Source organism: Marinomonas transparens (assembly GCF_016463975.1).
GTDB lineage: Bacteria > Pseudomonadota > Gammaproteobacteria > Pseudomonadales > Marinomonadaceae > Marinomonas > Marinomonas transparens.
In genome coordinates this window covers 1-56,685 of the sequence record NZ_JAEMNX010000021.1, presented here as the reverse complement: position 1 = coordinate 56,685, position 56,685 = coordinate 1, and the positions used below count along the sequence as shown (strand labels likewise).

The window sequence follows — 56,685 nt, the reverse complement described above, 5'->3', positions numbered from 1 at the left end:
TGTTTGAAATTAAATAATAGGTCTCAACAGATTAAAAACTAAAAAGCCAGACACTTAATAAAGTGTCTGGCTTTTTTATCGGTATTTTGCGTTGTGTTGTTTAAAGATTAAGCCGCAGAAGTAGCTTGTACCGTGTTTGAATATTTCTTATGACCAATTACGAAAATGACTAAGAAGATCGCTAGTCCAATTAATTGAATCCACAAGTCAAGCTTTGGCCAGAGCATCATTCCTGAGGCAATCAGCACGAGCAAGCGTGGAAGAATTGACAATTTATCTTCTAGGTAACCTTCCATTGCTGCTACCAAAGCATACATACCAAAGATGGCAAAAATAGTAAGGCGTAGTAGCGTTTCTGCGTCGCCACCAATCAATGGCGTATAGGCCATTAGAAGCGGTACGATATAGAGGCCTTTTGCCAATTTCCAAGCCGTTACGCCAGTCCTCATCGGTGGGGTCTTAGCAATGGCGGCAGCGGCAAAAGCAGTGAGACAAACTGGCGGTGTGACGTTACTATCTTGAGATAGCCAAAAAATGATCATATGGGCTGTTACTAGAATCATAGCGACGCTTTCAGCGCCTAAGGCTTGATTCATCAGCATGCTTTTAAAGTCACCTGGAATTTGAGCTAGCAGAGCAGCGGCTTGATCCATTGACATTCCTTGCGCTAAAGCCGTGAGAGCGGATGGGTCAGCCAACATGAAAACGGCGCTTGCTGCCTGCGGTAAGGTTCCCGAAGCCATCATTTCCAGTAGTTGGCTTTCTGCGATAAGGTTGAATAAGGCTGGAGCCGATAAGGTGCCTAGTACGATATAAGACGCAGTAACAGGTAACCCCATTCCCAAAATGAGAGAGGCGATAGCCACTAATAGTATTGTGAAGAAAAGACTTCCTCCCGCCCAATCGGTAATGAGCAATGAAAAAGTATTGCCAACCCCAGTGGTGCTGATGACGTTAACCACTAAACCTATACCTACTAATAGCACAGCAGTAGTCGACATGTTTTTCGCGCCTTGCGCCATGGCATCCAAAATAGCCGTAGGCCCCATACGGTGTTCTTTGGATAACCAAGAGGACACTATAACCGCGAGCACGCTTAGTCCTGCTGCATAGGTTGGTGTGAAGCCTTGAATTAATAGGGTGACTAATACCGCAAGGGGGACAATGTGATGCCAGCCTTCTTTTAATACTTGAGTAATAGATATGCCATTGTCTTCTGTCGCGATGACTTTACTGCGCTTGGCTTCAACTCGTACGAAGAACCCGACAGATAAGAAATATAGTAAAGCAGGAATGGCGGCAACACTGATAATGGTGACATAGGATACTTGTGTATAAGACGCCATAATGAATGCACCAGCGCCCATCACCGGAGGCATGAGTTGTCCGCCAGTTGAGGCGGCGGCTTCAATACCTGCGGCAAAGCGAGCAGGGAAGCCAGCTTTACGCATTAAAGGGATGGTTATGACACCAGTAGAAACGGTATTAGCAACGGAGGAACCGGAGACAGAACCCATGAGTCCTGAGCCTAGTACAGCAACAAAGCCTGGTCCGCCAATCATCTTGCTAGCGAGAGTGCGCGATAGGGCGATGATAAAATCGCCAGCGCCGGATTTGACTAAGAATGCGCCAAATAGAATGAACATGAAGACGAAGCTCCATGAAATTCTAGAGATAGATCCAAACATACCATCGGTACTAAAGAAGCTACGATATAAAAGCGTCTCAACACTTAATCCTGGGAAGGAAAATGCACCGCCTATCCATTTCCCCCAGAGTACAACATAGGTCAGCGCGACGATAATCAGCAAGGGAATAAACCAACCGCTGGTGCGGCGAATTAATTCTAGAGCGAGTAAAATGCTAATCGAGGAGACGATCCAATCTCCAGTATCAAACGTCACTCCTCTTGCGTAGAGCGCATCTTCAAAAAAGACAATGTAAAGCACCATGCCGACTAGTGCGATGACAATCAAGGCATCACATATTAAAGCAACTTTACTGTCTCGCCATTTTGGGTTAGCTGGAATTAATAATGCGCATAAGGTGCCGAAGCCAGCGAAATGGAAGGCCGAAACCCAAAGCTCGGGAAGGGTGCCGATGGTATTGATATAGATGTGCGCGACGGCTAGGAAAATAGAAATAGCAAACACAAAACGATTGAGCCTAGAGCTGGATCGGTGTTTGGTTTCGAAGTCGTCAAGGTTGATTTCGTTGTCTGTAGGCGTTGGTGAGTGAGATAAAGCGTTCATGGAACAGCTACCTTTCTTTTGTACTGTATAGGGCGGTGGGGTGTGAGATGAAAGCAGTAAAAAAGCACCGTAATATCAGTACGGTGCTTTTTAGCGCGGTAGCTAGTTACTTTGCTATTAAGCGAGCTGGGATTTCAATGCCTTGCTCACGATAGTATTTAGCAGCACCTGGGTGCAGTGGTACTGGAAGGCCAGCAATGGCTTTTTCAATAGACATCACTGCTGTCGCTTTATGAATCGCGCTTAAATACCCTAGGTTCTCATAAATGGATTTTGTTAGCTGGTAAACGTCTTCATCAGAAAGGTCTGCGCGAGCCGCTAGGAAGTTAGGTTGAGCGATGGTATTGATTGCTTTTGTTTGACCTGGGTAGGTATTGGCTGGAATCACATAACGAGTCCACAAATTGTAGCCGCCATTAGCGTCTTTCATTTGCTTATCCGTTAAATCCAGAACGGTCACTTTATCGCCCATGGAAGCATAGAGGCGAGTAACCGCACTAACAGGAACGCCTGCTGGTGTGTTCATGCCATCAATATTACCATTTTGCATCGCATCTGCGCTGGCTCCATAGCCCATGTAAGCAAGGTTGAATTTATCCGGGGTAATCTTTAAGCCATTAAGAAGTTGGCGACCAGAACCTTCTGTTCCTGAGTTCTTTTTACCAATCGAGAACTTATTACCGCTGCCTTCTAAGCCTTTTAAATCAGCAACGGTTCCTGTTTTAGCGAGATCAGACTTAAGCACAAAGTGTTCTACGTTCTGCCATAACATGGAAATAGAGCGTAGTTCAGTTTGTTTCCCAGAGCTCTTAAGTGGACCTTCACCATTCCATGCCCAAGCACCATATAGGCCTTGTAGAATGGCGAATTGAGCTTGGTTCTCGCGTAGTAATTTGATGTTTTCACCGGATCCCGCAGAACTGATAGCGGATAATGACAGGCCAAATTTAGGTTCGAGTTTAATTTTGCTTAATGTGGCAATCGCAACACCAACGGGGTAATAAGTACCACCAGTAGAAGCGGTTGCTAGAATGTAGTTACGGTTATCGGCAGCGCTTACATTGGTTGCTGATAAAGCAATAGCTGCAGCGGTTGCGCTAGAAAGAATGGCTTTGGTGACAAATCCCAATTTCATATTATTTTTCTCCGTTAATTAGGTTTTTTGATCAATGTATCTTATAGCTAATTTCGTGCCATAATCATATCTTAATGATTTAAAAGGGTATTTTTTTGTTTTTATGCTCCTCCTGTCTTTAATTTACTCTAATGGGCTATTTTTTGCTGATGGTTAGCTTATACCTATAGGCAGAAAATTGCTCATTATCAAAGGTAGCGCTATTCAATGACTGACGTGTTATTTTGATGGATAAGTTTTTGTGGTGAGCAAGATTTTGCCTATGGCTGGTGGAGAAGATTGGATGAAGCAGGATTATGATATCCGGGTTGTGTTGTTTGATTTAGGCAATGTTTTGGTGGATTTAGGGAGTATTGCCGAAATGCATACTATGCTGAATACCCATGGGGAAGAATCAGACGTTTGGCGTAAGTGGTTGCGTTCTCCTACCGTGGCAGCATTTGATTCGGGGCAGATTTCCTTTGATGAATTTGCTGAGCGTTTGCCCAAAGAGGTCGGTAGTCATTTATCAAAAGAGGCCTTTAAAGCCTCTTTTAAAGCTTGGCCAAAGGGACTTTTTGAGGGGGCGCTGGCGCTGGTCTCTGCAGTTAAACCCGAGTATCACAGGGCGATATTGTCGAATACCAATGCCGCCCATTGGGAGCGTTTGATGGATGAGATGGGACTTGCTGGGCATTTTCACAGTTATTACGCTTCTCACTTGGTCGGTTTGGTGAAACCTGATAGAGCAATTTATGATCATGTTTTAGATCAATTACAGATTGCTCCTGAACAGATACTATTCATTGATGATAATCAGTTGAATATTGATACGGCCAATGAGCTGGGTATGCAGGCCTATAGAGTGAAAGGGATAGTTGAAGCACGTACTGTGCTTGATGAATATGGGGTGTTATCGAGCTAGTATGGATAGTGATAACACAGAGGGAGCTGTGCGCAGTCTTAAGGCTGTAATATTATTTAATCTAGGGAGGTGAGATGAGTTTTTCTGATGGAAAATTTGCAGATATCTATTCACGGGTGCGACCGACGTATCCGGCTGAGCTTTACTATTGGTTATCCCAACAGGTAAGTTCACCCGGAGTCGCGTGGGATTGTGGTTGTGGAACGGGTCAGGCTTCTGTCGACTTGGCTGCTTATTTTGAAAAAGTAGAAGCTTCCGATATTTGTGAATCTCAAATAGCAAAAGCAACACCTCACCGTAAAATTCATTATCAGGTGTCTCCTGCTGAGCATACGCCGTATCCAGATGATTATTTTGATGTCATCTGTGTTGCTCATGCGATTCACTGGTTTGATTTAGAAGCATTTTGGCAAGAGGTTTGTCGAGTACTTAAACCCGGCGGTATTTTTGTTTGCTGGGGTTATAACGGGTTAGAGGTTGGAGAGCTAGAAGACAAAGCCATTACTGAACAGGTCATGCCATATCTGAAGGATTATTGGCCTCCTCAAAATGCATTGTTATGGAATGATTATAAAGACATTAAGTTTCCTTTTACACCTTTGGAAGTGCCATCTTTTGAACTAACTTGCTCATGGTCATTGACCCAAATGCTTGATTTTATTCGCTCTTGGTCTGCTTCTCAATTACGCATAGAAGATTGTGGTGATGGCTTTCTATCCGAAGCGGATGCTATTCTTCGTGCTGTTTGGGCCGAGCCTACTAAGAAGAGAGACATTCGATTACCTTTTTTTGTGAAAGCAGGTCGAGTGGTTTAAATCTTCTCTTTTTTTAAGACTAAAGTGGAATAGATTGAAGAGCTTAAAACGCTGATAGTTAATTGAGGGAAGGTAGCAATAAGTTCTCTTGTTTCAGTATCCTAATAATAAATTTAACAATGGAGCGGGTTATGACATCGTTATATAGCGCAACCTCAAATGAGGCAGCAAAAAATGCAAATGTAAGCCAAGAAGAGTTTGAAAGACGCTATCAAGAGTCGATTACAAATCCAGATACTTTTTGGGGGAAAGAAGGGCTGCGTTTAGATTGGTTTACACCTTATACCAAGGTTAAAAATACCTCCTTTCAGCGAGGGGATGTCAGTATTAAATGGTTTGAAGATGGTGAACTTAATGTGGCGTACAATTGTATTGACCGTCATTTAGCAACCTCTGCTAATAAAGTTGCCTATTACTGTGAAGGCGATGTAGAGAGCTCTGAAAAGGTCGCCATTACCTATCAAACATTACATGATGAAGTTGGCCGTTTGGCTAATCTATTGAAACGTCAAGGTATTAAAAAAGGCGATCGAGTCGCTATTTATATGCCAATGATTCCTCAAGCCGTCTATAGCATGTTGGCCTGTGCTCGTATTGGTGCCATTCATTCTGTGATTTTTGGCGGTTTTTCGGCCCATGCTATTGCAGATCGTCTTAACGATTGTGGTGTTAAATTAGTTATTACTGCGGATGAAGGTCGCCGAGCGGGTAATACGATTCCTCTTAAGCATAATGTTGATATGGCATTAGATAATAATGCTTGCCCTACGGTTGAAACCGTCTTGGTGTATCGTTATACACAAAAAGATGTGCCTTGGTTTGACGGTCGAGATTTAGATTGGCAATCGGCTGCTAAGCAAGAAAGTACCGAATGTCCTGCGCAAGCAATGAAGGCAGAAGACCCGCTTTTTATTCTTTATACTTCTGGCTCTACTGGTAAGCCAAAAGGCGTCGTTCATACGACAGGCGGTTATTTAGTTTATGCCGCTATGACCCATGAGTTGGTGTTTGACCTAAAACCTGATGATGTGTACTGGTGTGCTGCTGATGTAGGCTGGATCACCGGTCATAGCTATATGGTTTATGGTCCGTTAGCTAACTGTACGACGAGTATCTTATTTGAGGGTGTTCCGACTTTTCCAGACTCCGGTCGAATTGGCCGCGTAGTGGATAAATTTAACGTCACTATCTTGTATACCGCTCCAACGGCTATTCGCGCTTTGATGTCAAAAGGTGAGGAAGCTTTCAGTTCGAGTAAGCGTGACTCATTACGTATACTTGGCAGCGTAGGAGAGCCAATCAATCCAGAGGCTTGGACTTGGTATTATAATAAAATAGGTAATGCTTCTTGCCCGATTGTCGACACTTGGTGGCAAACCGAGACGGGTGGCATGATGATGACGCCACGAATTGTACAGCCTGATATTAAGCCGGGGTCTTGTACTGGGCCTTTATTCGGTGTGCAGCCAGCACTGGTTGATGCACAAGGGACGTTACTGGATGCTCAAGGGGTACAGGTAGATGGTGGCTTGGTCATTACCGACTCTTGGCCGGGGCAAGCTCGTACTGTATATGGTGATCATGAGCGTTTTGAACAGACTTATTTTAGCACCTTTGATGGTATGTACTTTACCGGAGATGGGGCATCACGGGATGCAGATGGTCATTACTGGATTACTGGCCGTATGGATGATGTATTAAATGTTTCTGGCCACCGTTTAGGCACAGCTGAAATTGAAAGTGCGCTGGTGGCTCACCCTTCTGTCGCTGAAGCAGCCATTGTTGGTTATCCCCACGATATTAAAGGGCAGGGGATTTATGTTTATGTCAGTGCGATTGCTGGGGTAACACCAGATGAAGAACTGACCAAATCTTTGAAGCAGTTTGTGCGTCAAGAAATAGGTCCTATTGCCACACCCGACTTAATTCAATGGGCAAGTAAAGGTCTGCCAAAAACGCGCTCCGGTAAAATAATGCGCCGCATTTTGAGAAAAATTGCCGCTAACGAACATGATCAATTAGGGGACACAAGCACACTAGCGGATCCAAGTGTGGTTGATGATTTGATCGAGAACCGTTTAAATGTATGACATCTTATACCTTGTTAAAGGATAGGCAATGATTTCACTTGTTATTGCAGATGATCATCCCTTATTCCGTAGTGCGCTAAGTGGCGCACTACGGTCTGAAATAAACGGTATTGTGATAGTTGAAGCTTATGACCTAGATTCGACTTTGCAAGCTTTAGAGAGCGTTAACGATCTTGATTTGCTACTACTGGATTTAAATATGCCGGGCAGTGGTGACTTGTATGGTTTAATTCGAATACGTAAAGACTTTCCAGATGTGCCTGTGGCCGTTATTTCAGGCAGTGAAGATAGTGTTATGGTGGCCAAGGTAATAGATGCTGGCGCATTGGGCTTTATTCCAAAAACCAGTGAACCTGCTACCTATGTGCAAGCCATTAACGCTATTCTTGCTGGCGACATCTGGTTGCCAGAAGGTCTTAAAACAGAAATTGCCAATCACCCTAAACCGGACTTGTCTATGCAGCATAGAGTGGCGGAATTAACGCCTCAACAGTACAAGGTTTTGTGTTATCTACATGAAGGGTTATTGAATAAGCAGATTGCTTATGAATTATCGATTTCTGAGGCAACGGTCAAGGCTCACATTACTGCTATATTTCGCAAACTTGAGATTAATAACCGTACACAGGCAGTATTAGTAGCAAGTGAGTTGAAATTGCAAATGATGGCCTCTACTTAGTTTTTTCGTTTTCTGAACGGTGTTCATTACATTGGCAAGGGGGAACCGGATCCATTCCTCCCTCGTGCCAAGGGTGGCACTTTGACAGCCTTTTTAAGCCTAAATAAACTCCCTTTATTACCCCAAAGCGTTCAATGGCTTGAATCATGTACTGAGAGCAGCTGGGATAAAATCGACAGTTATTACCTAACAAGGGACTGATAATTAGCTGATAGCCTCTTACGAGTAAAATAAAAAAACGTTGCATCATAATAAAGTTGTTCGTTAGCGATGGGGTGCTGCCATTCTTGTGTATAAAATAGTATCTATTTGGTATTGTACAGAAAACCTAAGAAAGAACGTATTTTATGTCTGATCGTCACCTTACTCTTGATGCGACGCAAGTTGTTGCTTACCAGGGCGAACCTGGAGCTTATTCTCACCTTGCTTGTAAACATACCTTTCCTGATTTGATGAGTGTTCACTGTGCTACCTTTGTGGATGCTTTACAGATGGTGGAAAGGGGCGACGCCTATTACGCCATGATCCCCGTTGAGAACTCGACCGCAGGTCGAGTTGAGGAAATTTATAGGGAGTTAAGACGCACGCAATTGTATGTGGTGAAAGAGCATTTTGAGCCAGTAAATCATTGCTTGATAGCAAGACATTCAATGACGATAGATCAAGTTACTCGAGTCGGTAGCCATCCTCAAGCGCTGGCCCAATGTGATACAAATATTAAGGCTTTAGGGGCTAAAAGTGTGGATATGTATGACACGGCTGGTGCGGCAAAACACATTGCTGAAGTCGACGAACCGGGATTGGCGGTTATCTCATCGGAATTAGCCGCCGAACTTTATGGTTTACATGTTCTTAAAACTCATTTTAACGACAGAGAAGGGAATACCACCCGTTTTTTGGTTTTTTCGCAGCAACAAAAAATGCCGATTTATGACGAGTTCACAACTTACATTACTTCTTTTATGTTTCGTGTGCGTAATATTCCAGCGGCGTTATATAAAGCAATGGGCGGTTTTGCGACAAATGGTATCAACATGTTGAAACTAGAAAGCTATATGGTGAATGGCCATTTTACTGCGACACAATTCTATGTGGATGTCGAAGCCCATTTTCAAGATCCAGCCATGCAGAGAGCATTGGAGGAGTTGCGCTTCTTTTCTGAGGATGTACGCATGTTGGGAACCTATTACGCGGATGAATTTCGCTTACAGCAAGGCTGAGTGTATCCTTTTAGGTAGGGGCCTTATTTGTTTAAAAAACGTCTCACTAGGCTGGTAAAAGGTACGGGTTTTTCAGCATGGAGCCAATGGCCTGTATCGGGGATCATTTTGAAGCTGGCATTGGGGAAGAGGCTCATGATGCTTTGCTGATAATCTGCGATGATGTAGTCAGAGTTTTCACCTTTAATGAAAAGTGTCGGCGTATTAATTGGTTTGTTGATTTCGGGTTTCTTCAAGATAGTTTGATAGCTATTCGCGATGTTTTCTCGAGCAATGCCCAGTTTAAAACCTCGTTCATTGCGCTCTAGGTTTTTTAGTAAAAACTGTCTAATGGGAGCGCTGGGTTCGTATTCGCTTAATAGTCTATCCGCTTGTTGGCGAGATTGAATATCTGCCTCATCAATGGTTTTTAAACCTTCAAAAATTTTAGTGTGACTTGCTTGATAATCAACAGGTGACATATCTGCAATAATAAGTTTGCTAACCTGATCTGTCGCTTGTGCTGCTATTTGCATGGCTACCTTTCCACCCATGGAATGACCCAAAAGAGAAAAATGAGTGATGCCAGCTTGTTTTGTCCACTCAAGAATGGCATTTGCCATATTAGGGTAAGTGGCATTTATCATAGGGGCTGATTTGCCATGGTTGGGAAGGTCTATGCAATAGACGGTAACGTCTTTACTTAAGGTCTGGGCGATGGAGTGCCAGTTATCCGCATTACCAAATAAACCATGGATAACAATAAGATTAGGGCCAGAGGAACCATATTGCTTTGCGTGTATCATAATGACCTTATTGGTAAATATTGTAGATGGCTATTGTAACAAGTTGCTAGTTTCTCGTCTTGTTAGAAAGTAGTCTGCTTATCCATTTCGTTGTTAGGTAAAGGTTTCATTATGTTGGATCGGTTCTTTATTAAACATCTTAAGCAGCCCTTGCATAGAGTGGCTTTACAGCTAGATGAAAGAGGGGTGAAGGCCAATCATGTGACGATTGTTGGCTTTGTCTTGGGCATGCTTTGCATACCGGCTTTAGCTCAACAGAGTTATGGTTTTGCGCTCTTCTTTATTGTCATAAACCGATTAATGGATGGTCTAGATGGCGCAGTGGCAAGGGTTCAAGAACCGACGGATTTGGGTGGCTATTTAGATATTACGCTAGATTTTATTTTTTATTCGGCGGTGATTTTTGGCTTTGCCTTAGCTGATTCTACTCAGAATGCGTTAGCAGCGAGTTTTTTAATTTTCTCCTTTATGGGCACAGGTAGTAGCTTTTTAGCTTTTGCCATTATGGCTGAAAAGCGAAAGATAGAACGTTTAGAGTACGGTAAAAAGTCCTTGTATTTTTTGGGGGGACTAGCAGAAGGTACAGAAACGATTGTGTTTTTAGTGGTTATTTGCCTAATACCTGAGCACTTTTCGCTTTTAGCTTATGTGTTTGGAGGGATTTGTTGGATAACAACGGCAACCCGGATTTATGCGGGTTACCGTACACTTAGTTAGCAACCGTTAGTTGGCAAAAAAGGCAATCTCAATGTCGCTTTTTACGATAGCGCAGCAGGCGAGTAGGTAACCGCTTTGTACCCACGCGAGAGGTTCAGAAGGGTAGCTCACATGGCCCCATAATAATTTTATGGAGCAAGAAGAGCAGTAGCCTTCACGGCACTGGTACTCAACATGAATGCCAGCTCGCTCAAGTTGAGCCAATAAGGGTTCATCTTCAGTCACTAGGATTTGCTGTTTACCTAGCAGTACCCGATGAACCTTCTCTGATCGTTGCAGCGAGGTCTGTTTAGAGGTCGAAGTCATCAAAGTCAGAGTCATCCAAGCTATTATCAGTTTGTCCAACTAGATAAGAACTGATTTCGGCTTCTTGAGGCGCTACCTGTACGTTATCGCTGACTAACCAAGCATTAATCCAAGGAATTGGGTTATGTTTCGTCTCGAAGTGGGTATCAAGCCCAACGGCTTGCATACGTACGTTAGTAATATATTCGACATATTGACCTAAGATTTCGGCGTTTAGCCCTATCATTGAGCCATCTTTGAACAGATAGGTTGCCCATTCTTTCTCTTGTTGGGCTGCTTCAATAAAGATGTTACGCATATTTTCTTTGCATTCTGCTGCAATCGTAGCCATTTCAGGGTCATCCTTGCCGGATGCCATTAGATTTAGCATATGTTGAGTGCCAGTAAGGTGTAGGGCTTCATCACGGGCAATCAGTTTGATGATCTTGGCGTTGCCTTCCATTAGTGTGCGTTCTGCAAAACCGAAACTACAAGCAAAACTGACGTAAAAACGTACGGCCTCTAAAACATTGACTGAAGCGACTGTGAGGTAGAGGGCTTTTTTCAATGCTTTCATTGAAATTTCAATATCGCCTTTACCTGGAATGTTGAAAGTGCCCAATCCCATAGTGTTGTAAATATTGACCATTTCAATCAGTTGGTCATAGTACTTAGAGACACTGTCCGCCCGCTTGGTAATTTCTTTGTTGGTGACGATATCGTCAAAAATGACCGTTGGGTCGTTGACGATGTTACGAATAATATGAGTATAAGAGCGACTATGAATGGTTTCGCTGAAAGACCAGGTTTCTATCCAGGTCTCTAGTTCAGGCAAAGAGACAATAGGCAGTAGGGCGACGTTTGGTGAGCGGCCTTGCACACTGTCTAGTAGGGTTTGGTATTTTAGGTTGCTTAAGAATATGTGTTGTTCATGTTCTTCTAATCTTTGGAAGTCTTTACGATCTGTTGATAGGTCAACTTCTTCTGGTCGCCAGAAAAAAGACAATTGTTTTTCGATCAGTTTTTCAAAGATGGGGTGCTTTTGCTGATCATAGCGAGCAACGTTGACGTTTTCACCAAAGAACATAGGTTCTTTTGTACTATCGAAGTGTTTTCGGTTAAAAGTCGAGTAACTCATTTCTCAGGATATTCCTCAAAAGCGTAAGAGATTCTTCTTGGGAGAAGGTCTTAGGTATTAATCGTTTTTCAATAGAGGGTTAAACGTAGCAAAGCCTCATTTGAAGGAGGCTTTGCTTTATTTAAATAACCCGCTGGCTATATTTTACAAGCGCCGCCAGCACAATCGTCCATGTCTTCTTGCTTATCATCAGCACCATCGCGGGTGTTGTGGTAGTAAAGTGTTTTGACACCTAACTTATAAGCCGTTAGCAAATCCTTCAGAATAATTTTCATTGGGACTTTTTGTGATTCGAATTTTTGTGGATCGTAGTTGGTGTTGGCAGAGATTGCTTGGTCGACAAACTTTTGCATGATACCGACTAGCTGTAGATAGCCATCATTAGATGGAATGGTCCAAAGTAGCTCGTAGTTGTCTTTTAGACGTTCAAACTCTGGCACAACTTGCTTTAAAATACCGTCTTTACTGGCCTTAACAGAAACAAAACCACGTGGAGGTTCAATGCCGTTAGTTGCGTTGCTAATCTGAGAGGACGTTTCAGATGGCATCAAGGCCGTGAGCGTTGAGTTACGTAAGCCATGCTCAACGATGTCACTACGTAGGGTTTCCCAATCCAAGAAGAGTTCATTAGACACTATACTGTCGATTTCGCTCTTATAAGAGTCGATGGGTAAGATGCCTTTTGAATAGGTTGTCTCATTGAAAGCCAAGCAAGGTCCAAGTTCTTTAGACAGTTTATTAGAGGCTTTCAATAAGTAGTATTGAATGGCTTCAAAGGTTTTATGAGTGAGTGCGTTAGCACTACCATCAGAGTATTTCACGCCATTCTTCGCTAGGTAATAAGCGTAGTTGATTACTCCGACTCCTAGAGTACGACGCATTTCTGTTGCGCGTTGTGCGGCTGGAATTGGGTAATTTTGATAATCTAGCAAAGCATCTAGGGCGCGAACGACTAGCTCGGATAACTCTTCTAGTTCATCTAGGCTTTCAAGAGCACCAAGGTTAAAGGCAGACAGGGTGCAAAGGGCGATTTCTCCTTCTGGATCGTCAACACGGTTTAACGGCTTAGTAGGAAGCGCAATCTCTAGGCACAGGTTGCTTTGTTTGACAGGGGCTACCGCAGGGTCAAACGGACTGTGAGTATTACAGTGATCGACGTTTTGTAGGTAGATGCGGCCTGTGCTAGCGCGTTCAGAAGCAAACAAAGTGAAAAGCTCGGAGGCTTTAATGGTTTGCTTACGAATAGAATCATCTTGTTCATACAAGGTATATAAACGATCAAACTCTTCTTGGTCGGCAAAGAAAGCATCGTATAGGCCGGGAACATCCGATGGGCTGAAGAGAGTGATGTTGCCGCCCTTAATCAAGCGTTGATACATCAAACGGTTAAATTGTACGCCGTAATCTAGGTGGCGAACGCGGTTTTCTTCAACACCACGGTTGTTTTTAAGTACCAACAGACTTTCTACTTCAAGGTGCCATATTGGGTAAAAAACAGTGGCAGCGCCACCACGGACACCACCTTGAGAACAACTTTTTACCGCTGTTTGGAAGTGTTTGTAGAATGGAATGCAGCCAGTGTGGAAGGCTTCTCCGCCGCGAATTGGGCTGCCTAAAGCTCGAATCGCTCCTGCATTCACGCCGATTCCCGCACGTTGACTCACATACTTAACAATGGCGCTGGATGTAGCGTTAATCGAATCTAAAGAGTCACCACATTCAATGAGTACACAGCTACTGAATTGGCGTGTTGGGGTACGGATACCTGACATGATAGGCGTCGGCAAAGACAGCTTGAACTGAGACGCCGCATCGTAGAAACGACGGATAAGATCCAGTCTGGTGGTTTTGTCGTAGCCGGCAAACAAACAAGCGGCAACAAGGATATAAATAAACTGAGGGCTTTCGTAGATTTCACCTGTGACTCGGTTTTGTACCAAGTATTTACCTTCTAACTGCTTTACTGCCGCATAGGAGAAGTTCATATCACGGGAATGATCGATAAAGCTGTTTAGTTGGTCAAAGTCTTCAACAGAATAATCTTTCAGCAAGTGCTCATCATAACGGCCCTGCTCAACAAGGTTTTGCACATGTTTATGTAAGTGAGGAGGTTCAAAATCACCAAAGGCTTTTTTGCGTAAATGGAAGATGGCAAGACGAGCAGACAGGTATTGGTAATCTGGTGTGTTTTCAGATATCAAATCAGCAGCAGATTTGATTAAGGTCTCGTGTATGTCGGTAGTTCGGATACCTTCAAAAAACTGAATTTGTGCTTTTAACTCAACTTGGGAAACAGAGACATTGTCGAGACCTTCAGCGGCCCAAGTAATGACTTTATGAATCTTTTCAAGATTGATGTTTTCGGTCGTACCGTTACGCTTAGTAACTGTGAGAGTACTCATGCCTTAAGTTCCCGTCCGTGCTTTGTAAGAAAAGAGGTGTTTTTACTGTATCTAGTGTTTGTTTGTCTATCAACATACTACATATAGTGTGTTGGCAGATAATATGTAACGAACAATAGAGCGCATTTAGGTGAAAATCAAGGCTTGAATTTCGCTCTAAAATAGGCTCGGAGTAGGTATCTAAGTGGTTACTTACTTTGTTCGCCTTAAGAAGCGTAAGCTTGACAATAGGCAAGTTCAGAATGCCTATTTAAGGAATTTTTAATTCGTTTTTTTATGTAAAAAAACGATAAGTTGGCATGCTCAAAAATGGATCAAGAGAAATGTGTTAGCACCATTTTGACAGAGGCCACTAAAGTAAACAAAAAGACTTGATGCATCAAGTAGATAGGTAAAGCATGTCGCCCCATAAAGGTCATTATTCTGATAAAAAAGTGATTCGGAATGGGGCATTTATGCCAATTTAGATAACCCAGTAATGGACCAATCAAAACAACGCCAACCCAAGGAAAAGGAAACAGAATGTCCAAAGTACGTTGTGGTAAATGGATGTATTGACTGATGGTGGTAAAGGCATGGGGGAAGTGCAGCCAACTGCTGGTGTGGTAAATAACTAGAATACTGGCTCCAATTAAGGCCGATAAAATTGGTTTGTGGGCAAGTGGTCTAACAAGCAGTGAGGCAATAAAAATAAAATGCAGTATGCCGAAATAGATCCATTGTTCGGGGATGGCTAAGTAGGTGGCTAATGAGATTGCCACAGCGGAAAAAAAAAGTTTTGCATCACGTTGCCACCAAGCGCGTTTTTTTGAGCTGCCGAGAGTGAGATAGGCAGACCAGCCCACGGCACTTAAAAAAAGCGTTAGAATGATGCTTCGAAATGCAACCCAGAATGGGTCGTATATGGAGTAGTCCATAAAGCCAAAATTCAATAAATCCCAGCAAAAATGAAACACTATCATTAATAAAACTGCAGTGCCTCGATAAACATCTAAGAACGCACTGCGTTTTTTGGTGGAGACATTGTCGATAATTGGCATTGGAGCTCGAAATGAATGATTAGAGGGATATTCGGCCATCATACCGATACTCATTTTCGAGCTCAAGCTAACAAGGGGTTATGCTAGCGTTGTTTTAGGGGGTATTTATGGTTTGTTAGGAAGCGTCGCATCAAGAGCGAAAGAATTAGCCTGATCTTACGCAGTTGTTATGCAACCTATTACATAACAACTAGGCTCGATAAGACTTTATTTAGCTATGCTTAAGGGGCTTTACGGGTTCTAATCCAGTTATGTTCTTTTTGGGTATAACAAAGTCTGTCATGTAAACGGCTTGGCCTCCCTTGCCAAAATTCAATGAAATTTGGCTTGAGAAGGTAACCGCCCCAGTTGTCTGGGCAGGGGACTTCTTGATCTACAAAAGCCTGCTCTTGTTGCTCGAATGCCTCTTTTAAAACGTCACGACTGGCTATTTCAGCGCTTTGCTTTGAAGTTCGTGCCGCTAATTGACTGGCTCTTGGACGACTGGCGAAATAGCTTGTTGATACCTCTCGAGAGACTTTTTCTATTCTGCCTTCGATACGGATTTGACGAGATAGGGCGGGCCAAAAGAAGGTCATGCTGGCTTTATTATTGAGGGCGAGTTGTTGGCCTTTTTCGCTATCGTAATTAGTGAAAAAGGAGAAGCCAGCCTCATTACGTTGTTTTAACAGCACCACTCTTGAGTGTGGTTGACCGTCTGCATCGACACTGCTTAATACCATAGCCGTTGGATCATCGGGGCAAGAGTCAATTGCTTTATCTAACCAAGTATCGAACAAGGCTAAAGGGTCTAGTCCTGCAGTGTCTTCTAGAAGATCATCGAATTGATAGTCTCGGCGGATAGAGTGAAGGTCTCGGTTCATGATTAAATCCGGTAAGTGGTTGTGGTCATGACTTTAGATACTTGAGTCATGATTGACATGATGGGTTTTGGAAACACATAACCGCCTGAATTTAAGGCAGCTTGTTTATGCTTAGCTTCGTCAATATGCATTTGAGTTAAGACGGCTTTGCTCTTTTCATCTTGTATTGGTAAAGCCATCATATGTTTTTCAAGGTGTACGCATACCTGATCTTCTGTTGCTGCCACAAAGCCTAAACTTAATTTATCGCTAATGAGGCCCGCGCCTGCACCAATTATAAAAGATGCACTATAAAAAAGAGGGTTAAATAGGCTTGGTTTACTACCCAAATCATAAAGGCGTTGTTCGCACCAGACTAAATGGTCGATCTCTTCTTGAGCGGCATGTTCCATTTCTTCTCTAACGGATTCGAGTTTAGCTGTGCTTGCCTGCCCTGCATACAGTGCTTGGGCGCACACTTCTCCAGTATGGTTGATTCTCATCAAGCCTGAGGCATGTTGGCGCTCTGCTTGATCTAACTCTGCTCCTGCAAGTGAATCTGCAGGAGAAGGGCGTGATGCTTGGGCGGCATGGGGCACTAGTGTTTGTAAGGCCCGATCAAGTTGTAGTATGGCTTTATCAATAAAAGAGATCACTTTGTTTCCTTAGGTTTAACCTGGTGGCCAAGTCATTGAGCGGCCGCCTAGTACGTGCATGTGGATATGGTAGACAGTTTGACCACCCATTTCATTACAGTTCATGACTACTCGATAACCTGCCTCACTGATGCCTTTTTGCTTGGCTACTTTAGCGGCGATTATTTGTAGTTTTCCGACTACTGGTGCGTCTTCATCCGTGAGGTCATTTAAGGTGCTAATGTGGCGCTTAGGGATCACCAGAAAATGAGAGGGGGCAGCTGGCATAATATCTTCAAAGGCAATCACATCATCATCTTCGTATAACAGGGTAGCTGGAATATCACCATTAACCAGTTTGCAAAATATACAGTCCATACGGCTTCCTTATTGAGTATTATTCAAGGTTTGATAAAGTGCTTCAAGGTTCTTTCTGCAAAGGATTGATCCGCGACAAGGTTGATGTACTCTTTAAGCGATCACCTTTACGAATCAGCATAGATAGAAGGGATTCCAACTTATCGTTAATCTCTGAACTAGCAAGTAACTCATCGAAGCCAAGCGTTCTAGCATAATCCCGTGACATTTTAACATTTTCAGTAACCAGTAAGCACTGATCTTCTACTTGCATTAGAGGGCGAACTTTTTGTTGAGTGATGTGTGGTATATGGCCGCCGTTATCAAAGATCAAAATCATAGCCCCTAAGCTACGTTTTTCTGGGTTTTCTAAGTAGTTCAATAGGGCATCTAAGCTAGTAAAATGCTCAATACGACTAGATCGGTTTTGCAGTAAACTTAACGTTTGTTGGAGAGCATGGTCTTCTTGTCCAAACACAATCATTTCGTAATGGTTTTGCTGCATCGCGTCATTTTTTAGATGGCGTATATGGGAGCGTATTGGTATTTGAATATTAAAACGACGCAGCTGGTGGTTTGATAAAAGATCTGCTTTTCCGTCTAAGTGACGTATTAATAGGGAAATATAGCTTAGACCAAGGTCGAAGCTTTCCTCATTAATATGGATACGAGAAGGCAGTGGCTGACAGTTGATTTCTAAATAGGTAAGACCGTCTCGGTATAGTTCATGTCGTTTGATATCAATCGCTAGTGCTTGATCGGTAAAGTGTTTGAATTCTTGCATAATAACTTGAAGAAGGTGCTGTAGGATCTCAGCATTTTGTAGAATCTCAACATGGTCTGTTTTACTTAAATTCAGTTCAATCAATGTGTTGTCTTGGTCCAGACTTTGAAAATTTTCATAAGCTTTATCAATCAAATCATTTAAGAAAATAGGGAATTTTTGTTCGATATCATGCCTGTCTTTAAGGCTGCCAATGTAATCGATTCGTTCCGTTAGACTTTTTAAATTGTTCGTTGCAACAAGGCTGTTTTTTAGTAGTAGGTCGGAGTCCTGAGGCAGGGCGTTTTTTTCGATATGGGATAAGCCACCGTTAATGACATTGATTTGACGTCGTAGACGGCTTGATAGATCTGAGAGTAGGTCAATGTTTTCGGTTTTTGAGTAATGACTAATCGTCTCTGGATAGCCTTTTCGTGGCGGTGTTGTTTGCGCGATCATACCAAGGAAGTGGGTTACAGCTTCTATCAGAATGGCTGTTGTTAGCCCCCATTGTAACCAAGTCATATTGGCAATAATGCCATAATTCACCATTAGCCAGATTGTATAGCCAGTAAATAGTGACAGTCGAGCCATGAGGTAATAACCAGAAAAAGGAATGGATTTAATGGCGGCGGCGATGGCAAGTATCGTTAATAGTATGAGAGAGAAAAAAGCGATGCTCGATAAAAATAGAGGGTCGAAAAAGTCAGGAGCTAAGGCGAAAAAGAATGCTAGCAACATATCAGCTATGCCGACAGCAATGAGTAATTTATCGAATCTTGGAAAATAGTGCTTTGAATTTAGGTAGAGTCTAGAAAAGAGCACTAATGCTGCTGTGCATGCAAGGGATGTGAAGTTGTAGATTCGTTCCTGTAAATTAAGTTCATTAGGTAAAAATTGTCCTAATCGGCCATGGAATGCAAGGTGGAGCATGATAATACCGATGATCACGACACCATAGAGTAAGTACATAGGGTGAGATGTTCTGATGAAGAAGAACACGTTGCTTAGGAAAAGTACAAATAAGGTTCCTATTAATAGCCCTGTCAGTGCAAAACTTTTTTGTGAATCAACACTCAACTGGGAAAATGTTTTTATCGATATTTCCGCGTTAATGGGGAAATAAGAAGATAGCCTAATGTAAATGGTGAATACAGGTGGGGCATTGCTTGGTAGAGGGAATAAGAAGTTTGGATTTTCAATCAATCTGTTTGAATAGGGTCTAGCTTCTCCTAGCTTTGCTTGAATTTGATCTTGATACAGAGTGGGTAAGTAAACATCTAGATACTGAAGCCTAGGAGAATTAACTTCGAGTAATACAGGCATAGTTTGGCTGGTTCTAACCGCAATTTCGGTACGTATCCAGATGTTGCCTTGTATTATTCCGAGCTGTAAGAAATCCTTGTTGATAGGAAGAAAGCGTTTTGCATATTTTTCGGAAGTGACGGCATCAAATGAGAGTTCGCTTTTGTTATCAATAAGATAAAAGCCACTTTGACCAATATTAAAGCTACTATTGCTATCATCGATAATGGCAATACGATCTGCGCTCCATGCGAGATTGGAAGTCGTTAATAAAAAAAGTAAAATTAGTCGATAAAACAAAACACTAGCCCAAACCCATTAGAAGTGAGGCTATCATTATTAACTAGATAGGGTATCGAATGCTATACACAATTTTAGTCGAGTATTATGTGTGGTTCAGTCTCTTATTGTTAGCCATTACTTGGTGGGCGAGACGCGCAAATCCAAAGCTGCGCACCAACCTACTATATGGCTATGGACTGATAGCCGCATTAGGTTTTTTATTATCCTTTGATTGGGTGGCCGGTGTTATTTTTGGTTTGCTGGTATTGGAGTTTGGGCGTTTGTTCAAAGCTTGGTTAGATAAAAAAGAGCAGCAGCTTAAGGGCTAGTATTGCATTCAAGACTTTGGCTCTGACCTTCGTCATAAAAGTAAAAAGGCCTCAACTGAAGTGAGGCCTTTGTTATCTACGAATAGATTGAGATAGATGACTTATTTTTGCTCGCGAGCAATGGCGCGGTGGCCAATGTCGGTACGGAAGTAAACCTTATCCCAAGAAAGCCCATCAACCACTTGGTAAGCACCAGCTTGTGCTTCTGCTACGCTATCGCCAAGAGAAACCGCACAAAGTACGCGTCCGCCATTGGTAACCACTTGGCCGTCTTTCATGGCAGTACCTGCTTGAAAGACTTTTTGATGGGCTGGAAGTGTCATTTGCAAGCCAGAAATCACATCGCCTTTTACATAATCAGCAGGGTAACCGCCAGCAGCCAACACAACCCCTAAGCTAGCGCGGGGATCCCAGTCAGCTTCAATGCTATCCAACTTGCCATTAACGGCAGCTAAACACATTTCAGCTAAGTCGGAGCGCAGGCGCATCATGATAGGTTGTGTTTCTGGATCACCAAAACGGCAGTTATATTCAAGCACTTTTGGAGTGCCATCAGCCGCAACCATGACACCAGCATACAAGAAACCACGGTAGCGATTACCTTCATCATTCATGCCTTTTACCGTTGGCATGATGACTTCATTCATAATGCGATCATGAATTTCAGGTGTGACAACGGGTGCTGGAGAGTAAGCCCCCATGCCTCCGGTATTTGGCCCTTTATCACCATTGTCACGGGCTTTGTGGTCTTGGCTGGTGGCCATTGGTAAAACCGTTTCACCATCCACCATGCAAATAAAGCTCGCTTCTTCACCGACTAAAAATTCTTCAATGACAACGCGACTACCGGCATCTCCAAAAGCATTGCCTTGCAGCATGTCTTCTACAGCGGCAATGGCTTCTGCTTCCGTTTCGGCCAAGATAACGCCTTTACCAGCGGCTAAACCGTCGGCTTTAACAACGATGGGAGCGCCTTGTTGTTTGATATAAGCCACAGCTGGAGCAATTTCAGTGAAATTAGCATAAGCGCCAGTTGGGATTTGATGGCGGGCAAGGAAGTCCTTGGTGAAAGCCTTAGAGCCTTCAAGCTGCGCTGCGTCGGCGGTTGGGCCAAAGATAGCTAACCCGGCTTTTTCAAAGGCATCCACAACACCAATAACCAGTGGTGCTTCTGGGCCGACGATAGTCAAATCGATGCTTTCTTTTTTTGCAAAAGCGACAAGTTCAGCAACGTCAGTGACACCGATGTTAACGTTTTCAACCTTGTTTTCCATCGCTGAGCCAGCGTTACCTGGGGCAACAAAAACAATATCTACATCTTTTGATTCTGCCGTCTTCCATGCTAAAGCATGTTCACGGCCACCGTTACCAATAATAAGAATTTTCATTGTTTGTTCATCCTATATAGCTAAGCTTAATGACGATGTTATTAGTGGCGGAAGTGGCGCATGCCAGTAAATACCATGGCCATACCGGCTTCATTTGCTGCCGCAATGACTTCTTCGTCACGCATAGAGCCTCCAGGTTGGATGACTGCGGTAATGCCAGCTTTAGCTGCAGCGTCGATACCATCACGGAATGGGAAGAAGGCGTCAGATGCCATTACTGACCCTATTACTTCTAGGTTTTCGTCGGCGGCTTTAATGCCTGCAATTTTTGCACTGTATACGCGGCTCATTTGACCAGCGCCCACACCAATCGTTTGCTCTGCTTTGGCGTAGACAATAGCATTTGATTTAACGAATTTGGCGACTTTCCAGGCAAATAGTAAATCGGTTAACTCGGCTTCGCTTGGTTGGCGCTTAGAGACGATTTTTAAATCATCCCGTGTAATTAAACCATCATCACGATCTTGTACTAGTAGGCCACCATTAACACGTTTGAAGTCTAGGGCTGCTGATTTTTCCGTTGACCACTGACCACACTCAAGTAGGCGAACATTTTGTTTGGCTGCCACTATCGCGGCGGCTTCTTTGCTGACGCTTGGCGCAATGATAACTTCAACGAACTGACGATCAACAATAGCTTGCGCTGTTGGTGCGTCTAGTTCTTGGTTGAAAGCAATGATACCGCCAAATGCAGAGGTTGGATCCGTTTGGAAAGCAAGATCATAAGCGGCTAGTTGAGAAGCGGCAGTTGCTACACCACATGGGTTGGCATGCTTAACAATCACACAAGCAGGCTTGTCGAAGCTTTTAACGCACTCAAGGGCAGCATCAGTATCGGCAATGTTATTGTAGGACAGGGCTTTGCCTTGAATTTGCTTCGCTGTACTAATGGATGCTTCTTGTGGGTTGGCTTCTACATAAAAAGCGGCTTTTTGGTGAGGGTTTTCGCCGTAACGCATTTCTTCTTGCTTATTGAATTGCAGATTAAAAGTACGTGCGAAATCTTCGCTACCACCCTTGACCTTTTTACCTAGGAAGTTAGCAATAGCACCATCGTAGTGAGAAGTGTGCTCGAAGGCCTTTACTGCAAGGTCAAAGCGTTGCTCAAGCGTTAGGCCGCCATCATTGTTAAGGGCTGCTAAGATCTCCTCATAGTTGGATGGGGAGACCACGATAGCGACATCTTTATGGTTTTTGGCAGCAGAGCGAACCATGGTTGGCCCACCGATATCGATGTTTTCAATGGCCATTGGCAAATCACAATCAGGGCGTTCAATGGTCGCTTCGAATGGGTAAAGGTTAACCACCACCATATCAATTTGATCAATGCCGTGTTCTTCCATGATAGCGCCATCGATGTCGCGACGACCCAGAATGCCACCATGAATTTTAGGGTGTAAGGTTTTTACACGTCCGTCCATCATTTCAGGAAAACCTGTGTAATCGGATACTTCTGTTGCCTTAACGTTATTATCCAATAAAAGGCGGTAGGTACCACCAGTCGAAAGGATCTCAACGCCTTTAGTCGTTAGTTCGCGAGCGAATTCGACTATGCCTGTTTTGTCGGAAACACTGATTAGAGCGCGTTTGATTGGAGTGACTGTGTTTTGATTTGCCATCATGGTTCTCACAATATTTTTAGAGCTGGTTTAACAAGGGGAAGTTAAAACGAAAAAAGGGCGTATTCGCCCTTTTTCCTGTTTGCTATAGCATGCCGTATTGCTTTAGCTTTTTGCGCAGTGTGCCTCGGTTTAGGCCGAGGATGGATGACGCTTTTGTTTGATTATCTTTTGTATAGCTCATTACAGACTCTAGCAAAGGTGCCTCAACCTCAGCTAATACTAACTGATATAAATCAGTGGCAGGTTGTCCATCAAGATGAGTGAAATAGTTTTGTAATGCTTTTTCAACATTGCCACGAAGAGTTTGTGACTGTTCTGAAGAAGCCGCTTGAAATGTTGGAGTATTAGTTTGTTCTACCACAGAATGACCTTCTAGTTTAAAGCTAACCATTTATTAGTGCTTATTGATAGAATCCAAATCGCCTATTGGCTTTTTCAATTCTTTCTTTAAGAGCCTAAGTACAAGGTTTGTTTGCCTATTGGCAAACAAAAAATTCGTCTAATTGATCGAGTTGCTGCTGCGTATTATCAATACGATTAAACAAGCTACGAAATTGTGTTTTATCCGCTAACGTTTGCAAATACCAACCAACGTGTTTGCGAGCTATACGCACACCAAGGTAATCACCATAAAATTGGTGCAAGGCTTTTACATGGTTGGTAACCATCTGTCTTACCTCTGATAAAGAGGGTGGAGCTAACAATTCATTTGTCTGCAAATAGTGATTGATTTCCCGGAATATCCATGGACGACCTTGTGCCGCTCGTCCGATCATGATGCCATCAGCGTTCGTATAGTCTTTAACATATTTGGCTGATGGCGCATCTTTGATGTCCCCATTTGCAAAAATAGGAATGCTCAAATGATGTTTGATTTCCGCGATGGTGTCGTATTCCGCGTGACCTTGGAATTTACATTCCCGTGTTCGTCCGTGAATGGCTAATGCTTGGATGCCAATATTTTCTGCCATCTTGGCAATGGTAAGGCCATTTTTTTGATCTTGACTCCAACCTGTACGAATTTTTAACGTAACAGGCACAGAGACACTATTCACAACAGATTCTAGTATTTCACGAACCAGAGCTTCGTCTTTAAGCAGCGCAGAGCCAGCGGCTTTATTGCATACTTTTTTGGCAGGGCAACCCATATTGATATCGATGATTTGTGCGCCTAATTCAACATTTTGTTGAGCGGCTTCAGCCATCATTATAGGGTCGCCTCCAGCGATTTGAACGGACCTTGGTGAGACTTCCATATCGTGTATTAAACGATGGCGGCTTTTTGTCGAGTTCCATAGGCGAACGTCCGAGGTGACCATCTCGGAGACCACCAAACCGGCTCCTTGATCATGGCAAAGGCGGCGAAAAGGCAAATCAGTCACGCCTGCCATAGGGGCAAGTATCACTGGTTTGTCAACGCAATATGGGCCAATAGCAAATGCCATGATGTTCCTGAATACTGAATCGAATGTTAAAGATCGGCGACAGTGTCGAGCGGGCGTGAATAATACCTAGGCAAGCGTTGTTTTTGAAGTCTTGACAGACTAAAAATTGACTATTTTTTGTTCTTTTTTTGTCCTAAGTCCTAAAAGAGCCCATCGCAAAAGCCAGTAAACAAAGATAAGGCAAAAAACAATGACTAGAAGAGGGCCGTTAGATGGGGGCAATGTCAGGGCGACGCAGGATGTCTAGCCAGCGTTATCTTATTAAATACGTATTTTGAATCGATTTTTAACACAGTTTTATTGAGCAAAGTCGTTTTGGGTGATCTTTAGTAAGAACGCGTGTCTGTTGGAAAAGCTCTAAGCTGATGTGTTACTGCACGGGCTCCAGGGTCTTGGATAGGAATGACCAAGTGGATTGGAGTATTGGGCGGCATATAGGTGATATCAAGAAAATCCTTATGCAGATAACTGCTGGGAGCAAAGAGTCTAGCGGCGACTGGTGCGCCATTGAGGTCAAAGAATTCCAATGCAATTTTAGGCATAGGCTGTGAAAAGGGGGTGGTGTTAGTAATGATGGCATTAACCAGCAGAGTATTAGGTATTGATGGATGGCTTTGTACTCGTACATTTTGAATGCTAATGGCACTGACATCTTCGAACCTAGGCAGGTTACAGCCTGAGTAGGTACAGATTGTTCGGTAAATTGCTCTGAAATTGGTAGAGCGACTACCTTGATCGAAAAAGTGCTCGGCTACTTGGCTAGCCAATACGATTAATCCCAGAAGTGTGCCCAATGTCCATAACCAGCGTAAAGGGTGTTGCTTCGAAGTCTTGTTTTCATCGAGTAACGGCGCGAGGTTATCTTGGGCAGATAGTTGCTCAAGAATGGTGTGCTGGCTTTCTCTATTCGAAGGGCGAGCTTGCTCCGAAGCTGATTGGGCTAAGGAGTGCAGTGCAACCATATAATCTGGTTCAGGCTCAGGTGCTTTTTTTGGGGTTCTATAAGCTGTGGGAGCCGTTTTTGCTTCTTTATGTATAGGTAGAGGGCTGGAGGTTGAATTAAGTGCTGCTTCTACCTCTGCAAGTTCTACTTCCCAAGGCGCAGGTTCTTCTATTTTTCTATTTTCTTGAGAGGGGGTTACTTGAGCATCGTCTTGAGATTTAGTTTGACCGGGCGAAGTTAAATCGTCGTCCTTGAATAAGGTATGCAGCCATTCTGGATTAATGTCGTCCTGACTGACAGGAGCGAGGCGAGTATCAAATTGAGCATTGCTGTCTGTCTTGTTAGTCTTTTTGGCTGACTCGGAAGCCGGTGTCGCCTCTTCTCTTGTTGTGGCTTGTGTCTGTTTTTCGTTATTTTTGGCTTGTTTCTCGTTGATCGCTTTTTGTGCATCAAAGATATGGAAGCATTGACCGCATCGCACTTTCCCCTTGGCCATGCTCAATGCTTCGTCGCTGACACGAAATGCAGTGGAACATTTTGGACAACGTGTGATTAAGCTATTAGCCATTTGGGGTGTGCCTTCCTTCTAAATTCTATGCTGTATGAGTGACAATATTACGCAAATTTGGTGCCGACAATACGAACCCATTCTTCTTTTTCGGTTATGGAGTCTAGGGTAAACCACTCTTGGTATGCATCAAGTACTTCTTTTGCTTGATTTGCCAATATACCAGAAAGTGCCAGCTGCCCCCCTGTTTTAACAAGGGCAGAAATGGTTGGTGCCAATTGGGCGAGTGGACCAGCCAAAATGTTTGCCACTACAATATCTGCCTGTAGATCAGATTCATAAGGCGGTAGTTTTACCTCGATGCGGTTTGCTTCTATATTGTTTCGCTCAGCGTTTGCCTGTGTCGCTTGAACGGCTTGCGGGTCAATATCGATACCCACCATATTATTCGCGCCCAGTAATAGCCCAGCAATACCAAGAATGCCAGAGCCACAGCCATAGTCTATGATGGTTTTGTTGTTGCAATCGATTGAATCTAGCCATTGCAAGCACAGGGCTGTCGTCGGATGAGTACCTGTACCAAAAGCGAGACCTGGGTCGAGCATTAGGGTAATGGCATTTTCATCCGGTACTTCGCGCCAGCTTGGGCAAACCCAGAGGCGTTCACCAAATTGAATGGGATGGTAGTTGTCCATCCACTCTCTTTCCCAGTCTTTATCTTCAAGAATTTCTATTTTCAAATCAATGTTTGTTGCACCCAACGACTCGGCCTTTTGTTGAACGGCTGAGCGAATGTGTTCTATATCAGCATCGGCCTCAAAGAGACCTGTGAGCTTGGTATTATTCCATAATGGCGTGGTGTTGAGCTCAGGCTCGTATACTGGATCATCATGAACATCTTCGAAGGTGACAACCATGGCGCCGCATTCAAGCAATGTGTCTTCGAAAGCGGGAATGTGATCAGGTGTCGTATGGATACGTATTTGAAGCCAAGGCATAAATGGAGTCCAACTATAAACAAACAGGGAATAGGATAGCGAAGCTTGGGATGGTACGCGAGTAGAAATAATTGTCTCTAGCGATTTAACGTATCGCTAGAGACAAAACAAAAGCTTAATGGCGGATGATTACAAGCCGAGCTTTTTCTCCAAATAATGGATATTTACACCACCAGCAATGAAGTTGGCATCATTCGCTAGGTCTTTCTGGAGATCAATATTGGTTTTGATTCCATCAATGAAAGTCTCATCTAGCGCACCAGATAGGCGTTTTAGTGCAGCGGTACGGTCTGGAGCATGACAAATGATTTTAGCAATCATAGAATCATAAGTCGGTGGAACCGAGTAACCACTGTATAAATGAGAGTCGACACGAACACCCATACCACCTGGCGCGTGGAAGTAATCCACTTTACCCGGGCTTGGCATGAAGGTTTTAGAGTCTTCTGCATTGATACGAGCTTCAACCGCGTGACCGTTTAGCTTAATGTCTTCCTGTTTTAATGACAGTGGAAGGCCGCTAGCAATACGTAGCTGCTCTTTTACTATGTCCACACCCGTAACCATTTCGGTTACCGGATGCTCTACCTGAACACGAGTATTCATTTCGATAAAGTAGAAACCACCATCTTCATACAAGAACTCAAAGGTACCTGCGCCACGGTAATTGATTTTGATACAAGCATCGACACAGGCTTTAAGACAAGCTTGGCGAGAAGTTTCATCCAGCATTGGCGCTGGTGCTTCTTCTAATACTTTTTGATGGCGACGTTGTAATGAACAGTCACGATCATAAAGGTGAACCGCATTGCCTTGGCCATCCGCCAGTACTTGAACTTCAACGTGGCGAGGGTTTTGTAGGAATTTCTCCATGTAAACCGTGCTGTCACCGAAGTAAGAACCCGCTTCAGACTGGGTAATACTGATTGATTTAAGTAGGCTGGCTTCGTTGTGAACCACACGCATACCACGGCCACCACCACCTGCGGCGGCTTTGACGATTACTGGGAAACCGATTTCTTGGGCAACCCGTAGACATTCATCTGGGTCGCTTGGTACAGGGCCATTGGAACCAGGAACGGTTGGTACGCCTGCTTCTTTCATCGCTTTGATTGCAGAAACCTTGTCACCCATTAGGCGAATGGTTTCGGCTTTCGGGCCGATGAAAGCAAAACCAGAGTTTTCAACTTGTTCCGCAAAGTCCGCATTTTCTGCAAGAAAACCGTAGCCCGGATGAATGGCTGAGGTGTCTGTGATTTCTGCCGCACTAATAATGGCAGGAATGTTTAAATAGCTTTGTGCGGAAGGGTTCGGTCCAATACAGATGGACTCGTCTGCTAGGCGAACGTGAAGTAGGTCGCGGTCAATTTTAGAGTGAACCGCAACGGTTTTGATACCGAGTTCTTTACACGCACGTAAAATACGTAACGCGATTTCGCCTCGGTTAGCAATCAATACCTTATCAAGCATGATGAAACCTATTGATGTGAATTAAATGATGGAAACAAGTGGCTGATCAAATTCGACTGGTTCGCCGTCTTCAACAAGAATAGCGCCAATGGTGCCGGCTTTATCGGCTTCAATTTGGTTCATCATTTTCATTGCTTCAACAATACAAATCGTGTCGCCAACATTAACCTTTTGTCCAACTTCAACAAAAGACTTAGCACCTGGTGCAGAAGATTTGTAATAAGTGCCGACCATAGGTGAGTTCACTGTATGGCCTGTTACTGCGGCTGGCGCTTCTGGAGTGGCAGCAGGCGCTGCTTGAGGCGCTGGTGCAGCAGGGGCGGCAACCATTTGTGGTGCCATTTGAACTGGAGCACCACCTCGGCTGATACGAACCGCTTCTTCACCTTCCTTGATTTCGATCTCGTAGACGTTGGATTCTTCCAAAAGCTCGATCAATTTTTTAATTTTACGAATGTCCATGATTACTCTCTTCTTGTCAGTATCAGTTTCCCAATGAGTTAAAACGTCACTGGTCTTTTATAATTTGGGCGCGCTGTGAAAATTGCTTTATGGCAAAGCTGGCGCTTAAAACAAACCAAAGCTTTCCTATAATTAAAAATGTGAAAGCCCGTAAAGCGAAATTATCAATAAAAAGCGGGATATTGTCCAGTTTTGCTGTGAAAAAACATGAAAACATCATCTATGGTCAAAAAACAATCTCTTGTAAACCCTTTGTTTTTTTCTGTTGGTTTTATGGCTCGCCAATAAGCTTAAGCCTATTGATTACCTGATTTTTGTTGGGTTCACCGATTAAAGTAAGCTCTTTTCTCTCTTTCCCTTGAGGGTCTAAAAAGACTAAAGATGGAGGCCCAAATAGATTGAACTTGGCCATAAATGCTTGGTTATCGGCTGAATTCTTGGTGACATCGACCCTAACAAGTCTTACTTGATTAAGTAGAGGAGATACGTCAGGGGCGCGAAATACCTCGTCTTCGAGAATCTTACAGCTGATACACCAGTCAGCATAAAGGTCTAATACAATGGGTCTAGTATCTGCTTGATCGATTAAGGCTTGTAGCTCATCCAGACTGGTGATGTTGGCATTAAATAAGTTTTGTTGTGTACTGTTTGCTGAAGAGAAGAGTTTGCTTAAGGGAACTAATGGTTTTGTACCACCTGCCGCCGCACCTGCAAATTCGATAATGCCGATGGCAAAGCAAGCGAGTGCTAAAAACCAGCGCACTGGATGCGATGAGCAGGAATAGGCTCGATGAATAAAGTAACCACTGATGGCAAAGGCCAATCCTCCCCAAAGAAACAGATGACTACTGGCTGGTAACCAGCGGGTAATCAGCCAAATGGCGACACCAAGCAAACCAAATCCCATGAGGGTTTTGATGTCGGTTAACCATTCGCCGTTCTTCGGTAAAATTCTTGGGCCAAACAGACCAACCATAAGCAAGGGTATTCCCATGCCTAAGGCCATGATAAATAACATCAAAGCACCATAACCAGCATGACCTTGGCTACTAATATAAAGCAGAATGCCAGCGAGGGGGGCTGAAATACAGGGTGAAACGACCAGTGTAGAAAAGACACCTGCTAGGAAAGTACTAAGACTGGATTTCCACGGTGAGCTAGATATATTTGCTGATGCTTGCAGGCGGCTTTGCCAAGCGCTGGGCAGGTGTAATTCATAGACACCGAACATGGCTAAAGCGAGAGCGACAAATAGCGCAGCACTGATGACAAGTAATATGGGGTTTTGTAGCTGGGCTTGTAAATTTAGCTGGGAACCAAATGTCCCGACCAATGCTCCAATGGCAGCATAGGTGAATGCCATGCCGAGTACATAGATCAGGCTGTAGTAAAAGGAGCCAAGTTTTGAATCTCGTGTACCTACAACGATAGCGCTGACGATAGGCACCATGGGTAAAACACAGGGGGTGAATGACAACAGTAGGCCAAGGCCGAAAATAGTCGCCAAGCTTGTCCATAAATTGGCTGAGCTAAGAAGTTGGCTTACATGGCTTGCTTCCGAGGGAGAAAGCTTGAACCCTGTGGCATTGTTTTCTATAGCCTTTTCTGCCGGTATTGTTGTGGAAGCAGGCGGTGGTGGAACGGTAAACTGGATAGGCGACTTTTGCGGAGGATAGCAAAGGCCTTTGTCTGCACAGCCTTGATACGACAGAATGGCATTGATCTTAGTGCCAGCAGGTAAGTTTATATCGTAATAAATGGCTAGGCTAAGTTGATGACGATAAACGGTGACCTGACCGTAATACTCATCTGTGTTTGTTTCTCCAGAAGGAAAAGGCGCAAAATGTAATTTATTGGCCTGTTCGCCAGAGAGAGAGAACTGTTTTTGGTATAAATAATAACCTTCGCTGATTAACCACTTTGCTGTTATTTTCCCCTCTTGAGGGGAAGAAACAGACAGTTGAAAGGCTTGGTCAGCCGATAAAAATTCTGGTGTATCAAAACTGCTTGCTGGGGCGAAAGTGAAAGCATAGGCCGCATGTTGAATGAAAAACAAAAGCAGTAGAACAGTTAGGCGCATAGTTATCTTCGATAAAAGAGTGGGACGTGAGCTTTGTATAGGCAATAAACTTGATAATAGCCATTCCATCGCGTCGGAAGCAGATATAGACTAGCAATCCACCTTAAAGTTTCCAATCATAAGAGGCTAAATTGACTAAAAAAGCAGTAAGTATCGTATTTTTTGCCCTTTTTATGACAGGCTGCCAAGGGAATTTTCAGTCAGTTGATCCCATTCAACCTGAGGTGACTGATGAGACACCAGCTGTCGCACAAGAGCCTGAAACGGTTGATGTCGATGGATCTAAACCTGAGGTAAACAGCACATCTGCTGAAGAAAATGCACCTGACGCTAAAATGAAAAGCTCAGAACCTATTGTCAAAAAACAGCTGACAAGCGCACAAAAAATTACTCAACGACTTATTAAACAAGGTGATCAAGCATTAGCGGCGAAACGCTTGCTCACTCCTGAAGATGATAATGCTAATTTATATTTTCAAGCGGCATTAGGGCGTGAACCGGGTAATTTTGAAGCCATCCATGGCATTGCCTCTATTGTCGATTTATATACCCAGTGGGCTTGGGAAGCAGCACGCTCGAGAAGTTACTCAGCGGCGGCGCGTTATCTTGAACTTGCTCGCTTTGTTAATCCCGAAGATGCTCTAATAGTCGAAGTGTCGTCCCGTATCAAAGATTTACGTTCGCAGCGTGAGCAAAGAAGAAAAAAGGTCACGAAGAAAAAGCAACCAAAAGAGCTAAAGGAAGGGCAATATTTGTTGCCGAAAAACCTTTTTAGTTTAAGTGAAGATGAGATAATCGCCAAAATTCAGCCTATTATAGATGAGGTGATTCAAACGAAAGATTCGCTTGCCATCTATTGGTCAAATGATAAAGAGGCTCGCTTGATTTATCAGATCATCAACAGCCGAGTTGAAGATTTTCGTGTGCGTGGGATGATTTATCATCGGGCGGATTACATGGTGGAATTACAACAGGATTAAGGTATGTCAAAGATATCTGAACTAATAGATAAACTGCAACTTTTCAGAACCAATACTAACTTTTCCGGCGCCGGAAAAACCGCCTTGGCGGTTGTGCTGGTATTAGTGATATTACTTACCATTCTTGGAATGTATTGGAGTAATGAGCCGGATCAATTTGATGTGGTGGCGACAGCAAAAGAGAAAGCTGCTGAGCAAGGTTATTTGAATAACAGTAAAAAACTGGCTGTCGGTTACACCACAGCAAGTACGTTGCATTCTTTGGTGGAAACCTTATTAGATAAGCCGGGTGGTTTCATTACCAATGACATCATGCCGCCGGGTGTCTTTATGGATAATATGCCAGCATGGGAATTTGGTGTTTTAGTACAAGCCCGTGATTTGGCCAGAGCTTTTCGTAAAGAATTCAGCCGCTCCCAGTCCCAGTCCACGGAAGATGTGAACCTGAAAATTGCCGAGCCACAGTTTAACTTTGACAATAAAAGCTGGGCTTTTCCCTCCAGTGAAAGTGAATATCGCCGTGGCAACAAAGAACTAATGGAATATCTGGATCGCCTTGCTGGTGCATCAGGGGAAAAAGCGCAATTCTATGCCCGTGCAGATAATCTCTCTGATTGGTTATCAGATATCAGCACGCGCTTAGGCAGTTTGTCCCAGAGCCTATCTGCTAGTGTGATTAGCGAGGATAGTGAAGCCACAAACGACGCCAATAGCCGTTCTTATGTACGTACGCCTTGGACAAAAATTGATGATGTTTTCTATGAAGCCCGTGGTGCCAGTTGGGCATTGATTCATATTTTGCGTGCTGTGGAAGTGGATTTTTACTTCACCCTAGAAGACAAAAATGCCCTAGTAAGCTTGCGCCAGATCATTCGTGAATTAGAAGCGACCCAAGAAACCGTATGGGCACCTATGATTCTTAATGGCAGTGGTTTCGGCGTATTGGCTAACCACTCTTTGGTAATGGCCTCTTATATTTCTCGTGCTAACGCTGCGATCATTGATCTACGTCGTTTGCTTGAACAGGGTTAGCATTACTTTATGCCACTCCAACATGGCCGGAGCATTCGTCACGCAGTGTTAGACGATGCTCCGGCGATACTGTCGGTATTTCAATCCTGCAATCTATTTTTCTCTCCCCGCCACCGGCAAGACCATATTAGCCTGATTGAAGTGATGGACTGGTTAGAAAACGTCACAGATAAACACCCCATGCTGGTACTTGAGCAACAGGGTAATCTCATCGCTTGGTGCTCTATTGAACCTTTTTACGGTTTACCTGCCTTCGATAGCGCTTGTGAAATTAGCCTTTACGTCTCGCCTACCTATCAAAGAAGCGGCGTTGGTAGAGATTTATTTCACCATCTTGAAGCACAGCGAAAAGTACTCGGATTCACCCACCTAGTTGCCTACATTTATGCCAGCAACCTAGAGAGCCAAGGTTTCTTCCAACGCCAAGGCTTTGATGAATGGGGCGTATTGCCGAATATTGCGCAAAACGAGGGCATCACAGAAGACGTTTATCTTCTAGGACGAGAGTTTTAGTTCTTTCTTTAATCTTTGGCTTCCATTCAAACGCTTTGTATTCATCGACTTTATTCCACTCTGTTGAGCGTGTAACTTTTGCCCGCTGTTTCATTCAGGAAAGTACAAAAATAACCAAAAGAGATCTTGTCGGATTTTCAGCCCAAACGTGTCATCTGTTTGTTTAGCGTTACGTTAGGCTAGACGCTCGATATCGTAAGGCATGAATGAAGTGATTTTGATAAGAGAAAGGTTATTTTAACGGGCTTTGAAACTCTGAGGCGTCGCGCAATCAGGATTGCGACTAGGTAAGCGGTAGGTTCGAGCAGGAATGTCATTTTGCTTTTGTGGCTGAAGAAGGTGCCGTTAGGTTATTCATTTATATCAAAGGGTTTAGCAGAACTGCGTGAAAGCTTGAGTGATGTTTCATAGTTTCGTATGGAAAAATTCATTTTATGAATATCGTCATATATGCTCATTTCCTATAAAATTCCCCTCGCAATACCTTTAAGGAAATAAGCACAATAAAAGAAGGCAAGATTATGGCGATCTCTGAAAATATTACCCGCGCGATTGAAGAACTTTCTCAAATTTTTGGTGATAGGTTACACACTTCTCAGTCGGTACGCAGCCATCATGGGCAGGATGAATCATGGCATGAAGGGGCGTTGCCAGATGCAGTCTTAATGGCCCATGAAACAGAAGACGTGGTAAAGGCGGTGAAAATTTGTGCAACTTACCAAATGCCGATTGTGGCTTTTGGGGCGGGTTCATCGGTGGAAGGTCAGGTGATTCCAACTCAAGGTGGGCTATGTATCAACTTCACCGAAATGAACAAGGTCCTTGAGATTAGAAGCGAAGATTTTGATGTCAGTGTGCAGCCGGGCGTCACTCGTAAGCAGCTGAATATGGAGCTGCGTCATCAGGGACTAATGTTTCCTGTTGATCCGGGTGCCAATGCGACAATCGGTGGCATGACAGCAACTCGGGCCAGCGGCACAACCAGTGTGCGCTACGGTACCATGGAAGATAATGTGGTTTCGCTGACGGTGGTTACCGCAGATGGGCGGGTGATTAAAACCGCTCAACGTGCGCGTAAATCCTCGGCTGGCTATGATTTAACCCATTTGTTTGTTGGCTCAGAAGGGACGCTTGGCATTATTACCGAGATTACATTGCGTTTGTATCCTATTCCCGAAGCCATTTCTTCTGCGGTGGCGTCCTTTCCGGATATGGAATCCGCTATTAACGCCGTCATCACTACCTTGATGTATGGTGTGCCGATTGCACGTATTGAGTTGTTGGATGGGCTGACGATTGAAGCGGTAAACACCTATTTAAAAAGTACACATGCGGTCAAGCCTACCTTATTTTTAGAATTCCATGGCAGTGAAGTATCAGTTAAAGAGCAAGCCGAAACGGTTGGCGGTATCTGTGCAGAATTCGACAGCGCAGACTTTATTTGGAAGACCTTAGAAGAAGATCGCAATGCTCTTTGGGAAGCTCGCCATAATGGGGCTCTGGCGGTAATGGCCATGCGACCGGGTGCAGAGCTTTTGGCCACAGATGTTTGTGTGCCTATTTCAAGGCTGGCTGAGATGATTGAAAAATCCCAACAATACCTTGAAGACGATGGTATTTATGGCCCCTTGATGGGCCATGTTGGCGATGGTAATTTCCATTTCGTGATCCCTGTTGATCGGACCAATACCGAAGAGTTCGCCAAGATAAAAGCCTTTTGTGCGAGGCTAGCTGCGGATGCCATTGCTATGGATGGTACCTGCACTGGGGAACATGGAATCGGATTGGGTAAACAATCTTTGTTGACGGAAGAACTAGGGGAGTGTGTGGATTATATGCGCTTGATCAAACAGTCTTTTGATCCAAACAATATTATGAACCCTGGAAAAATATTTTCTCTTACTGCGTCGTAACGGCATGGTTAAAAAAGGGGTCTCAGGTTATGGACCTTGAGAGCCCTTTTTATGTGGTCAGTTTCTAACAGTGCCCCATTGCTTTTCTACTGGTCATTTGAAGCACCCCGAACACTCCCACCAGGATGGCAACAGCACTTGTTGTCAATATTCCGCCGATGGTCGTAATCCAAACTTCTGCAAGCATTAATGCCACAGAGGCGATAACCCACAAACAGTCGCCCACTGAAAAATACAATATAAGGTGTTTTTTAGGCAGTGGAATCCTTGAAGCCCAAACGAGATGAAGACCATTCACTACCAATAAAATGCCTAGAATCAATAGATAGAGTGGAGGCGCTGCTAACTCGCCGCCTAAGAAAGTGGCCACTAGATTAGCTTGTAGGGTAAACAAAACTCCAAAGACTAAACAGCTGACTGCGTTCGCACGCATGATATTTTTCAGGTTTAACATAATTGCCTCTTCTATGTATACTTGGTTGACATAAAACATAATCGTCGAGCAAATATATGTCAACTAGGTTTACAAAAAGAGGGGTTCCCATGATGGAATCTCAATCCTTGCAGCTCATGCAAAGTACATCTCGATTAAATGATGTTATGACTAAATACATTGCTCAGCGTTTGGTTGAAAAAGGTTATACGTCGCTCACGCCATCATACCTTTCCTTTCTTAGTGTTCTTGAGTGTGGTGTTAACTACGGATCGGAAATCGCTCGAAGTTTAGACGTGACAAGGCAAATGGTCGCAAAGACGGTGAAGGAGCTCAGCCGTTTAGGGTACCTTGATCAAAAAGAGGGGGCTGGTAAGCAAAAGGAAATTCACTTTACAGAAGCAGGCGAATATCTCATGTCAGATGCTAGGAAGTTATTGGCTGAAGTCGATGACGTTCTTTTTAAGTATTCAGAGTCCAACAAACCAGAAAAAATAATGAGTGAAATGAATGTCATCGCTGATGCTATAAATGACAAACTACATACATAATAGGCATGTTCAAAACCGCCCAACAGAGTGGAATAAAGCTGGTGAATCAAGGCGTTTGAATGAGCGTTGTGTTATTAGTAATTAATAAATAACTCAGAGTTAAGCGAATTCAAAGGAGAGCCATATGAAACGAGTTACTGGTATTGGTGGTATTTTTTTCAAGGCAAAGGATGCTCCTACAATGCATGCTTGGTACAAGCGTCACCTAGGTATCGATGTTCAAGAATGGGGAGGGGCGGCATTTAACTCGACAGACTCGGATGGTAAGCCCATAGGCGGAACAACTATCTGGTCGGTTGGTTCGGAAGAGGGAGATCAATTTGCCCCCAGTAATTCCTCTTTCATGATTAACTACCGTGTAGATGATCTTTACGCCTTGGTCGCAGCGCTTAAAGACGAAGGGTGTAACGTTTTGGACAAGATTGACGACTCTGAATATGGGAAGTTTGCTTGGGTTATCGACCCTGAGGGTAATAAGGTGGAGTTATGGCAGCCGCCTGCTGGACAATAAAATGTGCTATTGATACGGAAATAGGCTCTTAAGTGAGTGTTAGAAAACAAGCTTGGGCGAAAATGTATCGAGAGGGTTTGTAGTAATGGCTTTTGATGAAGGACTTGCTGAAAGAGTAAGGGGCTGCTTCACTTCTAGAAATGATGTGGTAGAAAAGAAAATGTTTGGTGGCCTGTGTTTTATGGTCTCTGATCACATGTGTTGTGGAATTGTAGGCGATACATTGATGGGGCGAGTCGGCCCAGATAATTATGAAGAATGCCTTAACCGAGAACATGTGAGTAAAATGGATTTTACTGGTAAATCTATGAAGGGCATGATTTATGTCTCTGCTGAAGGTGTAGCAGAAGATGAAACCCTACAGTATTGGGTTGGCTTATGTTTAAGTTTTGTCACTAGGTTACCTCCTAAAAAGCCGAAATAAATGCCTTTTCACCTTTTATATTCATAAAATAAAGGAAGCGAAAAGGCAGTTCTCCGTCTTCTACTAGGGAAGATAAAACTCATGGTTCAAAGCATTTGAATGGAGCCCAATGCAATTTAGGTCAAAAAGAGAAGGTTTTGCGCTAGCTTTTAACGTGATACTTCTCATCCACGGCATTAATCGCTTTCACATTTCCCGCTGAACGGCCATTCTCATCGAAGACTTCTTGTAAAAATGCGTCGGCAATGGATTTTGCCAGCTCTGGGCCTATTACGCGGGCGCCCATGGTAATGATCTGGGCATTGTTAGAGAGGGCTGCGCGTTGGGCTGAATAGGTGTCATGGGTGAGGGCTGCTCGAATACCAGGTACTTTACTGGCTGAGATAGAGACACCAATACCAGTCCCGCAAATTAAGATGGCTTTGTCGTATTTTCCATCGAGTATGGCATTGGCAACACGATCCGCAATGTCGGCGTAAAAATCATCCGCGCCTTTTTCGGTTCTAGAAACATTTTCTACCGTGAATTTGTCACTTAGATGTTCGGTCAATGCAGCGGCTAATCCTTCGCCAACACTGTCTCCTGCGATTGCAATTTTCATAATTCACCTCTTGTTATTGTTCAATTGAATTAATGACGGTTAGACATTTATTTAAAATGCTGATGTAGCCATTTACATCCCAAGCTGATCGGCCAATAAATAGGCCATCTATGTTTTTATGGGCAATGAGTTTTTCACAGTTGTCTTGATTAACAGAGCCGCCATAAAGACAGGGAAGCCGTTGACCGAGTAGTTCAAATGTGAGGGCTATAATTTCCCCTTGGCGCAAATTTGCGTACTCCGGTGAAGCCGGAATACCGTGCTCGCCGATCGCCCAAATCGGTTCGTAAGCAAATAGTATCGGGGCTTGTTTTTGCTCTTCTGTAATAAGGTATTGCAAGGCCCCTTTGACTTGCTCTGCAAGGAAGTGAGCGGCATTGCCGCTTTCCTTATCTGCTAAGGTTTCGCCAATACAGATCAGCGGAATTAAGCCATGATGAATAGCCGCTGCGACTTTACGGCCTACGGTTTCATTGCTTTCAGCGAAAAACTCTCTTCTTTCTGAGTGTCCCAGTTCGACCAGATCCAGTTGAGCATCTTTTAGCATCAGAGGTGAGATTTCTCCGGTCCAGGCTCCATTTTCAGCCCAATGCATGTTTTGCGCGCCGACTTTTACTGCCGAGCCATAGAGAGTTTGTTTAACTTGATGAATGAGTGGAAAAGGAGGGATAACAAATCGCTGAATACGTGGATCGGCATTGGGCTCATCCACCAGAAGTGCCTTAGAAAAAGACATGGCTTCTTCTAGGGTTTTATTCATTTTCCAACTTGTTCCTATCCAAAACGGCTTCTTATTATTCATATCTTTTCCAATTACTGTGTCATGGGGAGATGGGATAGATAGCTGAAATTGATTCATCAACATAATCAACTTTTCGCCATTATGATTGAATTTAATCATAAAAAGCAACAAATCAAATGAATTTAAAATTATTGTTGATTATTTGTAATCTTTTGATTATTTTGGATAGGTGTTGTTTGACAATGTATAGAAGACAGTTTTTTGCTGCTTCGTAGCAAAAATAGCAATGTCCGAAAAAATAATAAGAAGGGATAGGCTTTGGAAACAAACAGAGAACTCGCGTTTTATGGTGACGACTTCACTGGCTCAACTGACGTACTTGAAAGTTTAAGTCTATGTGGGAAAAAAGCCGTGCTATGGATGCGTATCCCAACAGAAGATGAACTGAAACGCTTTTCCGACTATGACTGTATTGGTCTTGCAGGGATCAGTCGAAGTAAAGACCCTCAGTGGATGTCTGAAAACCTTCCTAGAATATATCAATTTCTAAAATCGGTTAACGGTAAATATATTCATTATAAAGTGTGCTCAACGTTTGATTCGGGCCTTCATAAGGGAAATATTGCTAAAGCCACACAAATTGGTATTGCAGAACTTTCGCCAAGTTGGACCTCAATTGTGGTTGGTAGTCCAAAGATCAAGCGCTATGTCTGTTTTAGCGAGTTGTTCGCTGACTTTGAAGGTTCTACTTACCGGATTGATCGCCACCCAGTAATGGGAAACCATCCTGCCACTCCCATGCATGAAGCGAATCTTCTTAAACACATGCAGCAACTTGGAGGTGTCGAATGTGCCTCTGTTGATTTACCTATGTACAGCAATGGCAGGGCAAGCTCGCAGCTTGAAAGTTTCATAGCGGATAAAAAAGTGGTGGTGTTTGATTCTTATGATGAAGCGACCCATTCCGCAGCAGGTAAACTGATTCGGGATTTTAGCCAGAAGGGGGTTCATTTCAGTGTATCGTCTTCCGGTTTTGAGGATGCGCTCTATAGCGATACGAAAATAACAAACACGACTAAGATACAAGCCACTGATAAGCTTTTGGCTCTGTCAGGCAGTTGCTCGCCGACCACGTCAAATCAAATTCAGTTTGCTGTTGATCGTGGTTTTGTTCCCTTCTTGTTGGATCTTGAAAAGGTCTGCGATTCCACTCTTCGTCCATCCTACTTAAAGGAGGTCGTTGATTTTTGCTTAGCACTTCTTGCTAAAAATAGATCGCCTTTGGTGTATTCCTCACTTGGTTCACCGAAAGAAGATCAAGCTCTTTTGCCGAGTCAATGTGTCAATTTTGACCGTGTTCTAGGGCAGTTTTTAGGGCAGGTTGCGTTACAGGTCGTGCAAGAAAAAGCCATCAATAGGCTGGCCGTCGCAGGGGGAGACACCTCTGGATATTGCATTCAAACTTTAGGCTTAGACGCCATGACTTTTATTGCGCCACTTTATCCCGGTGTTCCCTTATGCCGTGCCCATTCTAATGATGTGAGTGTCGATGGACTAGAAATAGCTCTCAAAGGTGGGCAAATGGGTGCTACTGATTTTTTCGTTCGACTTCTTACAGGCGTAAATAATCATGGATAGATTTGATGTTACCTATCGTATTCAAAGTGATAGTCCACTTGCTCTGGTGGCAGATAAAATTTGCAATGATCAAACAACGGGCACCTTTACCAAGATTCCTGAGGTTTCAACGCAATTATTTAGTCACTTTGGGGCCAACATAGTTCGCATTGATGAAGTGTTTGATCCAGCTATAAAGCAGTATCAGGGAATCATCATCATCTCCTTTCCTGTTGATCTATCTGGTTATGACTTGTCTGCCATTTTTACTATTGCCTGTGGCGGTGTTTCTTCCATTAAGCAGATTAAAGCCCTGACTATTGAAGATATAGAATTTAGTACAGAATTTATAACGCACTTTAAAGGCCCTAAATTTGGCATAGAAGGAACCTATCAAAAGCTCGGTATTAAGAGTGGTCCGGTTATTGGTGGCATCCTAAAACCCAATATTGGCATAACACCATCCGATAGCGCTCAGCTAGTGGACCAACTTATTGAAGCGGATATTGATTTCATTAAGGACGATGAAAAGTTGCAAAGCCCGCCTTACTCTCACGTTAAAGAGCGCATCGACAGCATTATGCCCATCGTTGATCAATGGCAGCAGAAAGCCGGTAAGAAGGTGATTTATGCCTTTAATATTTGCCATTCAGACATTGGCGAAATAGAGCGTAATCATGATTATCTAATGAGCAAAGGTGGTGATGCGGCGGTTATCAATGTTAATCAAATTGGTATTTGTGGACTCGATACCATCAATAAATTCAGTGGGGTGATTTTGCATGCCCATACCAATGGCTTAGGGTTCAATGAACGCAGCGATTGGGGGATTTGTTTTCACGTTTGGCAAAAAATATGGCGTCTATTGGGCATTGATCATTTACAGATTAATGGCATCGATGGCAAATATTGGCAGGATAATGATGCCGTTATAGAAGCCTATCAATCTTGTATTTCTCCTTTAGGGAAGCTAGCCAAAACATTACCTGTATTTTGCTCAGGCCAATGGGGAGGGCAGGTGCCTGAAACCTATCGGCGAACGAATCAAGCGACAGAACTTATGTATCTCGGCGGTGGCGGTATTCATGGCCATCCGATGGGACCTCAAGGTGGCGTGAAAGCCATTCGACAAGCTTGGGATGCGTGCTTCGCTAATCAGACCTTAGATAGCTATGCCTTGACTCATAAAGAGTTAGCTCAAGCTCTTGCGTTCTTTTCTAATAATCAAAAATAACAATGATGGAGTAGTTATGACAACAATATCTCTAATTGGTGCTGGCGGAAAAATGGGCATGCGCCTATCAAAAAATTTGCTTTCTTCAGGTTACCAAGTAAACCATGTTGAGATCAGTGAAGTTGGTCGGAAAAATTTGAAAGAACAGCTCGGTGTGACAGCCATTGGCCCAGAGCAACAAGCAGCAGCGTTGCAAGAATCAGATGCTGTTATTCTCGCTGTTCCTGATACCTTGATCGGTAAAATTAGCGCACAAGTATGCGAGCATTTAAAGGCGGGTACCATGCTCATTGTGCTCGATGCCGCCGCGCCATTTGCTGGTCACCTTCCTGATCGCGATGATTTGGTGTATTTCGTTACCCACCCTTGTCATCCGGTGATTTTTAACAAAGAGCTTAATGAAGAGTCATTGAATGATCATTTTGGTGGTCTCCATGCCAAGCAGAGTGTGGTGTCGACTTTGTTACAAGGGCCTGATTCTTCATGGGATCTAGGGGAAGATATCGCTAAAACCATTTATGCCCCAATCAAAAGTTCCTACCGTGTCACCCTGCATCAAATGGCCATGTTAGAACCCGGCTTATCTGAAACCGTCTGCGCTACTTTATTAACCGCCATGCGTCAGGGGATGGATGAAGTGGTTGCCGCTGGTGTGCCTTATGACTGTGCTCGTGACTTTCTACTTGGACATATGAATATTTTATCCGCGGTGATCTTCGATGAAGTCGATGGACAGTTCTCGGATGCCTGTAATAAAGCCATTGATAATGGTCTAGGCAAGCTGCTCTATCCAGATTGGAAAAAAGTTTTTAATAAAGATGAGTTGGCACATAGCATCCAACTCATTACCTAATGCACAGATAAAGATCTCTAAAACAACAATAAGTAAAAATGCAAAGGAAACTATGATGAATATAATAAAGACAAAAATCATTCAATGTGCAGCGTTAGCGACTCTGGCTCTTTCACCACTCGCGCTTGAGGCGAAAACAATCAACCTTGCTTTCACCCAGACCATGGACTCTCAATACGGTGCGGCTGCTTTAGCGTTTAAATCTGAACTGGAAAAACGTAGCAACCATGAGTTCGAAGTCGACCTAAAGCCAGCGGGGGCGTTGGGAGGAGAGCGAGAAGTGGTGGAAAGTCTGCAATTAGGCATTATTGAGATGACTATATCTTCCACCGGTCCTTTAGGTAATTTTGATAAAGATGTTTATCTATTTGATTTCCCCTATGTCTTTGAAAGCTATGGTCATGCCCATCGTGTTTTAGACAGTGACATAGGAAAAGGTATTCTAAACGGTCTGTCAGACCATCAGATAAAAGGCTTGGCGTGGGGAGAAAATGGCTTCCGCCAGCTTACGTATAATGGTTCTCCTATCCTGAAACCAGAAGATTTAAAAGGAGGGAAAATCCGCACCATGGAAAACTGGGTTCATCTTGCCACCTTTAATGCCCTAGGTGCTTCTCCTATCCCCATGTCATGGACTGAAGTGTTTACAGCACTTCAGCAAGGCACGATCGATGGTCAAGAGAACCCCATTAACCTTGCTGTGACCTCTAAACTCTATGAGGTGCAAAAACAAGCGTCAATGACCCAGCATCTATACAGTCCTGCTGTTATCGCGTTGTCACAGAATTATTGGGAGGGGTTAAATTCTGACGAGAAAAAATGGTTTCAAGAGTCGGCCGATATCGCGTCTGATGTGATGCGAAAGTCACGAGCCAAGCTCGAAAGCGAAGCCTTTGATGAATTGACCAAAAGAGGCATGGCTATTCACAAAGTAGACATCGCTCCCTTTGTGAAAGCGACTGAGGAAGTGAGACATTCACTGGCGACCGAAATGGGCTTCACTGAAAAACTGGCTGAAATTAAAGCAATGAAATAATAAAAGATAAGGTTAGGGGAGTTAGCACGGTCAGTGTTAGCTCCCTAGTCTGAGGGCATTAATATGACAACATTTATTATGAAACTTAGCCGGTTTCTGAACAATTCCGCTCTAAATGTTTCTGCGGTACTTATCGGACTGATAGCGCTGTTGGTTTTTTATCAGGTTATTACGCGCTTTATATTCGGCTCGCCATCGGCTTGGTCGGAAATTTCTGCTCGCCTGATGATGGTGTGGATGGTTTATATCTCCATGGGATGTGTGTTCAGCCGTGGCAGTATGATTACTATTCGTTTTTTTGTAGAAATCCTACCGGACTCATTAGGGTTATGGGTAAAGCGTGGGGTTACCTTGGTTGTGCTGGCCTTTCTTGCCGTGCTGATATGGTACGGCTGGGAAATTGCAACAAGGGTCAAAAATCAAAATGTGTCCATGCTCAATATATCGGCTTTCTGGCTTTATATTAGTATTCCAATTGGTGCTGTTCTTACTATTCCGTCCTTACTGGCGTGGCATCTATTGAATGTCGAAAACCAAACTCAGTCTGATGACCTTATCATTACTAAAAGCCTAGAGGTCTAGTCATGCCAACCGCGATTATGTCACTACTTATTGCCTTTATTACACTCTCAGTTCCCATCGCCGTCGCCATTGTGATTGCCTCAGCGATAGGGCTTTATTTTTTTAGTAATCTGCCATTGATTATTATTCCCCAACGTATGTTTATTGGCCTCGACAGTTTCCCATTGATGGCAGTACCACTGTTTATTCTGGCCGGTAATATAATGGGGCAAGGAGGTGTATCAAAACGATTGGTTACATTTGCTAAATCCCTAGTCGGTAATATTCAAGGTGGTCTTGCCATTTCCTGCGTTATCACCAGTATGATATTTGCCGCTGTGTCAGGGTCAAGTGTGGCGACAACCTATGCTGTCGGTGCTATTTTACTCCCCGCTATGATAATGCATGGTTATCCAAAACCGATGGCGACGGCCATTCAGGCGTCCTCTGCGAACTTAGGCATAGTGATACCGCCTTCCGTGCCATTAATTATGTATGGAGTCAGTACCAATACTTCTATAGGAAAGCTTTTCCTCGCGGCCATAGGGCCAGGTTTGCTGATGGGGCTGGCTCTGATTATCATGGTCATGCTGTGGTGTGTGTTCACTGGACATGGCAAAAACGATGCCACTGACCGTCAAGGTTTACTGTCTTCCTCTAAAGATGCATTGCTTGCCCTATTGATGCCAACCATGATTTTGGGTGGGATTTACGGTGGTGTTTTCACTCCCACAGAAGCTTCTGCCATCGCGGTTATTTATGGCTTAATACTGGGATTGTTTGTTTATAAGGAAATTACCTTCAAAGACATTCCTAAAATTTTGAAAGGCTCAGTGATATCCACGTCCTCTGTGATGCTGATTATTGCCGCCGCTTCGTTACTTAGCTTTTTGGTCAGCCGGTCTGATTTACCTCAGCTACTTTCGGCTTTTGCGACAGATAATTTTGCGACAAAATTGCAGTTTTTCTTTGCGGTCAATTTACTGCTTTTAGTCATTGGTATGTTTGTCGAAACATCCGCTTCTATCTTATTGTTGGCACCGATACTGGCCCCCATTGCTGTCATCTATGGCATTGATCCCATTCACTTCGGTGTGGTGATGGTCGTCAACTTAGCCATTGGTATGTTTACTCCTCCGCTCGGTGTCACCTTGTTTGCTGCCAGTCAGGTCGCCGGCATACAAGTGGAAAAAGTCATATTGGCCACGTTAGTTCCGTTAGCAACTTTGCTCTGTTGTTTGGTTGTTATTACAATATTCCCTTCTATTACGCTATTCTGGGTGAATTCGTGACCATTTATTTAATCAAGGCCGACAAAATTAATGAAAAAACAGCAACGTTATAAAGAAATCGTCGATTACTTGAAGGATACCAATCTAGCCACAGTGGAAGAGCTGGTGAATACGGTGAATGTGTCCCCTGCGACGATTCGAAGAGACCTTATTGACCTTGAAAACCAAGGCGTGGTTAGAAGAACCCATGGCGGTGTCGCGCTGAATAATTTTGTTGCCACACAACTTTCTGTACAGGAAAAAAACGCGCTGTTTAGAGAGGAAAAAAAGAGAATTGCTCAAGCCGTGGCAAAGCGAGTAGAAGCGGGTAACTCTATTATTTTAGATGCGGGTACGACCGCCATGGAGATAGCCAAGAACATTACCCATCTTCCTTTGAGAGTGATTACGCCAGATTTAAGAATTGCTCTGTTTTTAAGTGAATTCAAACAAATTGAGGTAACTATGTTTGGTGGCGAAATTGATAACGCCAGCCAATCTTGTGTAGGGGAGCATGCTCGTAAACTGCTCCACTCGATACACACTGATATTGCTTTCATTAGTTGTAATTTTTGGAGTTTCGAATACGGTGTCACCACACCTAAAGAGGCAAAAACGGCCTTGAAAATTGATATGATAAAATGCGCAAAAGAAAGTATTTTAATCGCTGACAGCAGTAAATACGGCAGTTTTTCTTTATTTAAAGTGGCTGGGTTAGACGAATTTTCTGAAGTGTATACGGACAGTGAAATACCAATAGAAGCAAAGGAACGGTTAGTCCATATCAATGGTAAATTACATATTGTGTGATAACAGGACTAATTAGATTTAAGCATAGTACAAACAGATAACCCCATCCTAACCTTCCCCTTGAAGAAAGGGGAAGGGATTTTCTGATTTGTAGACGTTACCTTTTGTCCTTGAGCGCTAAATAGGAAGGGATTTAGCCCCATTGCTACATGGGCTCAAACACCGAGCCTAAGCTTGGAACAAATAACTTATTGTACATGCGGCTAGCATAGTCATCTGTCATAGAGGCCATGTAGTCACAGATAATACGCAGTCCATCCTCGCTTCTCTCTTCGGTTGCTTTGCGCCATTCACTGGCGATTTCGCTAGGTAGAAGTCGATTCGGATCAGCGGAATAGGCTTCGAACATTTCTAACAGCATTTGCTGACCTTTATAGACCAACATTTGTACCTCGGGGCGTTTGATAATGTGCTGCATTTCAAACTGTTTTAATAGGTTTAATGCCTGACGCTGACCTTCAGGTAAACCCAGTTGAAAACGTAATAGCGGGTGTTCGAAACGTGAATTTTCGACGACACAGCAAGAGGTCACAAACCAGCTGACTAGGCTGCCAATGGCTTCTTTTCGTAGGTGACTTTTGCGGCTAAAGAGTTGTGTGCGTATGTCGTTGAGGTTTTCTATCAGATAAGGCGAGGCAAGCGCAGCGAGCTTAGGTTCTAGGTATTCGAGCCACATGTCTTTGGTCACCATACCAAGTACGATGGCATCCTCTAAATCATGAACACCATAGGCAATGTCATCGGCCAGATCCATGATGCTGGTATCGAAACTGGCGTGGGTCGCTTTCGCATGTTTTCCAGCGTTTTCACGCAAGGTTTGTTGTAAGGCTTTTTTATCTGCTGGGCTAAAGGGTTCTAGGATCCAATTAAGTAATTCTTCTTCCTCTTGGTAAACGCATTTTGGCGGGGCCCAGCTGGCGGCTTTAAACTGGCGGAAACTGCTTGGTTTTTCTGGGTAGGGGGCGACGACATCATTGTGTAAAACCGGGTATTTAAGAATCCCTAATAAGCTGCGTCTGGTGACGTCCATGCCATAGGTAGGAGAATAAGAGCCGCGTTTTCCTAAAATACGTAATGATTGTGCGTTACCTTCAAAACCGCCATTGGCTTGCATCATATAGTTAAGGGCTATTTCGCCACCATGGCCAAATGGAGGATGGCCTATGTCATGGCTAAGACACACAGTTTCGATTAAGGCGTCGTCTGCTAGCCATGGTTGAAAAGGCGCATCGACTGGGGAGCTATGTTTTAGTTGATGAACAATGGCGCTGCCAATTTGTGCAACCTCTAAAGAATGAGTGAGTCGAGTTCGGCTGTAATCATTTTGGCGAATGGCAAGGATTTGTGTTTTTGACTGTAGGCGACGAAATGCTGCGCTATGGATAATACGTGCTTTATCGCGTTGGTAAGGGGTGCGGTAATCGTTTATACGGGATTCTTTAGGGCCAGATTGCCTTTCATGCCAAGGTGACATTTCATATTGCGCGTTTGTCATGCTCATCATCTACTTATGTTGGACTTAGGGCTGTGATCGCTCAGTCTTTCATTAAAACACGATATAGGTCAATGTTTGTAAAAAAAGCCTTAGGCATAATGGAGCCACTATAAGGAATTTTTATGCTAAATACACAACATCTCTTAACCTTTAAAACCTTAGTGGAAGTGGGCAGCTTTACGCGCACAGCCAAGTTGCTCGGGCTAACTCAACCTGCGGTGAGTCAACATATTCAAAAGCTGGAAGCGAAGCTTGATGGGTCTCTGTTGATTCGCCATGGCCGTTCTACAGAAATGACTGAGGCAGGCAAGGTGCTGTATAAATACGTCAAAGAATTGGAACTTTGTTACGAGGCGTTTATGGTGGCATGGTCAGCGAACTTGGTTGAAAAACCTGACTATGAGGATATGAAACAAGCAGCAGATAAATAAAAACGACTGATAACAGTATCAGCCGTTTTTGAGTGGTTATTTGGTTTGCCTCTACTGCTGGGTAGTGGGGATCAGGTTGCCAATGTGTAGCCCACATTCCTTATGTTCAGACTCTTCCCACCACCAACGACCTTCACGCTCATGTTGATTCGGTAAGACTGCACGGGTGCAAGGTTCACAACCAATACTGGTAAAGCCTTTTGCGTGCAGTTCGTTGTAGGGCACATCAAACATTTTAATGTAGTTCCACACGTCTTCAGAAGACCAGTTTGCCAGTGGGTTGAACTTGAAAAGGTCTTTCTCATCTGTGCTAAAGGCACTGTCTTTTTCTGCAAACTCAAGCACATTACGAGTGCCGGGGCTTTGGTCCTTACGCTGTCCCGTAATCCAGGCATCGAGCGTGGCGAGTTTGCGCTTAAGGGGTTGTACTTTACGAACGCCGCAGCATTCTTTATGGCCGTCCTCGAAAAAACTGAATAAGCCTTTTTCTTTGGTGAAGTTTTCCAGTGTTTCACGGTGTGGCGATAAAATATCAATGTCTATTTTATAGTGCTTACGCACTTGCTCCATGAAACGATAAGTCTCTGGGTGTAAACGACCAGTATCTAGGGAGAAGACGTGCACGTCTTTCTTGGCTTTTACAGCCATATCAATGAGGATAACGTCTTCCGCACCACTAAAAGAAATAGCGATATTATCGAATGCTTTCATGGCGTTATGGATGATTTTTTGGGCTTCGTCTGGTTTATTGTTGGCAATAAAAGACGTTAGATCAAATGCAGACATAAGGTTATTCAGCCTGTTCTAAGTTACGTTGGCTGTACCATAGCAAGTTGTGAGAATGAAGGAAAATACGAAACAACGCTAACCTTATAGCCAAGAGCTTGGGTTTTATGAAAGGACCTAGCGGATATGTTTGGCGAGGGTTTGGTAAAGGCCAAACAAAATACCTGCCGTCACGCCCCAAATACGAATGTCTTGGTACTCCACCTCAAAATAGCCACGGGTGGCTTTGTTTAATTTTGTCTCTTTAAAGCGATAGTTGCGTGGGTCAAGTAGATGTTTAAGGGGCACCCAATGTACCGATTTTACTTCTTCCTCACATAGACTAAGCTCGCTCCTACGGGTCATTTCAGCAATGATGGGTTTAATGCAAAACCCTGAAATCGTGCAATATTCACCCAGTTCCCCTAATAGATCAAAGCAATCTGGAGCGAGGCCGACTTCTTCGAGGGTTTCACGCAAGGCTGTGTATTGAATACTAGCGTCGTCTGGGTCGTGCTTACCGCCGGGAAAAGCGATTTGCCCTGGGTGATTACGCATGTGCAAGGCCCGTTGCGTCAGGAGTACATACAGCTCACCGTCCTTTGGTTCATGCCAAATAGGGATAAGTACGGCGGCGGAGCGGTATTCCAGATCATAACCACTGGGGAACATTTCTTCGTCAGGATTATGAATGGGTTTGTCGTAGGGTGTTTTGTCTAGGGCTGCGCGAATCTCATCTAAGCTGATGTTAATAGGAGGGGCGTTTAAAAATTGCGCTATATCCGGCATGGTAAGGTCTACTTCATAAAGTCCTGTTCTAGAGTATGGGTCAGTTTACCCACTTTGGTAAAGGTTTCTTGGTATTCTTCCTCACATTTTGAGTCAGCAACCAAACCACCGCCAGCCCAACAATGTAGATTACCTTGGTCCGCTACCAAGGTACGAATAGTGATACTGGAGTCCATTTGTCCATTCGTACTGAAATACGCAATAGAACCGCAATACGCTGACCGTTCATGGGGTTCTAATTCATCAATAATCTGCATAGCGCGTATTTTAGGGGCACCAGTAATCGAGCCACCGGGAAAGCTGGAGTGAAAAACACGAATGGCTTGATCTGCTTGATCAATCCGACCTTCCACCGTCGAAACCAGATGATGGACATTAGCATAGCTTTCCAAGGCAAATAAAGAAGGGACATTAATACTGCCGGTCAGACAGGTTTTGCCTAAGTCATTACGCAGCAAATCAACAATCATTAGGTTTTCTGCACGATCCTTGGGGGAAGCGAGTAGCCAGTCTGCATTGGCTTTGTCTTCTGCTGGGGTGTTGCCCCGACCAATGGTGCCTTTGATGGGTTTGGATTCCACACGCCCCTGATCACACAATAGAAAGCGTTCTGGTGAATGGCTAAGCAGGCTTTGATCATCTGTTAGCTCTAGGTAAGCAGAAAACGGCGTCGGGCACACTTTTCGTAAAGCTTGATACGCAACAAAGGTATCCCCTTGATATTGACTGGAAAAGCGCTGGGCGAGATTAACCTGATAACAGTCCCCAGACTGAATATAGTCTTGTACTTGAGTAAATTTAGCAGCGTATTCATTGGCGCTCATATTAGAAGAAAACGTGCTGAGTAGAGTGAAACCGTTGGTTGCTTTGTGTGCATTCGAGGGGGGATGAGATAGACGTTTAATGATGTCGTCTTCTTCCGCTGGTGTGCACCAAGGGGTGATCACCAATTGGGTCGTTTTATCTTGATGGCAACTGATAACAGCCCAAGCATAAAGCCCGACATTTAACGTATCCAAGCGTATATCGTGTTCCACCGTATCGGGGAGCTCTTCGACAAAATGGCCACCTTCATAGCCGTAATACCCCAATAAACCACCTGTAAAAGGCAAGTCCTTCGGTGCGTTTTTCGCCCATTCTTCCTGTGTAATCAAACTCATTAATTCATTGAGTAAGGCCATAGGGTTATCGCCGTTTGTGGCGGATTCAGGCAGTTGGTAAAGCGGTGCATTACGCCAATGAATGAGCGTGTTATTTTGCTTTGGGTGAATACGAGCCACAGGGTTGGCTACTAAAATATCGTAGCGAGTATCGGAAAAATGCTCGTGGTTACTATCCAGCAAGGCTGGGTAAGGCAAACTGCGTAGCGCTGAAAAAAAAGACAATAATGACGTCTGATAAGGAAGGTCTATCAGTTTGATGTCTGACATGTTGTATAAATACCTAGTAACATTTAAAGCGGCGAAATAAAGCCGATTATTGTATTCTCTTCATTGGCTTTCTCACAGGATATTTACCAGTGTCAGACGTTTTTTTTCTATCTTTACCGAGTGCGCGCCTTGCCTATCGTCTTTATGAAAACCCGAACGCTCAAACGGATGCGTCTTGTTTGCTCCTCCATGGGGCCGGAGTGGCAGGAGAAATCACCTATTCACCTATGTTGGAATATTTTACCCAGTGGCGTTGGATGCTGGTCCCAGATCTAAAAGGCATGGGAGACTCGTTTCATCATCATGGTGAAGAGGCTGCCGTCTCTATTAATGAATTGACCGCTGAAGTAGAAGCCTTACTGGAACATCTTAACTGGCTGGATTTTGATCTGGTGGCTTATTCCTTAGGCGGGCTGGTGGCGCTTAACTTGAATTATCGACGTAACCAGCAAGGCAAGGAAAAAGTTAAAATGGCATTACTAGAGCCAGCTTCTTTGGACAGGGAAGAGCTATCTACCCTGATGGAAGTGCGACTGAAATATCGCCATGCTTCCAAGTTAATTCGTGATACCGGTGATGTTGAGCTGGGCGTTGCTTGCTTTATGGACGGCGTTTCACCGAATCGACGCAAGCATCCGGTGGCAGAAGCCACCACCCAGTCACGTCTTGCCCATCGTCCTTTTGGGTTTGCCTATGCGCTGGATGCGGTGACGGATCATGTGGAAGTGATGGCCGAGCAACCGGATTTACGACAATCTATGATCGAAGCCTCCGACGAGGTGTTTTTATTGTCTGGCGAATTAAGCCACGAAGGGCTAAGGCAGCATTATGACTTGCTCAGCCAGCAATACGAAAACTGGCATCATAAAACCATGAGCGCTTGCGATCACTCTTTGCCGTTTCAAAAGCCAAGGCAAATTGCCAACCACATTAATAAGTGGTTTCATAAAAGCGGATTATTTACAGCATAAGAAGGTGTTGTCATAAAAAGAGGAGCGGACAGGAAGTCTACTCCATAAAACGAAACAAGGAGGTGTTCCATGGACCATCAATCTGGTTTCTCTCTGCTTGAGCTAATCTGTGTATTAGCCATCCTGAGCATTCTTGCCTATGTTGGCTCGTCCCAATTACTGACTGTGAGCCAAGATAGTAAAGATAAAAAATCCCTCACAGCGGATATCAAAGCCCTGTCTGAAGCTTTGCTACAAGCACGACAACTGGCGGTTGCCAGTGGTGAAGAGAGCTTTGTTTGTGGTGGTGATAACTGTTCTGGTAATTGGTCTTCTGGCCTTCGTCTTTACCAAGCGAGCCGCGATTTGGGCGAAGAAAAAGAATATCGTCAAATTACCTTTGAAGCCCCTCTGCAAGTCAGCTGGCGTGGTTTTCCTGCCAATAAAAAGCAAATCGAATATCAACCTAACGGTTTGTCTGGCTATCAAAATGGTACTTTTCTGTTCTGTTTAGGTCGATGGCAAGGAAGCTTAGTTCTCAATCAAAGTGGGCGTTTTTATATTGCAGATACGAGACGCCAAGAGGGGGAGGATTGCCTATGACCTCGCATGCTTCATTCTCTCTCCTAACGCAAAAGTCGCAAACGGGTTGGATCATGGTGGAAATGGTTCTCTGTTTGGCTCTTTTGGCGGTGGTTTTGCATTTGGCGCAACGGCAGAGCGCAAACCAATGGCAATCCATACAAGTGGCTGAGCAGCAGCGCCAATACCGAGAAAGCCAATATAAACAAGCACAAATGAAAAGCTTAACTGGGTCCGATAACGGGTTGAATGGCGATAATACAACCAATAAAGCGGATTACCCAAGTTGCCAGTTATGTACGGGTGATGACCTGATTAAATGGTTTAATGCGGCACAAGGTGCTGGTACGAACCTGATTGATAGGTAAGCCGCTGATGACATACTCATTACCACTTTTACGTGGCAGCCTGTTATTAGAATTGTTGGTGGCCATTCTGCTGTTGTCTTTGATCTTGCCCTTTGTGGTAACGGCGACAGCACGTTTGCATGAGCGTTATCAGTTAGCACAAACCTATTTAGAACAGCACAAGGTAAAAAATGCCATTGAAGAACATTTTCGTTCCCAGTGGTCGCGTCTTGTGCCTGCCAACTGTTGTGATGATGAAACCCTCTTTTTGACGATCCAATCGGGTCATTCGGTTCCTAGCCGCCTTTCTAAACGACCACTCTCTGCTCAGTCGGATTGGCTGAAAGGCAGTGATTATGGCCTTTGCCGAACCAGTGTAACTATTACGACGAACCCATTAGAAACTGGATTGAGCTGTCATTGGAAAGCGGGTAATAGGGTGAGCTTTTCTAGTTGTGATGCACGTTATCAAGGACAGGTCCTTAGTGTTTCGTCTAGCAGAACAAAAATTGAACTGATGGACGAAGCCGCGCTGGGTCAAAGTGGTATTTTAGCCAGTGAAGACGCTTTTTATTGGTACCTTGGAGAAGGAAAGAATGGTCAAAATGCCCTGTGGCGCACACCGGAAGGCAGTGGCAATTCGTTGGAGCTATGGGCTGGTTTAGAGCGTTTATCTATCTTCCCTTTATTGGATAACGACAAGGACGGCTTGGTGGATGCAATTGATAGCCGTTATGGGGATTTTAGTCTGCAAACCTTACGTGGTTTATGGGTGGAATACCTTTATGAATTGAGCGATTGCGCCATTAATCCAAATGCTAAACAGGCGCCTCAACGAAACCGAGAATATCGCTCGATGCGTGGTGACACATGGCACTACCAAGCGCCTTGTCAAGGCGTCGGTAACCACATTATTGTGCTTAAGGGCAAGTCGTTATGAATCGAGGTTGGATCTCCTTGCCTATCATAGCCCTATTATTGGGTGTTTCAGCGTTGTCGATGACGTATCAGAAAAGCCAACTTGTCTCTTATAAGTGGCTGGGACAATTAAAGAATATTGAAGAGGAAAACCAGTTTCAGCGGGACTTTGAACTGGCGTTTGTTGAATCGCCTAATTTTACGACAGCAATAGACAGCGAATGTATGGGCTTTTGTCCATTAGCAGCACAGCAAGGTCACCAAGAAAAAGCGTGGCAGCGCGGTTCACAAGTGATGCGTTATCAATGGCATCGATATACGCTCAATGGCGAAGGCGCTGAAAATTATGACCCTAATCGTCAAAGCGAAGTGTCATATCGGCTTTGTGCTACCGACAACCAGCATCAGTATCAATGCTGGTGGTGGCGAGACAGTACGCTGCTGAGTAATGGTTGGGTTAGTTTTTCTGATTAAAGGCTTTTAAATGCTCAGCACTGCAAAAAGGGCGAGCATCTTGGTCGTGAATAGCGTGTGAGCGAGGGGTCAGCGTTTGGCATTCTTCACAACGCACCATGGTTTCTTGGGCATCACTTTTCGCAGAGGAATCTGCTTTTTTATCTTCAATAGGCTTTTTTGCCTTCTTGAAAGCGAGAAATTGGCGGTATAACCACCAGCCAATAAAGAAAATAGCAATAAAAACGATCAAACGGACGATCATATACTTTACCTATGTAGGGTAATTCCAGACAATAACGGCATATTCTAACAGAGTTAACGAGATAGCAACTGTATGACATTGAGATTAGCAATGGCGCAACTAGATATGCTAGTTGGCGACATAACAAAAAACACCCAAGCTGTGATCGATGCGGCCCATAAAGCCCGTGATGAAGAACGCGCAGATGTGATTGTTTTTCCTGAATTGACCCTCACAGGTTATCCTCCAGAAGATCTGTTATTACGCCCTAGTTTAGACCAGCGCATTGAATCCGCGTTGGCACGTATTCTTGCCGAAATAAAAGACATTCACGTGGTGCTAGGTTACCCGCGCCGCATTGATGGTGAATTGTTCAACTGTGCGGGGGTAATTTATCAAGGCAAGATATTAGGCGAATACGCTAAACAGAAACTGCCGAACTTTTTGGTATTTGATGACAAACGTTATTTTAGCGAAGGTCGAGACGCCTGCATTGTCGATATCAAAGGTACCAAAGTGGGTTTAAGTATTTGTGAAGATATTTGGCACTCAGAACCCAGCGAGCAAGCGAAAGCCGCCGGGGCGGAATTAATCTTGAACCTCAATGCTTCCCCTTACCACATCGAAAAAATGGGCGAGCGTGAAGCCTTATTGCATAAACGCGCTACTGAAGTCAGCTTACCCATTGTCTATGTAAATTACATGGGCGCTCAAGACGAGTTGGTATATGAAGGTGGCTCTTTCGTCGTTAACGCCAAAGGCGAAAAAGTCAGCCAAGCCCCTTGGTTTGAAGCCGACCTATATTGCGTCGACATGATCGTAGATGAAAGCCAAGCGAACAAAGTAGAACCGGTTGCTGGTGCCATTGCTCCGGCGTTGGGTGTGGAAGCCAGCGTTTACCAAGCCATGGTACTTGGCCTGCGCGACTACATCGAAAAGAACCGTTTTAAAGGCATAGTACTGGGCCTGAGTGGCGGCATAGATTCCGCTTTGTCTCTTGCTGTGGCGGTCGATGCCATTGGCGCAGACCGCGTGCAAGCGGTGATGATGCCCTACACCTACACCTCTTCCATTAGCCTGCACGATGCGGAAGAAGAAGCGAACTTGCTCGGCGTGAAATACAGCGTATTACCGATAGAATCTATGGTCGGTGCTTTTACCGACGTACTCGCCCCAGAATTTGAAGGCTACGCCAAAGACACCACAGAAGAAAACTTACAAGCCCGTACCCGTGGCGTTGCCCTAATGGCGATTTCTAACAAAAAAGGCCTGATGGTGCTGACGACCGGTAACAAGAGCGAAATGGCCGTGGGTTACGCAACCCTCTACGGCGACATGGTGGGGGGCTATTCAGTATTGAAAGACGTCTTTAAAACCCTCGTTTTCAAACTGTGCCGATACCGCAACACTCTAGGTTACGTTATCCCTGAACGTGTTATTACTCGTCCACCTTCCGCCGAACTGGCACCCGATCAAAAAGACGAAGACTCCTTACCGAGCTACGACATTCTTGATCAGATCCTGCACATGTATATCGAACAAGACCTGAGTGCCGAAGCCATACTCGCCACCCACCAATTTGACCGCGACACGGTTTATCGAGTACTTCGTTTAGTCGATGTTAACGAATACAAACGTCGCCAAGCGCCGACTGGCGTGCGTGTTACGGCACGAGGCTTTGGACGAGATCGTCGTTATCCGCTTACGAATGGCTGGCACATCGGGGAATAGGGCGCTTTTGTAAAAGCTTTCAAAACTTTGTTTTGTTTTTTTGTGTTCCATTTAAATGCTTTGAGACATGAATTTTATTCCGCCCTGCTGGGCGTGGGCTTTGTCCCTTCCCCTTGTCTTTGTTACCTGAATTAAAGAGTAAGGGGAAGGCGGAGGATGGGGTTATTCTCTTCTCTAGTTTCCATTCTAACGCTTTGTATTCGTCAGCTTTTATTCCGCTCTGCTGAGCGGGTAACTTTTTTCAATCGATAAAAAAGTAACCAAAAAATCTTTTGTCGGACTTTCAGCCCAAAACGTGTCATTGGCTTTGTTTAACATGATTTTTAGCACAACGATGTTTTACGTAAGGTGTTGATGTGATTTCTTTGTTGCGGGAAGTCAGTTGTTATAGAGGCTCGGAAACACCATAAGGTCGCGCAATCACTTTCTTGTATTGAAAAGTGCGTCGAACGCCGTTTGTCTGGGTCGAAAGTCGGTAAGACCTCAGAGCTTTGGCCCTGAAAATCTGGGCTTTTTTCCCTCCCCTTGTGTCTTTGAAGGGGAGATACCATCTTTCTAATCAAGCCTTTTTAGTCAT

Annotated in this window: 58 protein-coding genes (1 of these 58 only partly in view); 29 read left to right on the top strand and 29 right to left on the bottom strand. The window is 44.0% G+C overall.

Annotated elements, in window-relative coordinates; all coding sequences use genetic code 11:
• A protein-coding gene (locus tag I8J31_RS15875; RefSeq protein ID WP_199469558.1) for a VOC family protein crosses the window boundary here: on the top strand, positions 1–17 show its 3' end. 364 nt of this gene lie to the left of the window's left edge; the window shows 17 of its 381 coding nt (coding positions 365–381); the start codon falls outside the window, past its left edge; its stop codon occupies positions 15–17.
• A gap of 90 nt (positions 18–107) precedes the next feature.
• Here I8J31_RS15875 and I8J31_RS15870 read toward each other — a convergent pair whose 3' ends face one another.
• Positions 108–2,252, bottom strand: coding sequence for a TRAP transporter permease (locus I8J31_RS15870; protein WP_199469557.1), 2,145 nt, complete (start codon positions 2,250–2,252; stop codon positions 108–110).
• A 106-nt stretch (positions 2,253–2,358) separates the two neighbouring features.
• Entirely contained in the window at positions 2,359–3,387 is a 1,029-nt protein-coding gene (locus I8J31_RS15865) for a TAXI family TRAP transporter solute-binding subunit (protein WP_199469556.1), read from the bottom strand.
• A gap of 244 nt (positions 3,388–3,631) precedes the next feature.
• On the opposite strand from I8J31_RS15865, the gene I8J31_RS15860 reads away from it, so the two are divergent.
• The 4 genes from I8J31_RS15860 (at position 3,632) to I8J31_RS15845 (ending at position 7,875) form a co-directional block, all read left to right on the top strand.
• The gene (locus I8J31_RS15860; protein WP_325101215.1) at positions 3,632–4,291 is read left to right on the top strand and encodes an HAD family hydrolase; all 660 of its coding nucleotides are present in this window, start codon (positions 3,632–3,634) and stop codon (positions 4,289–4,291) included.
• A gap of 74 nt (positions 4,292–4,365) precedes the next feature.
• Positions 4,366–5,106, top strand: a complete 741-nt coding sequence (locus I8J31_RS15855; protein WP_199469555.1) for a class I SAM-dependent methyltransferase — start codon at positions 4,366–4,368, stop codon at positions 5,104–5,106.
• Between the two features lie 131 nt (positions 5,107–5,237).
• Complete coding sequence (gene acs, locus I8J31_RS15850) at positions 5,238–7,196, top strand: acetate--CoA ligase (RefSeq protein WP_199469554.1); 1,959 nt, start codon at positions 5,238–5,240, stop codon at positions 7,194–7,196.
• A 28-nt stretch (positions 7,197–7,224) separates the two neighbouring features.
• Positions 7,225–7,875 carry a LuxR C-terminal-related transcriptional regulator gene (locus tag I8J31_RS15845; protein WP_199469553.1) on the top strand — a complete coding sequence of 217 codons (651 nt, stop codon included), beginning with the start codon at positions 7,225–7,227 and terminating at the stop codon, positions 7,873–7,875.
• Here I8J31_RS15845 and yidD read toward each other — a convergent pair.
• Complete coding sequence (gene yidD / locus I8J31_RS15840) at positions 7,868–8,122, bottom strand: membrane protein insertion efficiency factor YidD (protein ID WP_199469608.1); 255 nt, start codon at positions 8,120–8,122, stop codon at positions 7,868–7,870. The genes I8J31_RS15845 and yidD overlap by 8 nt on opposite strands.
• 100 nt (positions 8,123–8,222) lie before the next feature.
• Between yidD and I8J31_RS15835 the strand changes: the two genes are divergently transcribed.
• A complete protein-coding gene (locus I8J31_RS15835; protein ID WP_199469552.1) occupies positions 8,223–9,095 on the top strand; it encodes a prephenate dehydratase in 873 nt (290 codons plus the stop codon).
• Positions 9,096–9,118: 23 nt separating this feature from the next.
• Here the strand turns inward: I8J31_RS15835 and I8J31_RS15830 are convergent, their stop codons facing one another.
• A complete protein-coding gene (locus tag I8J31_RS15830; protein ID WP_199469551.1) occupies positions 9,119–9,880 on the bottom strand; it encodes an alpha/beta fold hydrolase in 762 nt (253 codons plus the stop codon).
• Positions 9,881–9,991: 111 nt separating this feature from the next.
• Between I8J31_RS15830 and I8J31_RS15825 the strand changes: the two genes are divergently transcribed.
• Positions 9,992–10,597 carry a CDP-alcohol phosphatidyltransferase family protein gene (locus tag I8J31_RS15825; RefSeq protein ID WP_199469550.1) on the top strand — a complete coding sequence of 202 codons (606 nt, stop codon included), beginning with the start codon at positions 9,992–9,994 and terminating at the stop codon, positions 10,595–10,597.
• Between the two features lie 6 nt (positions 10,598–10,603).
• Here I8J31_RS15825 and yfaE read toward each other — a convergent pair whose 3' ends face one another.
• The 8 genes from yfaE to I8J31_RS15785 all read right to left on the bottom strand — a co-directional run bounded on the left by yfaE (position 10,604) and on the right by I8J31_RS15785 (position 19,664).
• Complete coding sequence (gene yfaE / locus I8J31_RS15820; RefSeq protein ID WP_199469607.1) at positions 10,604–10,903, bottom strand: class I ribonucleotide reductase maintenance protein YfaE; 300 nt, start codon at positions 10,901–10,903, stop codon at positions 10,604–10,606.
• Positions 10,887–12,020: a class Ia ribonucleoside-diphosphate reductase subunit beta gene (gene nrdB, locus I8J31_RS15815; protein WP_199469549.1), complete on the bottom strand. Its 1,134-nt coding sequence runs from the start codon at positions 12,018–12,020 to the stop codon at positions 10,887–10,889. Before nrdB ends, yfaE begins: the two co-directional genes overlap by 17 nt.
• A gap of 137 nt (positions 12,021–12,157) precedes the next feature.
• The gene (nrdA, locus tag I8J31_RS15810; protein ID WP_199469548.1) at positions 12,158–14,422 is read right to left on the bottom strand and encodes a class 1a ribonucleoside-diphosphate reductase subunit alpha; all 2,265 of its coding nucleotides are present in this window, start codon (positions 14,420–14,422) and stop codon (positions 12,158–12,160) included.
• Positions 14,423–14,736: 314 nt separating this feature from the next.
• The gene (locus I8J31_RS15805; RefSeq protein ID WP_233402840.1) at positions 14,737–15,516 is read right to left on the bottom strand and encodes a heparan-alpha-glucosaminide N-acetyltransferase; all 780 of its coding nucleotides are present in this window, start codon (positions 15,514–15,516) and stop codon (positions 14,737–14,739) included.
• 167 nt (positions 15,517–15,683) lie between these two features.
• Positions 15,684–16,325: a pyridoxamine 5'-phosphate oxidase gene (gene pdxH / locus I8J31_RS15800; RefSeq protein ID WP_199469547.1), complete on the bottom strand. Its 642-nt coding sequence runs from the start codon at positions 16,323–16,325 to the stop codon at positions 15,684–15,686.
• Positions 16,326–16,327: 2 nt separating this feature from the next.
• On the bottom strand, positions 16,328–16,960 hold the full coding sequence (coq7, locus tag I8J31_RS15795) for a 2-polyprenyl-3-methyl-6-methoxy-1,4-benzoquinone monooxygenase (RefSeq protein ID WP_199469546.1): 633 nt from the start codon (positions 16,958–16,960) through the stop codon (positions 16,328–16,330).
• Positions 16,961–16,975: 15 nt separating this feature from the next.
• Entirely contained in the window at positions 16,976–17,317 is a 342-nt protein-coding gene (locus I8J31_RS15790) for a histidine triad nucleotide-binding protein (protein ID WP_199469545.1), read from the bottom strand.
• Positions 17,318–17,360: 43 nt separating this feature from the next.
• Positions 17,361–19,664 carry a 7TMR-DISM family protein gene (locus I8J31_RS15785; RefSeq protein WP_199469544.1) on the bottom strand — a complete coding sequence of 768 codons (2,304 nt, stop codon included), beginning with the start codon at positions 19,662–19,664 and terminating at the stop codon, positions 17,361–17,363.
• A 59-nt stretch (positions 19,665–19,723) separates the two neighbouring features.
• Between I8J31_RS15785 and I8J31_RS15780 the strand changes: the two genes are divergently transcribed.
• Positions 19,724–19,975, top strand: coding sequence for a hypothetical protein (locus I8J31_RS15780; RefSeq protein ID WP_199469543.1), 252 nt, complete (start codon positions 19,724–19,726; stop codon positions 19,973–19,975).
• A gap of 101 nt (positions 19,976–20,076) precedes the next feature.
• Here I8J31_RS15780 and purD read toward each other — a convergent pair whose 3' ends face one another.
• The 9 genes from purD to dsbD all read right to left on the bottom strand — a co-directional run bounded on the left by purD (position 20,077) and on the right by dsbD (position 30,891).
• On the bottom strand, positions 20,077–21,363 hold the full coding sequence (purD, locus tag I8J31_RS15775) for a phosphoribosylamine--glycine ligase (RefSeq protein WP_199469542.1): 1,287 nt from the start codon (positions 21,361–21,363) through the stop codon (positions 20,077–20,079).
• Positions 21,364–21,404: 41 nt separating this feature from the next.
• Complete coding sequence (gene purH, locus I8J31_RS15770; RefSeq protein WP_199469605.1) at positions 21,405–22,982, bottom strand: bifunctional phosphoribosylaminoimidazolecarboxamide formyltransferase/IMP cyclohydrolase; 1,578 nt, start codon at positions 22,980–22,982, stop codon at positions 21,405–21,407.
• A gap of 85 nt (positions 22,983–23,067) precedes the next feature.
• On the bottom strand, positions 23,068–23,376 hold the full coding sequence (gene fis / locus I8J31_RS15765) for a DNA-binding transcriptional regulator Fis (RefSeq protein ID WP_233402838.1): 309 nt from the start codon (positions 23,374–23,376) through the stop codon (positions 23,068–23,070).
• An 85-nt stretch (positions 23,377–23,461) separates the two neighbouring features.
• A complete protein-coding gene (dusB, locus tag I8J31_RS15760; protein ID WP_199469541.1) occupies positions 23,462–24,430 on the bottom strand; it encodes a tRNA dihydrouridine synthase DusB in 969 nt (322 codons plus the stop codon).
• Between the two features lie 326 nt (positions 24,431–24,756).
• Positions 24,757–25,941 carry a DUF3426 domain-containing protein gene (locus tag I8J31_RS15755; RefSeq protein WP_199469540.1) on the bottom strand — a complete coding sequence of 395 codons (1,185 nt, stop codon included), beginning with the start codon at positions 25,939–25,941 and terminating at the stop codon, positions 24,757–24,759.
• Between the two features lie 47 nt (positions 25,942–25,988).
• The gene (gene prmA, locus I8J31_RS15750; protein ID WP_199469539.1) at positions 25,989–26,879 is read right to left on the bottom strand and encodes a 50S ribosomal protein L11 methyltransferase; all 891 of its coding nucleotides are present in this window, start codon (positions 26,877–26,879) and stop codon (positions 25,989–25,991) included.
• Positions 26,880–27,008: 129 nt separating this feature from the next.
• Positions 27,009–28,349, bottom strand: coding sequence for an acetyl-CoA carboxylase biotin carboxylase subunit (gene accC, locus I8J31_RS15745; protein ID WP_199469538.1), 1,341 nt, complete (start codon positions 28,347–28,349; stop codon positions 27,009–27,011).
• A gap of 21 nt (positions 28,350–28,370) precedes the next feature.
• Positions 28,371–28,811, bottom strand: a complete 441-nt coding sequence (accB, locus tag I8J31_RS15740; protein ID WP_199469537.1) for an acetyl-CoA carboxylase biotin carboxyl carrier protein — start codon at positions 28,809–28,811, stop codon at positions 28,371–28,373.
• A 271-nt stretch (positions 28,812–29,082) separates the two neighbouring features.
• Positions 29,083–30,891 (bottom strand): protein-disulfide reductase DsbD, encoded by a 1,809-nt coding sequence (dsbD, locus tag I8J31_RS15735; RefSeq protein ID WP_199469536.1) that lies wholly within the window; start codon positions 30,889–30,891, stop codon positions 29,083–29,085.
• 131 nt (positions 30,892–31,022) lie between these two features.
• Between dsbD and I8J31_RS15730 the strand changes: the two genes are divergently transcribed.
• From I8J31_RS15730 to I8J31_RS15715, 4 genes are all read left to right on the top strand, one after another.
• Entirely contained in the window at positions 31,023–31,871 is an 849-nt protein-coding gene (locus I8J31_RS15730; protein ID WP_199469535.1) for a hypothetical protein, read from the top strand.
• Positions 31,872–31,883: 12 nt separating this feature from the next.
• The gene (locus I8J31_RS15725) at positions 31,884–32,903 is read left to right on the top strand and encodes a DUF2333 family protein (protein WP_325101216.1); all 1,020 of its coding nucleotides are present in this window, start codon (positions 31,884–31,886) and stop codon (positions 32,901–32,903) included.
• A gap of 9 nt (positions 32,904–32,912) precedes the next feature.
• Positions 32,913–33,416: a GNAT family N-acetyltransferase gene (locus I8J31_RS15720; protein WP_199469533.1), complete on the top strand. Its 504-nt coding sequence runs from the start codon at positions 32,913–32,915 to the stop codon at positions 33,414–33,416.
• A 521-nt stretch (positions 33,417–33,937) separates the two neighbouring features.
• On the top strand, positions 33,938–35,329 hold the full coding sequence (locus I8J31_RS15715) for an FAD-binding oxidoreductase (protein ID WP_199469532.1): 1,392 nt from the start codon (positions 33,938–33,940) through the stop codon (positions 35,327–35,329).
• Between the two features lie 64 nt (positions 35,330–35,393).
• On the opposite strand, the gene I8J31_RS15710 is transcribed toward I8J31_RS15715, so the two are convergent.
• The gene (locus I8J31_RS15710; protein ID WP_199469531.1) at positions 35,394–35,783 is read right to left on the bottom strand and encodes a hypothetical protein; all 390 of its coding nucleotides are present in this window, start codon (positions 35,781–35,783) and stop codon (positions 35,394–35,396) included.
• An 89-nt stretch (positions 35,784–35,872) separates the two neighbouring features.
• Between I8J31_RS15710 and I8J31_RS15705 the strand changes: the two genes are divergently transcribed.
• The 3 genes from I8J31_RS15705 to I8J31_RS15695 all read left to right on the top strand — a co-directional run bounded on the left by I8J31_RS15705 (position 35,873) and on the right by I8J31_RS15695 (position 37,248).
• The gene (locus I8J31_RS15705; RefSeq protein ID WP_233402836.1) at positions 35,873–36,313 is read left to right on the top strand and encodes a winged helix DNA-binding protein; all 441 of its coding nucleotides are present in this window, start codon (positions 35,873–35,875) and stop codon (positions 36,311–36,313) included.
• A 124-nt stretch (positions 36,314–36,437) separates the two neighbouring features.
• On the top strand, positions 36,438–36,824 hold the full coding sequence (locus I8J31_RS15700) for a VOC family protein (protein ID WP_199469529.1): 387 nt from the start codon (positions 36,438–36,440) through the stop codon (positions 36,822–36,824).
• A gap of 85 nt (positions 36,825–36,909) precedes the next feature.
• A complete protein-coding gene (locus I8J31_RS15695; protein ID WP_199469528.1) occupies positions 36,910–37,248 on the top strand; it encodes a TfoX/Sxy family protein in 339 nt (112 codons plus the stop codon).
• 142 nt (positions 37,249–37,390) lie between these two features.
• Here the strand turns inward: I8J31_RS15695 and derI are convergent, their stop codons facing one another.
• Positions 37,391–37,849, bottom strand: coding sequence for a D-erythrulose-4-phosphate isomerase (gene derI, locus I8J31_RS15690; RefSeq protein WP_199469527.1), 459 nt, complete (start codon positions 37,847–37,849; stop codon positions 37,391–37,393).
• 13 nt (positions 37,850–37,862) lie between these two features.
• Complete coding sequence (locus I8J31_RS15685) at positions 37,863–38,651, bottom strand: triose-phosphate isomerase (protein ID WP_199469526.1); 789 nt, start codon at positions 38,649–38,651, stop codon at positions 37,863–37,865.
• A gap of 258 nt (positions 38,652–38,909) precedes the next feature.
• On the opposite strand from I8J31_RS15685, the gene I8J31_RS15680 reads away from it, so the two are divergent.
• The 7 genes from I8J31_RS15680 to I8J31_RS15650 all read left to right on the top strand — a co-directional run bounded on the left by I8J31_RS15680 (position 38,910) and on the right by I8J31_RS15650 (position 45,973).
• Complete coding sequence (locus I8J31_RS15680) at positions 38,910–40,229, top strand: four-carbon acid sugar kinase family protein (RefSeq protein ID WP_199469525.1); 1,320 nt, start codon at positions 38,910–38,912, stop codon at positions 40,227–40,229.
• Positions 40,222–41,442: a RuBisCO large subunit C-terminal-like domain-containing protein gene (locus tag I8J31_RS15675; RefSeq protein ID WP_199469524.1), complete on the top strand. Its 1,221-nt coding sequence runs from the start codon at positions 40,222–40,224 to the stop codon at positions 41,440–41,442. The genes I8J31_RS15680 and I8J31_RS15675 overlap by 8 nt, the downstream gene beginning before the upstream one ends.
• 16 nt (positions 41,443–41,458) lie before the next feature.
• Positions 41,459–42,295, top strand: a complete 837-nt coding sequence (locus I8J31_RS15670) for a phosphogluconate dehydrogenase C-terminal domain-containing protein (RefSeq protein WP_199469523.1) — start codon at positions 41,459–41,461, stop codon at positions 42,293–42,295.
• Positions 42,296–42,350: 55 nt separating this feature from the next.
• Positions 42,351–43,331, top strand: coding sequence for a DctP family TRAP transporter solute-binding subunit (locus I8J31_RS15665; protein WP_199469522.1), 981 nt, complete (start codon positions 42,351–42,353; stop codon positions 43,329–43,331).
• Positions 43,332–43,394: 63 nt separating this feature from the next.
• The gene (locus tag I8J31_RS15660) at positions 43,395–43,913 is read left to right on the top strand and encodes a TRAP transporter small permease (protein WP_199469521.1); all 519 of its coding nucleotides are present in this window, start codon (positions 43,395–43,397) and stop codon (positions 43,911–43,913) included.
• 2 nt (positions 43,914–43,915) lie between these two features.
• Positions 43,916–45,184 carry a TRAP transporter large permease gene (locus I8J31_RS15655; RefSeq protein ID WP_199469520.1) on the top strand — a complete coding sequence of 423 codons (1,269 nt, stop codon included), beginning with the start codon at positions 43,916–43,918 and terminating at the stop codon, positions 45,182–45,184.
• Positions 45,185–45,214: 30 nt separating this feature from the next.
• Positions 45,215–45,973, top strand: coding sequence for a DeoR/GlpR family DNA-binding transcription regulator (locus I8J31_RS15650; RefSeq protein ID WP_199469519.1), 759 nt, complete (start codon positions 45,215–45,217; stop codon positions 45,971–45,973).
• A 145-nt stretch (positions 45,974–46,118) separates the two neighbouring features.
• Here the strand turns inward: I8J31_RS15650 and I8J31_RS15645 are convergent, their stop codons facing one another.
• The gene (locus tag I8J31_RS15645) at positions 46,119–47,468 is read right to left on the bottom strand and encodes an anti-phage deoxyguanosine triphosphatase (RefSeq protein ID WP_199469518.1); all 1,350 of its coding nucleotides are present in this window, start codon (positions 47,466–47,468) and stop codon (positions 46,119–46,121) included.
• A 122-nt stretch (positions 47,469–47,590) separates the two neighbouring features.
• Here I8J31_RS15645 and I8J31_RS21130 point away from each other — a divergent pair, with 122 nt between their 5' ends.
• Entirely contained in the window at positions 47,591–47,899 is a 309-nt protein-coding gene (locus tag I8J31_RS21130) for a LysR family transcriptional regulator (RefSeq protein WP_199469517.1), read from the top strand.
• A gap of 51 nt (positions 47,900–47,950) precedes the next feature.
• Here the strand turns inward: I8J31_RS21130 and I8J31_RS15635 are convergent, their stop codons facing one another.
• From I8J31_RS15635 to pabB, 3 genes are all read right to left on the bottom strand, one after another.
• Complete coding sequence (locus I8J31_RS15635) at positions 47,951–48,685, bottom strand: phosphoadenylyl-sulfate reductase (RefSeq protein WP_199469516.1); 735 nt, start codon at positions 48,683–48,685, stop codon at positions 47,951–47,953.
• 117 nt (positions 48,686–48,802) lie between these two features.
• Positions 48,803–49,453: an NUDIX hydrolase gene (locus I8J31_RS15630; RefSeq protein ID WP_199469515.1), complete on the bottom strand. Its 651-nt coding sequence runs from the start codon at positions 49,451–49,453 to the stop codon at positions 48,803–48,805.
• A gap of 8 nt (positions 49,454–49,461) precedes the next feature.
• Entirely contained in the window at positions 49,462–50,883 is a 1,422-nt protein-coding gene (gene pabB / locus I8J31_RS15625) for an aminodeoxychorismate synthase component I (RefSeq protein WP_199469514.1), read from the bottom strand.
• 89 nt (positions 50,884–50,972) lie between these two features.
• Between pabB and I8J31_RS15620 the strand changes: the two genes are divergently transcribed.
• The 5 genes from I8J31_RS15620 to I8J31_RS15600 all read left to right on the top strand — a co-directional run bounded on the left by I8J31_RS15620 (position 50,973) and on the right by I8J31_RS15600 (position 54,154).
• The gene (locus tag I8J31_RS15620) at positions 50,973–51,854 is read left to right on the top strand and encodes an alpha/beta fold hydrolase (RefSeq protein WP_199469513.1); all 882 of its coding nucleotides are present in this window, start codon (positions 50,973–50,975) and stop codon (positions 51,852–51,854) included.
• A gap of 69 nt (positions 51,855–51,923) precedes the next feature.
• The gene (locus tag I8J31_RS15615) at positions 51,924–52,436 is read left to right on the top strand and encodes a GspH/FimT family pseudopilin (protein WP_199469512.1); all 513 of its coding nucleotides are present in this window, start codon (positions 51,924–51,926) and stop codon (positions 52,434–52,436) included.
• Positions 52,433–52,783, top strand: coding sequence for a hypothetical protein (locus tag I8J31_RS15610; protein ID WP_199469511.1), 351 nt, complete (start codon positions 52,433–52,435; stop codon positions 52,781–52,783). Before I8J31_RS15615 ends, I8J31_RS15610 begins: the two co-directional genes overlap by 4 nt.
• Before the next feature lie 7 nt (positions 52,784–52,790).
• Positions 52,791–53,702 carry a hypothetical protein gene (locus I8J31_RS15605; RefSeq protein WP_199469510.1) on the top strand — a complete coding sequence of 304 codons (912 nt, stop codon included), beginning with the start codon at positions 52,791–52,793 and terminating at the stop codon, positions 53,700–53,702.
• Positions 53,699–54,154, top strand: coding sequence for a hypothetical protein (locus I8J31_RS15600; RefSeq protein ID WP_199469509.1), 456 nt, complete (start codon positions 53,699–53,701; stop codon positions 54,152–54,154). The genes I8J31_RS15605 and I8J31_RS15600 overlap by 4 nt, the downstream gene beginning before the upstream one ends.
• Here I8J31_RS15600 and I8J31_RS15595 read toward each other — a convergent pair.
• The gene (locus I8J31_RS15595) at positions 54,138–54,398 is read right to left on the bottom strand and encodes a PP0621 family protein (protein WP_199469508.1); all 261 of its coding nucleotides are present in this window, start codon (positions 54,396–54,398) and stop codon (positions 54,138–54,140) included. The genes I8J31_RS15600 and I8J31_RS15595 overlap by 17 nt on opposite strands.
• Before the next feature lie 72 nt (positions 54,399–54,470).
• Between I8J31_RS15595 and I8J31_RS15590 the strand changes: the two genes are divergently transcribed.
• Positions 54,471–56,108, top strand: a complete 1,638-nt coding sequence (locus tag I8J31_RS15590; protein ID WP_199469507.1) for an NAD+ synthase — start codon at positions 54,471–54,473, stop codon at positions 56,106–56,108.
• The last annotated feature ends 577 nt before the right edge of the window (positions 56,109–56,685 follow it).

What these genes read in the sequence shown, in the direction of transcription:
- I8J31_RS15650 (WP_199469519.1), top strand. Translation starts at nt 45,215, where the DNA reads ATGAAAAAACAGCAACGTTATAAAGAAATCGTCGATTACTTGAAGGAT.
- I8J31_RS15715 (WP_199469532.1), top strand. Translation starts at nt 33,938, where the DNA reads ATGGCGATCTCTGAAAATATTACCCGCGCGATTGAAGAACTTTCTCAA.
- I8J31_RS21130 (WP_199469517.1), top strand. Translation starts at nt 47,591, where the DNA reads ATGCTAAATACACAACATCTCTTAACCTTTAAAACCTTAGTGGAAGTG.
- nrdA (WP_199469548.1), bottom strand. Translation starts at nt 14,422, where the DNA reads ATGAGTACTCTCACAGTTACTAAGCGTAACGGTACGACCGAAAACATC.
- I8J31_RS15865 (WP_199469556.1), bottom strand. Translation starts at nt 3,387, where the DNA reads ATGAAATTGGGATTTGTCACCAAAGCCATTCTTTCTAGCGCAACCGCT.
- pdxH (WP_199469547.1), bottom strand. Translation starts at nt 16,325, where the DNA reads ATGAACCGAGACCTTCACTCTATCCGCCGAGACTATCAATTCGATGAT.
- I8J31_RS15870 (WP_199469557.1), bottom strand. Translation starts at nt 2,252, where the DNA reads ATGAACGCTTTATCTCACTCACCAACGCCTACAGACAACGAAATCAAC.
- I8J31_RS15855 (WP_199469555.1), top strand. Translation starts at nt 4,366, where the DNA reads ATGAGTTTTTCTGATGGAAAATTTGCAGATATCTATTCACGGGTGCGA.
- I8J31_RS15610 (WP_199469511.1), top strand. Translation starts at nt 52,433, where the DNA reads ATGACCTCGCATGCTTCATTCTCTCTCCTAACGCAAAAGTCGCAAACG.
- dusB (WP_199469541.1), bottom strand. Translation starts at nt 24,430, where the DNA reads ATGGCATTTGCTATTGGCCCATATTGCGTTGACAAACCAGTGATACTT.
- I8J31_RS15710 (WP_199469531.1), bottom strand. Translation starts at nt 35,783, where the DNA reads ATGTTAAACCTGAAAAATATCATGCGTGCGAACGCAGTCAGCTGTTTA.
- I8J31_RS15635 (WP_199469516.1), bottom strand. Translation starts at nt 48,685, where the DNA reads ATGTCTGCATTTGATCTAACGTCTTTTATTGCCAACAATAAACCAGAC.
- accB (WP_199469537.1), bottom strand. Translation starts at nt 28,811, where the DNA reads ATGGACATTCGTAAAATTAAAAAATTGATCGAGCTTTTGGAAGAATCC.
- I8J31_RS15670 (WP_199469523.1), top strand. Translation starts at nt 41,459, where the DNA reads ATGACAACAATATCTCTAATTGGTGCTGGCGGAAAAATGGGCATGCGC.
- I8J31_RS15755 (WP_199469540.1), bottom strand. Translation starts at nt 25,941, where the DNA reads ATGGCTAATAGCTTAATCACACGTTGTCCAAAATGTTCCACTGCATTT.
- yidD (WP_199469608.1), bottom strand. Translation starts at nt 8,122, where the DNA reads ATGCAACGTTTTTTTATTTTACTCGTAAGAGGCTATCAGCTAATTATC.
- I8J31_RS15630 (WP_199469515.1), bottom strand. Translation starts at nt 49,453, where the DNA reads ATGCCGGATATAGCGCAATTTTTAAACGCCCCTCCTATTAACATCAGC.
- fis (WP_233402838.1), bottom strand. Translation starts at nt 23,376, where the DNA reads ATGGTTAGCTTTAAACTAGAAGGTCATTCTGTGGTAGAACAAACTAAT.
- I8J31_RS15700 (WP_199469529.1), top strand. Translation starts at nt 36,438, where the DNA reads ATGAAACGAGTTACTGGTATTGGTGGTATTTTTTTCAAGGCAAAGGAT.
- I8J31_RS15595 (WP_199469508.1), bottom strand. Translation starts at nt 54,398, where the DNA reads ATGATCGTCCGTTTGATCGTTTTTATTGCTATTTTCTTTATTGGCTGG.
- yfaE (WP_199469607.1), bottom strand. Translation starts at nt 10,903, where the DNA reads ATGACTTCGACCTCTAAACAGACCTCGCTGCAACGATCAGAGAAGGTT.
- I8J31_RS15615 (WP_199469512.1), top strand. Translation starts at nt 51,924, where the DNA reads ATGGACCATCAATCTGGTTTCTCTCTGCTTGAGCTAATCTGTGTATTA.
- I8J31_RS15600 (WP_199469509.1), top strand. Translation starts at nt 53,699, where the DNA reads ATGAATCGAGGTTGGATCTCCTTGCCTATCATAGCCCTATTATTGGGT.
- I8J31_RS15830 (WP_199469551.1), bottom strand. Translation starts at nt 9,880, where the DNA reads ATGATACACGCAAAGCAATATGGTTCCTCTGGCCCTAATCTTATTGTT.
- acs (WP_199469554.1), top strand. Translation starts at nt 5,238, where the DNA reads ATGACATCGTTATATAGCGCAACCTCAAATGAGGCAGCAAAAAATGCA.
- I8J31_RS15705 (WP_233402836.1), top strand. Translation starts at nt 35,873, where the DNA reads ATGATGGAATCTCAATCCTTGCAGCTCATGCAAAGTACATCTCGATTA.
- nrdB (WP_199469549.1), bottom strand. Translation starts at nt 12,020, where the DNA reads ATGAGTTACTCGACTTTTAACCGAAAACACTTCGATAGTACAAAAGAA.
- purH (WP_199469605.1), bottom strand. Translation starts at nt 22,982, where the DNA reads ATGGCAAATCAAAACACAGTCACTCCAATCAAACGCGCTCTAATCAGT.
- prmA (WP_199469539.1), bottom strand. Translation starts at nt 26,879, where the DNA reads ATGCCTTGGCTTCAAATACGTATCCATACGACACCTGATCACATTCCC.
- I8J31_RS15695 (WP_199469528.1), top strand. Translation starts at nt 36,910, where the DNA reads ATGGCTTTTGATGAAGGACTTGCTGAAAGAGTAAGGGGCTGCTTCACT.
- I8J31_RS15660 (WP_199469521.1), top strand. Translation starts at nt 43,395, where the DNA reads ATGACAACATTTATTATGAAACTTAGCCGGTTTCTGAACAATTCCGCT.
- I8J31_RS15655 (WP_199469520.1), top strand. Translation starts at nt 43,916, where the DNA reads ATGCCAACCGCGATTATGTCACTACTTATTGCCTTTATTACACTCTCA.
- I8J31_RS15605 (WP_199469510.1), top strand. Translation starts at nt 52,791, where the DNA reads ATGACATACTCATTACCACTTTTACGTGGCAGCCTGTTATTAGAATTG.
- I8J31_RS15780 (WP_199469543.1), top strand. Translation starts at nt 19,724, where the DNA reads ATGCTATACACAATTTTAGTCGAGTATTATGTGTGGTTCAGTCTCTTA.
- dsbD (WP_199469536.1), bottom strand. Translation starts at nt 30,891, where the DNA reads ATGCGCCTAACTGTTCTACTGCTTTTGTTTTTCATTCAACATGCGGCC.
- accC (WP_199469538.1), bottom strand. Translation starts at nt 28,349, where the DNA reads ATGCTTGATAAGGTATTGATTGCTAACCGAGGCGAAATCGCGTTACGT.
- I8J31_RS15590 (WP_199469507.1), top strand. Translation starts at nt 54,471, where the DNA reads ATGACATTGAGATTAGCAATGGCGCAACTAGATATGCTAGTTGGCGAC.
- I8J31_RS15835 (WP_199469552.1), top strand. Translation starts at nt 8,223, where the DNA reads ATGTCTGATCGTCACCTTACTCTTGATGCGACGCAAGTTGTTGCTTAC.
- I8J31_RS15805 (WP_233402840.1), bottom strand. Translation starts at nt 15,516, where the DNA reads ATGAGTATCGGTATGATGGCCGAATATCCCTCTAATCATTCATTTCGA.
- I8J31_RS15675 (WP_199469524.1), top strand. Translation starts at nt 40,222, where the DNA reads ATGGATAGATTTGATGTTACCTATCGTATTCAAAGTGATAGTCCACTT.
- I8J31_RS15685 (WP_199469526.1), bottom strand. Translation starts at nt 38,651, where the DNA reads ATGAATAATAAGAAGCCGTTTTGGATAGGAACAAGTTGGAAAATGAAT.
- I8J31_RS15825 (WP_199469550.1), top strand. Translation starts at nt 9,992, where the DNA reads ATGTTGGATCGGTTCTTTATTAAACATCTTAAGCAGCCCTTGCATAGA.
- I8J31_RS15645 (WP_199469518.1), bottom strand. Translation starts at nt 47,468, where the DNA reads ATGACAAACGCGCAATATGAAATGTCACCTTGGCATGAAAGGCAATCT.
- derI (WP_199469527.1), bottom strand. Translation starts at nt 37,849, where the DNA reads ATGAAAATTGCAATCGCAGGAGACAGTGTTGGCGAAGGATTAGCCGCT.
- I8J31_RS15720 (WP_199469533.1), top strand. Translation starts at nt 32,913, where the DNA reads ATGCCACTCCAACATGGCCGGAGCATTCGTCACGCAGTGTTAGACGAT.
- I8J31_RS15665 (WP_199469522.1), top strand. Translation starts at nt 42,351, where the DNA reads ATGAATATAATAAAGACAAAAATCATTCAATGTGCAGCGTTAGCGACT.
- pabB (WP_199469514.1), bottom strand. Translation starts at nt 50,883, where the DNA reads ATGTCAGACATCAAACTGATAGACCTTCCTTATCAGACGTCATTATTG.
- I8J31_RS15845 (WP_199469553.1), top strand. Translation starts at nt 7,225, where the DNA reads ATGATTTCACTTGTTATTGCAGATGATCATCCCTTATTCCGTAGTGCG.
- purD (WP_199469542.1), bottom strand. Translation starts at nt 21,363, where the DNA reads ATGAAAATTCTTATTATTGGTAACGGTGGCCGTGAACATGCTTTAGCA.
- I8J31_RS15790 (WP_199469545.1), bottom strand. Translation starts at nt 17,317, where the DNA reads ATGGACTGTATATTTTGCAAACTGGTTAATGGTGATATTCCAGCTACC.